49 protein-coding genes, 1 tRNA gene and 1 pseudogene (2 of these 51 running past the window's edge) are annotated in these 57,543 nt (G+C 64.6%); 42 read left to right on the top strand and 9 right to left on the bottom strand.

Annotated elements, in window-relative coordinates; all coding sequences use genetic code 11:
- Positions 1–223: the end of a phosphoribosyltransferase gene (locus LDO29_RS22080; RefSeq protein WP_224081872.1), read on the top strand. It extends 341 nt beyond the left edge of the window; only the last 223 of its 564 coding nucleotides appear in the window; the start codon falls outside the window, past its left edge; it ends in the stop codon at positions 221–223.
- Positions 224–338: 115 nt separating this feature from the next.
- Here the strand turns inward: LDO29_RS22080 and LDO29_RS28385 are convergent.
- Positions 339–419, bottom strand: a pseudogene (locus LDO29_RS28385) (NAD(P)-dependent oxidoreductase); the annotation flags it as partial.
- 247 nt (positions 420–666) lie between these two features.
- Positions 667–753 (bottom strand) — tRNA-Leu (locus LDO29_RS22075).
- A gap of 70 nt (positions 754–823) precedes the next feature.
- On the opposite strand from LDO29_RS22075, the gene rnr reads away from it, so the two are divergent.
- The 3 genes from rnr to LDO29_RS22060 all read left to right on the top strand — a co-directional run bounded on the left by rnr (position 824) and on the right by LDO29_RS22060 (position 5,051).
- Positions 824–3,412, top strand: coding sequence for a ribonuclease R (rnr, locus tag LDO29_RS22070; RefSeq protein ID WP_224081871.1), 2,589 nt, complete (start codon positions 824–826; stop codon positions 3,410–3,412).
- A gap of 92 nt (positions 3,413–3,504) precedes the next feature.
- Positions 3,505–4,248, top strand: coding sequence for a 23S rRNA (guanosine(2251)-2'-O)-methyltransferase RlmB (gene rlmB / locus LDO29_RS22065; protein WP_224081870.1), 744 nt, complete (start codon positions 3,505–3,507; stop codon positions 4,246–4,248).
- 20 nt (positions 4,249–4,268) lie between these two features.
- The gene (locus LDO29_RS22060; RefSeq protein WP_224081869.1) at positions 4,269–5,051 is read left to right on the top strand and encodes an SIR2 family NAD-dependent protein deacylase; all 783 of its coding nucleotides are present in this window, start codon (positions 4,269–4,271) and stop codon (positions 5,049–5,051) included.
- A gap of 19 nt (positions 5,052–5,070) precedes the next feature.
- Here the strand turns inward: LDO29_RS22060 and tal are convergent, their stop codons facing one another.
- Complete coding sequence (tal, locus tag LDO29_RS22055; protein WP_224081868.1) at positions 5,071–6,027, bottom strand: transaldolase; 957 nt, start codon at positions 6,025–6,027, stop codon at positions 5,071–5,073.
- Positions 6,028–6,199: 172 nt separating this feature from the next.
- Here tal and rpiA point away from each other — a divergent pair, with 172 nt between their 5' ends.
- The gene (rpiA, locus tag LDO29_RS22050; protein WP_224081867.1) at positions 6,200–6,886 is read left to right on the top strand and encodes a ribose-5-phosphate isomerase RpiA; all 687 of its coding nucleotides are present in this window, start codon (positions 6,200–6,202) and stop codon (positions 6,884–6,886) included.
- 76 nt (positions 6,887–6,962) lie between these two features.
- On the opposite strand, the gene LDO29_RS22045 is transcribed toward rpiA, so the two are convergent.
- Together LDO29_RS22045 and argA are read right to left on the bottom strand one after the other, a co-directional pair.
- On the bottom strand, positions 6,963–7,235 hold the full coding sequence (locus tag LDO29_RS22045) for an oxidative damage protection protein (RefSeq protein ID WP_224081866.1): 273 nt from the start codon (positions 7,233–7,235) through the stop codon (positions 6,963–6,965).
- 158 nt (positions 7,236–7,393) lie between these two features.
- The gene (gene argA, locus LDO29_RS22040; RefSeq protein WP_224081865.1) at positions 7,394–8,827 is read right to left on the bottom strand and encodes an amino-acid N-acetyltransferase; all 1,434 of its coding nucleotides are present in this window, start codon (positions 8,825–8,827) and stop codon (positions 7,394–7,396) included.
- 23 nt (positions 8,828–8,850) lie between these two features.
- Between argA and hrpA the strand changes: the two genes are divergently transcribed.
- The 6 genes from hrpA to LDO29_RS22010 all read left to right on the top strand — a co-directional run bounded on the left by hrpA (position 8,851) and on the right by LDO29_RS22010 (position 17,590).
- Positions 8,851–12,813, top strand: a complete 3,963-nt coding sequence (gene hrpA / locus LDO29_RS22035) for an ATP-dependent RNA helicase HrpA (protein WP_224081864.1) — start codon at positions 8,851–8,853, stop codon at positions 12,811–12,813.
- Positions 12,814–13,024: 211 nt separating this feature from the next.
- A complete protein-coding gene (locus LDO29_RS22030; protein ID WP_224081892.1) occupies positions 13,025–13,951 on the top strand; it encodes a YVTN family beta-propeller repeat protein in 927 nt (308 codons plus the stop codon).
- A 24-nt stretch (positions 13,952–13,975) separates the two neighbouring features.
- A complete protein-coding gene (locus LDO29_RS22025) occupies positions 13,976–14,815 on the top strand; it encodes a polysaccharide deacetylase family protein (RefSeq protein WP_224081863.1) in 840 nt (279 codons plus the stop codon).
- On the top strand, positions 14,815–15,789 hold the full coding sequence (locus LDO29_RS22020; protein ID WP_224081862.1) for a sterol desaturase family protein: 975 nt from the start codon (positions 14,815–14,817) through the stop codon (positions 15,787–15,789). Before LDO29_RS22025 ends, LDO29_RS22020 begins: the two co-directional genes overlap by 1 nt.
- A gap of 91 nt (positions 15,790–15,880) precedes the next feature.
- Entirely contained in the window at positions 15,881–16,759 is an 879-nt protein-coding gene (locus LDO29_RS22015) for an EI24 domain-containing protein (RefSeq protein ID WP_224081861.1), read from the top strand.
- Positions 16,760–16,771: 12 nt separating this feature from the next.
- Entirely contained in the window at positions 16,772–17,590 is an 819-nt protein-coding gene (locus tag LDO29_RS22010; RefSeq protein WP_224081860.1) for a competence/damage-inducible protein A, read from the top strand.
- Between the two features lie 66 nt (positions 17,591–17,656).
- Here the strand turns inward: LDO29_RS22010 and LDO29_RS22005 are convergent, their stop codons facing one another.
- Positions 17,657–18,121, bottom strand: a complete 465-nt coding sequence (locus LDO29_RS22005) for a rhodanese-like domain-containing protein (protein ID WP_224081859.1) — start codon at positions 18,119–18,121, stop codon at positions 17,657–17,659.
- 502 nt (positions 18,122–18,623) lie between these two features.
- Between LDO29_RS22005 and LDO29_RS22000 the strand changes: the two genes are divergently transcribed.
- The 4 genes from LDO29_RS22000 to ntrC all read left to right on the top strand — a co-directional run bounded on the left by LDO29_RS22000 (position 18,624) and on the right by ntrC (position 23,574).
- Positions 18,624–20,039 carry a 3-hydroxylaminophenol mutase gene (locus tag LDO29_RS22000; protein ID WP_224081858.1) on the top strand — a complete coding sequence of 472 codons (1,416 nt, stop codon included), beginning with the start codon at positions 18,624–18,626 and terminating at the stop codon, positions 20,037–20,039.
- A 151-nt stretch (positions 20,040–20,190) separates the two neighbouring features.
- Positions 20,191–20,745: a DUF4124 domain-containing protein gene (locus tag LDO29_RS21995; protein ID WP_224081857.1), complete on the top strand. Its 555-nt coding sequence runs from the start codon at positions 20,191–20,193 to the stop codon at positions 20,743–20,745.
- Between the two features lie 4 nt (positions 20,746–20,749).
- Positions 20,750–21,931, top strand: a complete 1,182-nt coding sequence (glnL, locus tag LDO29_RS21990) for a nitrogen regulation protein NR(II) (RefSeq protein ID WP_224081856.1) — start codon at positions 20,750–20,752, stop codon at positions 21,929–21,931.
- A gap of 92 nt (positions 21,932–22,023) precedes the next feature.
- A complete protein-coding gene (gene ntrC / locus LDO29_RS21985) occupies positions 22,024–23,574 on the top strand; it encodes a nitrogen regulation protein NR(I) (protein ID WP_224081855.1) in 1,551 nt (516 codons plus the stop codon).
- Positions 23,575–23,629: 55 nt separating this feature from the next.
- On the opposite strand, the gene LDO29_RS21980 is transcribed toward ntrC, so the two are convergent.
- The gene (locus LDO29_RS21980; protein WP_224081854.1) at positions 23,630–24,427 is read right to left on the bottom strand and encodes an HAD-IIB family hydrolase; all 798 of its coding nucleotides are present in this window, start codon (positions 24,425–24,427) and stop codon (positions 23,630–23,632) included.
- Positions 24,428–24,622: 195 nt separating this feature from the next.
- On the opposite strand from LDO29_RS21980, the gene ugpB reads away from it, so the two are divergent.
- The 18 genes from ugpB to LDO29_RS21890 all read left to right on the top strand — a co-directional run bounded on the left by ugpB (position 24,623) and on the right by LDO29_RS21890 (position 45,242).
- On the top strand, positions 24,623–25,939 hold the full coding sequence (gene ugpB, locus LDO29_RS21975) for a sn-glycerol-3-phosphate ABC transporter substrate-binding protein UgpB (RefSeq protein ID WP_224081853.1): 1,317 nt from the start codon (positions 24,623–24,625) through the stop codon (positions 25,937–25,939).
- 108 nt (positions 25,940–26,047) lie between these two features.
- The gene (ugpA, locus tag LDO29_RS21970) at positions 26,048–26,929 is read left to right on the top strand and encodes a sn-glycerol-3-phosphate ABC transporter permease UgpA (protein WP_224081852.1); all 882 of its coding nucleotides are present in this window, start codon (positions 26,048–26,050) and stop codon (positions 26,927–26,929) included.
- 10 nt (positions 26,930–26,939) lie between these two features.
- Positions 26,940–27,788: a sn-glycerol-3-phosphate ABC transporter permease UgpE gene (gene ugpE, locus LDO29_RS21965; RefSeq protein ID WP_224081851.1), complete on the top strand. Its 849-nt coding sequence runs from the start codon at positions 26,940–26,942 to the stop codon at positions 27,786–27,788.
- A gap of 40 nt (positions 27,789–27,828) precedes the next feature.
- Complete coding sequence (locus tag LDO29_RS21960) at positions 27,829–28,926, top strand: sn-glycerol-3-phosphate import ATP-binding protein UgpC (RefSeq protein WP_224081850.1); 1,098 nt, start codon at positions 27,829–27,831, stop codon at positions 28,924–28,926.
- Between the two features lie 2 nt (positions 28,927–28,928).
- The gene (gene ugpQ, locus LDO29_RS21955; protein WP_224081849.1) at positions 28,929–29,696 is read left to right on the top strand and encodes a glycerophosphodiester phosphodiesterase; all 768 of its coding nucleotides are present in this window, start codon (positions 28,929–28,931) and stop codon (positions 29,694–29,696) included.
- 310 nt (positions 29,697–30,006) lie between these two features.
- A complete protein-coding gene (locus tag LDO29_RS21950) occupies positions 30,007–32,859 on the top strand; it encodes a 2-oxoglutarate dehydrogenase E1 component (protein ID WP_224081848.1) in 2,853 nt (950 codons plus the stop codon).
- Between the two features lie 87 nt (positions 32,860–32,946).
- Positions 32,947–34,194, top strand: a complete 1,248-nt coding sequence (gene odhB / locus LDO29_RS21945; protein ID WP_224081847.1) for a 2-oxoglutarate dehydrogenase complex dihydrolipoyllysine-residue succinyltransferase — start codon at positions 32,947–32,949, stop codon at positions 34,192–34,194.
- A gap of 131 nt (positions 34,195–34,325) precedes the next feature.
- Positions 34,326–35,750 carry a dihydrolipoyl dehydrogenase gene (lpdA, locus tag LDO29_RS21940; protein ID WP_224081846.1) on the top strand — a complete coding sequence of 475 codons (1,425 nt, stop codon included), beginning with the start codon at positions 34,326–34,328 and terminating at the stop codon, positions 35,748–35,750.
- A gap of 152 nt (positions 35,751–35,902) precedes the next feature.
- Complete coding sequence (gene zapE / locus LDO29_RS21935) at positions 35,903–37,000, top strand: cell division protein ZapE (protein WP_224081845.1); 1,098 nt, start codon at positions 35,903–35,905, stop codon at positions 36,998–37,000.
- 113 nt (positions 37,001–37,113) lie between these two features.
- Complete coding sequence (locus LDO29_RS21930; RefSeq protein WP_224081844.1) at positions 37,114–39,678, top strand: heavy metal translocating P-type ATPase; 2,565 nt, start codon at positions 37,114–37,116, stop codon at positions 39,676–39,678.
- Between the two features lie 2 nt (positions 39,679–39,680).
- On the top strand, positions 39,681–39,827 hold the full coding sequence (gene ccoS / locus LDO29_RS21925) for a cbb3-type cytochrome oxidase assembly protein CcoS (protein ID WP_224081843.1): 147 nt from the start codon (positions 39,681–39,683) through the stop codon (positions 39,825–39,827).
- A 137-nt stretch (positions 39,828–39,964) separates the two neighbouring features.
- Positions 39,965–41,413, top strand: a complete 1,449-nt coding sequence (gene ccoN, locus LDO29_RS21920; protein ID WP_224081842.1) for a cytochrome-c oxidase, cbb3-type subunit I — start codon at positions 39,965–39,967, stop codon at positions 41,411–41,413.
- A gap of 18 nt (positions 41,414–41,431) precedes the next feature.
- The gene (ccoO, locus tag LDO29_RS21915) at positions 41,432–42,094 is read left to right on the top strand and encodes a cytochrome-c oxidase, cbb3-type subunit II (protein WP_224081841.1); all 663 of its coding nucleotides are present in this window, start codon (positions 41,432–41,434) and stop codon (positions 42,092–42,094) included.
- A 3-nt stretch (positions 42,095–42,097) separates the two neighbouring features.
- Complete coding sequence (locus LDO29_RS21910) at positions 42,098–42,262, top strand: cbb3-type cytochrome oxidase subunit 3 (RefSeq protein WP_224081840.1); 165 nt, start codon at positions 42,098–42,100, stop codon at positions 42,260–42,262.
- A 2-nt stretch (positions 42,263–42,264) separates the two neighbouring features.
- A complete protein-coding gene (ccoP, locus tag LDO29_RS21905) occupies positions 42,265–43,179 on the top strand; it encodes a cytochrome-c oxidase, cbb3-type subunit III (protein ID WP_224081839.1) in 915 nt (304 codons plus the stop codon).
- A gap of 49 nt (positions 43,180–43,228) precedes the next feature.
- On the top strand, positions 43,229–44,701 hold the full coding sequence (ccoG, locus tag LDO29_RS21900) for a cytochrome c oxidase accessory protein CcoG (RefSeq protein ID WP_224081838.1): 1,473 nt from the start codon (positions 43,229–43,231) through the stop codon (positions 44,699–44,701).
- An 83-nt stretch (positions 44,702–44,784) separates the two neighbouring features.
- Positions 44,785–45,000, top strand: coding sequence for a FixH family protein (locus LDO29_RS21895; RefSeq protein ID WP_224081837.1), 216 nt, complete (start codon positions 44,785–44,787; stop codon positions 44,998–45,000).
- Complete coding sequence (locus LDO29_RS21890) at positions 44,997–45,242, top strand: hypothetical protein (RefSeq protein ID WP_224081836.1); 246 nt, start codon at positions 44,997–44,999, stop codon at positions 45,240–45,242. Before LDO29_RS21895 ends, LDO29_RS21890 begins: the two co-directional genes overlap by 4 nt.
- Positions 45,243–45,287: 45 nt before the next feature.
- On the opposite strand, the gene fnr is transcribed toward LDO29_RS21890, so the two are convergent.
- Positions 45,288–46,013: a fumarate/nitrate reduction transcriptional regulator Fnr gene (fnr, locus tag LDO29_RS21885; protein WP_224081835.1), complete on the bottom strand. Its 726-nt coding sequence runs from the start codon at positions 46,011–46,013 to the stop codon at positions 45,288–45,290.
- Between the two features lie 79 nt (positions 46,014–46,092).
- On the opposite strand from fnr, the gene LDO29_RS21880 reads away from it, so the two are divergent.
- The 9 genes from LDO29_RS21880 (at position 46,093) to LDO29_RS21840 (ending at position 57,134) form a co-directional block, all read left to right on the top strand.
- On the top strand, positions 46,093–46,848 hold the full coding sequence (locus LDO29_RS21880; protein ID WP_224081834.1) for a sulfite exporter TauE/SafE family protein: 756 nt from the start codon (positions 46,093–46,095) through the stop codon (positions 46,846–46,848).
- Between the two features lie 549 nt (positions 46,849–47,397).
- Positions 47,398–48,276, top strand: coding sequence for an SMC-Scp complex subunit ScpB (scpB, locus tag LDO29_RS21875; protein ID WP_224081891.1), 879 nt, complete (start codon positions 47,398–47,400; stop codon positions 48,274–48,276).
- Positions 48,277–48,281: 5 nt separating this feature from the next.
- The gene (gene rluB / locus LDO29_RS21870) at positions 48,282–50,087 is read left to right on the top strand and encodes a 23S rRNA pseudouridine(2605) synthase RluB (RefSeq protein ID WP_224081833.1); all 1,806 of its coding nucleotides are present in this window, start codon (positions 48,282–48,284) and stop codon (positions 50,085–50,087) included.
- A 277-nt stretch (positions 50,088–50,364) separates the two neighbouring features.
- Positions 50,365–50,853 carry a ribosome maturation factor RimP gene (rimP, locus tag LDO29_RS21865; protein WP_224081832.1) on the top strand — a complete coding sequence of 163 codons (489 nt, stop codon included), beginning with the start codon at positions 50,365–50,367 and terminating at the stop codon, positions 50,851–50,853.
- A complete protein-coding gene (gene nusA / locus LDO29_RS21860; protein WP_224081831.1) occupies positions 50,850–52,325 on the top strand; it encodes a transcription termination factor NusA in 1,476 nt (491 codons plus the stop codon). The genes rimP and nusA overlap by 4 nt, the downstream gene beginning before the upstream one ends.
- 100 nt (positions 52,326–52,425) lie before the next feature.
- The gene (gene infB, locus LDO29_RS21855) at positions 52,426–55,314 is read left to right on the top strand and encodes a translation initiation factor IF-2 (RefSeq protein WP_224081830.1); all 2,889 of its coding nucleotides are present in this window, start codon (positions 52,426–52,428) and stop codon (positions 55,312–55,314) included.
- A gap of 59 nt (positions 55,315–55,373) precedes the next feature.
- Positions 55,374–55,742: a 30S ribosome-binding factor RbfA gene (gene rbfA / locus LDO29_RS21850; protein ID WP_224081829.1), complete on the top strand. Its 369-nt coding sequence runs from the start codon at positions 55,374–55,376 to the stop codon at positions 55,740–55,742.
- Between the two features lie 65 nt (positions 55,743–55,807).
- Positions 55,808–56,755: a tRNA pseudouridine(55) synthase TruB gene (gene truB / locus LDO29_RS21845; RefSeq protein WP_224081828.1), complete on the top strand. Its 948-nt coding sequence runs from the start codon at positions 55,808–55,810 to the stop codon at positions 56,753–56,755.
- A 184-nt stretch (positions 56,756–56,939) separates the two neighbouring features.
- A complete protein-coding gene (locus tag LDO29_RS21840; protein ID WP_224081827.1) occupies positions 56,940–57,134 on the top strand; it encodes a DUF3606 domain-containing protein in 195 nt (64 codons plus the stop codon).
- A gap of 126 nt (positions 57,135–57,260) precedes the next feature.
- Here the strand turns inward: LDO29_RS21840 and LDO29_RS21835 are convergent, their stop codons facing one another.
- Positions 57,261–57,543: the 3' portion of a DHA2 family efflux MFS transporter permease subunit gene (locus tag LDO29_RS21835; protein ID WP_224081826.1), read on the bottom strand. The gene runs 1,319 nt beyond the window's last position; 283 of the gene's 1,602 nt are visible here — the last part of the coding sequence; its start codon lies off the right edge, out of view — the gene reads right to left on this strand; the stop codon is at positions 57,261–57,263.

Raw genomic sequence — 57,543 nt, 5'->3', positions numbered from 1 at the left:
GCGGCATCTCAAGGAGCGTTACCCTGCGGTAACGGAAGTCCGGTCGGCCGTGCTGTGGTACAAGGCATGCTCGAAGGTCAAGCCGGACTACCATGTGACCTTCCTGCCGTCGAACCCCTGGATCCACCAGCCATTCGAGGAATACGACACGCTGCGTCCGCACAACCTGTCGGCCTGGCTCAAGCGCGGCAAGCGCGCGCAGGAAGACGGCGCGCAAGGCTGACGCACGCCGTCGTGTAGCAGGCGGCCCCACGCAGGGGCCGCGAACGCTCGGCGCTCAATCGCCGGCGGTGAAGCGCTGGCTTTTCGATGTCATCCAGCATCGCGATCGCGCAGTCTTCCACCGGAAATTCCGGCGTATCCACGAGTTGCGTGCCGGGCGCCACGAACAGGCTGCCTGCGCCGTCGGCCGCCAGCAACCAGGAGTTGGGCGCGGCGGTTGTCGCGATTTTGTGTCGCAAAGGTGGCGGGAGAATGCCGGAATCGCCACTGAAGCTGATACACTGGTTCGCAGTGCCGCCCGCAAGTTCCCGGGGTCAGCAAATGGAATGCGGTCGCGACTGGCCGTGAATCGAGGAGTTCAAGTTGCCGGATCAGGTAGATAAAGCGAGGGCGGAAAACAAAAAACCCGCAGGCTTTGAAAGCGCTGCGGGTTTCTCGCTGATCTGGTGCCCAGGAGAGGACTCGAACCTCCACAGTGTTGCCACCGCTAGGACCTGAACCTAGTGCGTCTACCAATTCCGCCACCTGGGCAGGTGTCGAAACAACCGAAGCGCTCATTATAGAGAGTGCGGAAATTTTGTCAAATAGTTTTCAGAAAAAATTGAATCAAAATAACTATCCGATCCCTAGTCGGGAAGAAATCCTCGGCGTACTGAGAACATCGGGGTCGCCCCAGTCGGCCGGCGATATCGCCAAGGCCCTGTCCGTCACGCGCAAGGAGCATGACGGATTCCAGAAACGCCTGGCCGCGATGGAACGCGACGGGCAGATCGAACTGAACCGCAAGGGCCGCTATGAACTGGCCCATCAACCGAACTTCGTCACCGGCCGCGTGCAGGGACATCGCGACGGCTTCGGCTTCCTGATCCGCGACGATGGCGAGGACGATATCTTCCTGCCCGAGCGTGAACTGCAGAAGGCCATGCACAACGACCGCGCGCAGGTGCGCGTGGTCGGCTACGACCGGCGAGGCCGTCCGGAAGGGCAGATCGTCGAGATTCTCGAACGTGCCAACCGTTACGTGATCGGGCGCCTGCTCAGCGAGGGCGGCGTGCTCGTCGTTGCGCCAGAGGACAAGCGCATCAGCCAGGATATCCTGATCCCGCCGAAGGCGCAGGGCAAGGCGCGCGTGGGGCAGGTGGTCAGTGTCGAACTGGTTGAATATCCGGATCGCTACGTGCAGCCCGTGGGGCGTGTTGTGGAAGTGCTCGGCGATATCGACGATCCGGGCATGGAAATCGAGATCGCCGTGCGCAAGTACGGCGTGCCGCATACGTTCTCGCAGGCCGCAGCCAAGGAAGCCACGGCGCTGCCCGATGAAGTGCGGCAGGCCGACCTGGACCACCGCATCGACCTGCGCGACGTGCCGCTTGTCACCATCGATGGCGAAGACGCGCGCGACTTTGATGATGCGGTCTATTGCGAGCCCGTGAAGATCGGCCGCAGCAACGGGTGGCGCCTGATCGTGGCGATCGCCGACGTGTCGCACTACGTGCGGCCCGGCACGCCGCTGGATGCCGATGCGCTTGACCGTGCCACCTCCGTGTATTTCCCGCGCCGGGTGATCCCGATGCTGCCGGAGAAGCTGTCCAACGGACTGTGCTCGCTCAATCCAGAGGTGGACCGGCTGTGCATGGTGTGCGACGCGGTGATTACCGCCAAGGGCGAGCTGAAGGGCTACCAGTTCTATCCGGCCGTCATGCACTCCGCGGCACGGCTGACCTACAACGAGGTCTGGTCGATCCTGTCGAACACCAAGGGGCCGGAGGCACACAAGCGTGCCGAACTCGTGCCCTACCTGCAGAACCTGTACGAGCTGTTCCAGGTCCTGCTCAAGGCACGGCGTGCGCGCGGTGCGATCGACTTCGATACTACCGAGACGTACATCGTCTGCAACGCGCAGGGCAAGATCGAACAGATCCTGCCGCGCACGCGCAATGATGCGCACCGCCTGATCGAGGAATGCATGCTGACGGCCAACGTCTGTGCGGCCGATTTCCTCGAGCGCTTCAAGCACCCGGCGCTGTACCGCATCCATGCGGGCCCGAGCGAGGAAAAGCTCAAGAACCTGCGCGAGTTCCTGAAGACCTCGGGGCTGTCGCTCGGCGGCGGCGACAAGCCGCAGGCGTCCGACTACGCCGAGGTGATGGACAAGATCAAGTCGCGGCCCGATGCGCCAATGCTCCAGACCATGCTGCTGCGCTCGATGCAGCAGGCCGTCTACAGCCCCGACAACATCGGCCACTTTGGTCTGGCCTACGAGGCCTACGCGCATTTCACCAGCCCGATCCGCCGCTATCCGGACCTGCTGGTGCACCGTGCGATCAAGGCGATCCTGGCGCATACCAAGTACCAGCCCGCCTTTGTTCACGGCACCGAGCTCAACACCGCGATCTCGCCCAAGGCGCGGCGCCTGCAGGCCAAGGACGCCGAGCAGAAGGCGGAACTGGCCGCGGCGCGCGCACGGCGCAATGAAGCGATCTGGGACGAACTGGGCCTGCACTGCTCGGCCAACGAGCGCCGCGCCGACGAGGCGTCGCGCGACGTCGAAGCCTGGCTCAAGTGCTACTTCATGCGCGACAAGCTGGGCAGCGACTTTGCGGGCACCATCAGTGCCGTGACGTCGTTCGGCATCTTCGTGCAGCTCGACGAGCTGTACGTGGAAGGGCTTGTGCACGTCACCGAACTCGGCAGCGACTACTTCCAGTACGACGAAGCCCGCAACGAACTGCGCGGCGAGCGTACCGGCATCCGCTACCGCCTGACCGACCGCGTGCGCGTGCAGGTGTCGCGCGTGGATCTCGATGCACGCAAGATCGACTTCCACCTGGTGCAGGAGCCGTCGGCCAAGACCCTGCGCGCCCGTGCCGGCGTGGGGGAGCCGCCGCGCGTGCCGGCCGCGCATGCCGTGCCGGCACGCAAGAAGGGCCGGCAACTGGCGGCGCTGCTGGGCGGTACCTCGAAGCCGGAAGAGTCGTTCGACGAGACCCTGGATCGCGTGATCGAGGAACAACCGGTGTTCGAGGCCGTGATCACGCCGCTGCGGCCGCACGTCAAGACCGGCGGCAAGCCGGCCAAGCGCGCCGCCAAGCCCAAGCCGGCCCATCTGGACAAGCCGCGCAAGACGGCTTCGAAAACGCGCGCGGCCAAGACTGCGGGCAAGACGTCGCGCACGCCGCGCAAGCGTTGAGCGGATGCGTCCGGGGCGCTGCCGCGCTGGGGGCCCCGGACGGCGCGCGGCCGGCGTGATGGCGGCCCGGGCAGGGCGAGTACAATCGCGCCATGGCTAAACAAAAACTTCTGATCGGCTTTCATGCCGTGACTGCGCGCTTGCGCCAGGACGCCAAGGGCGTCACCGATGTCTATGTCGAGGCCTCGCGCCGAGACCGTCGCATGCAGGACTTCATCCGCCTGGCCGAGAGCCTGGGCGTGCGCCTGCACCCGGTGGACGCCGAGCGCCTGCGCGGCATGGCCGGCACCGACCGTCACCAGGGTGTGGTGGCGCGCGCCGAAGACGTGGCACTGGCGCTGAACCTCGACGAACTGCTCGATGGCATTGAAGGTACCCCGTTGCTGCTGGTGCTCGATGGCGTCACCGATCCCCACAACCTCGGGGCCTGCCTGCGCGTGGCGGACGGCGCCGGTGCGCACGCCGTGATCGCGCCCAAGGACCGCAGTGTTGGGCTGAACGCCACGGTTGCGAAGGTGGCCAGCGGCGCCGCCGAGACCGTGCCTTATATCACCGTGACCAACCTTGCCCGCACCCTGCGCGAATTGCAGGAGCGCGGCATCTGGGTGGTCGGCACCGCCGACGGTACCGACAAGACGCTCTACGACGTGGACCTGAAGGGCCCGATGGCTATCGTGATGGGAGCCGAAGGCGAGGGAATGCGCCGCCTGACGCGCGAGACCTGCGACGAACTGGTCGGCATCCCGATGCTTGGCGGTGTCGAGAGCCTCAATGTGTCGGTGGCCAGCGGCGTTTGTCTTTACGAGGCCGTGCGCCAGCGGCGCCTGCCGCGATGACGCGATGACGCGATGACGGTATGGCAGGTGATCCCCTGATCCCTTTATCGTCGCCATGGCCGGGCCTGGAAGAAGCCAGGGATCTGATCGCCCGCGCGCGCAGCGTATTTGTGCTGACCGGCGCGGGCATTTCCGCCGAATCGGGCGTGCCGACATTCCGCGATGCGCTGACTGGCCTTTGGGCCCGCTTCGATCCGGAGGAGCTTGCAAGCGAGGATGCTTACCGCCGCCAGCCGGCGCTTGTGTGGGAGTGGTACCAGCATCGGCGCGAACTGGTGGCGGCTGCGCGGCCCAATCCGGCGCACTATGCGCTGGTCGCGCTGGCTTCGCAGAAGCCGGTGACGCTGGTGACGCAGAATGTGGACGGGTTGCACCAGCGTGCGGGCAGCGAGCATGTCATCGAGCTGCACGGAAACCTGTTCGCCAACAAATGGCTCAACGGGTGCGGGCGCTGCGATGAGGCCAACGCCATTCCCGGCGATCCGCCGCGCTGCAGCCTGTGTGGCGCGCTGATGCGGCCCGGCGTGGTGTGGTTCGGAGAAGACTTGCCGCGCGTGGCGCGCTTCCGCGCCGAGCATGCCGCGGAGTCCGCCGACTTGTGCCTGGTGGTCGGGACTTCGGGGCTGGTGTATCCGGCTGCCGCATTGCCAGGTCTGGCGAGGGACCATGGCGCGCGCATCGTCGTGGTGAATCCCCAGCCTTCGGCACTGGACCAGACCGCCGACGTCGTATTGCAGGCGGCGGCAGGCGCCTGCCTGCCACTGCTGTGGCCGCAGTCCGGCTCGGCCTCCGAACCGGACTGAGCTTCGGGCCCAGCCGGCGTCAGCCGGCGATTTCCGCGACCAGCTTTTCGAGCTTGACTGCATCCGCGGCAAACAGCCGGATGCCTTCGGCCAGCTTCTCAGTGGCCATGGCGTCTTCGTTCAGCTGCCAGCGGAACGCGCGCTCATCGGCGGGGATGCGTGCGATATTGCCAGCCTGTGCCAGGTCGACCGATAGCTTGCGCTCGACCGTGCCTTCGGTGCGGGCGAGCTGTTCGAGCAGGTCGGGGCTGATGGTGAGCAGGTCGCTGCCAGCCAATGCGACGATCTGCGCGGTGCTGCGGAAGCTGGCGCCCATCACTTCGGTGGGGTAGCCGAACTTCTTGTAGTAGTCGTAGATCTGGCGCACGGAGCGCACGCCGGGATCGTTGTCGCCGGCATTTGCGGCGGCGTCCCACTGGTCGCCGGCCTGCTTCTTGTACCAGTCGAGAATACGGCCGACAAACGGCGAGATCAGCTGCGCGCCGGCCTCGGCACAGGCCACTGCCTGCACCAGCGAGAACAGCAGCGTCATGTTGCAACGGATGCCTTCGCGCTGCAGGATCTCCGCCGCGCCGATGCCTTCCCACGTCGACGCAATCTTGATCAGCACGCGCTCGCGGGCTACGCCGCGCCGCTCGTACAGGCGGATCAGGTGGCGGGCCTTCTCGACCGTCGCCTCGGTGTCGAACGACAGCCGCGCATCGACCTCCGTCGACACGCGTCCCGGCACGATCGCCAGGATCTCGCAGCCGAACGCGATCAGCACGCCGTCCATCACGGCATCGACGCCGCCTTCGTCATGGTAGTCGCTCACGGCCTGTTCCAGCAGCCCGCGGTATTCGGGCTTCTGCACTGCCTTGAGGATCAGCGACGGATTGGTGGTGGCGTCCTGGGGGGTGTACTGCTTCATCAGCTGGAAGTCGCCGGTGTCGGCCACGACCGTGGTGAACTGCTTGAGTTGTTCGAGCTGGTTCATGATCGGTATGTCGTTGCAGTCGTCATGTTGAGGCGGGGAGGGCGGCCGTGTCGCGGGGCCGTTCGGCCGGACCGTGCGTGCCTTTCGACTCATTGTACCGTCGCGCGCAAGTCGTGCCGCCGCAATCCGCTACACTACGCGTTTTCTTCCCCAAAGCCATCTGGCTGTTGTCATGACTCAGGATGAACTCAAGGCGCTGGTGGCGCAAGCTGCGGCCGACTACGTGAAGCAGGAAGTCCCGGAGGGCGCCGTGCTTGGCGTTGGCACCGGTTCCACGGCCAATCTTTTCATTGACGCCGTGGCGGCGTTCAAGGATCGCTTCGCGGGTGCGGTATCGAGCTCAGAGGCTTCCACGCGCCGGCTGCAGCAACATGGCTTCAAGGTGCTCGACCTGAACGAAGTCGACGATATTCCCGTCTATGTCGACGGCGCCGACGAGATCGACGCCAGCGGCGCCATGATCAAGGGTGGCGGCGGCGCGCTGACGCGCGAGAAGATCGTGGCCTCGGTCGCGGGCCGTTTCGTGTGCATCGCGGATGGCAGCAAACTGGTGGAGACCATGGGCGCCTTCCCGCTGCCCGTCGAAGTGATTCCGATGGCACGCGCAGCGGTGGCGCGCCAGCTGGCCGCGCTCGGTGGCCAGCCGCGCCTGCGTATGAACAAGGACGGCGGCATCTACAAGACCGACAACGGCAATGTGATCCTGGACGTGTCCGGACTGAAGATCACTGACCCGCGCGGGCTGGAGCAGTCCGTCAACCAGATTCCCGGTGTGGTGACGGTAGGCCTGTTTGCCCTGCGCGGTGCGAACGTGCTGCTGCTTGGCACGGGCGACGGCGTACGCCGCACCGATTTCTGAGCCACCGGCGCAGGATGCGCCAGTAGCAAAAAGGGGTGCCGGCGGCACCCCTTTTTCATTGCGCTTGCGCAGGAAATCAGGCCTGCGGCGGGACGTAGCCCGTAGCCTGGTCCGCGCCTTCGCCGAAGAAGTACTTCTCGGTCTGCTTGATCAGATACTGGCGCGCGCGCGCATCGGCCATGTTCAGGCGGTTCTCATTGATCAGCATGGTCTGGTGCTTGAGCCAGCCGGCCCAGGCTTCCTTCGAGACGTTTTGCCAGATCTTCTTGCCGAGTTCGCCGGGCAGGGGCGGGAAATCGAGCCCTTCGGCTTCCTTGTTCAGCTTGATGCAATGGACCATGCGGGCCATGGGGACTCCTTGTGTGCGTGGGTGGGAGCCGGGGCGGTCGTGCCGAGGCATGCCGCGCGTCCTGTGCTACCGATCCTGTGTTTCAGTGGACAACTGGTCTGCTATTGTAGCCAAGCGCGCCGGGGCACCGCGGCATGGCGGCATTGCCCCTACATTTCCTACAGTTTTTTCATCAGCACCATCGACTTGCGCTGCCAGTTGTAGAGCTTGCGCTTGTCTTCGGGCAGGTCGTCCACGGTGGCGTGGACAAAGCCGCGCTTGAGGAACCAGTGTTCGGTGCGCGTGGTGAGTACGAACAGACGTTCGAGGCCCAGCGTGCGTGCGCGCCGTTCGATGCGCTTGAGCAGGCGCTCCCCGTCGCCGGTGCCCTGCGCTTCGGGCGACACCGTCAGGCAGGCCATCTCGCCCATGTTTTCACGCGGGTAGTCGTACAGGGCGGCGCAACCGAACAGCACGCCGTCGTGCTCGATCACCGAGAAATTGGCGATGTCGCGCTCGATCAGGTGGCGGCCGCGCGGGACCAGCGTACCGTCCTGCTCGAGCGGGGCGATCAGCTGCAGGATGCCGCCGACGTCGTCAAGCGTGGCTTCGCGCAGGCTTTCCAGGTCCGTGTCGGAAATCATGGTGCCGACGCCATCGTGCAGGAACAGTTCCAGCAGCACCGAGCCGTCCAGCGAATAGGGAATCAGGTGCGCGCGCGGCACGCCGCCCTTGAGCGCCTTGACCAGGTGCTGCAGGTAGTAGCCGATGTCATGCGGCAGGTGGTCGTTCTGCAGGCGCTCCACGGCAGTGCGCAGCGACATCTCTTTCATCAGCTTGCCGACCGGGTCAAGCACGCCCGGCACTTCGGTGATGAAAATGAGCTTGTCGGCCTTGAGCGTGGTTGCCGTGGCGCTGGCCACATCTTCCATGGACAGGTTGAAGGCCTGCCCCGTCGGCGAGAAGCCCAGCGGCGAGAACAGCACGATCTTGCCGTGCGACAGCGACATGCGCACCGATTCGCCGTCGATCTTGCGCACCAGGCCAGTGTGCTGGTAGTCCACGCCGTTGACGATGCCCACCGGCCGGGCCGTGACGAAGTTGCCCGAGATCACGGACAGCTGCGCACCAGCCATCGGCGTGTTCGGCAGCCCCTGGCTGAAGGCCGCCTCGATATCCAGGCGCAGTTCGCCGGAGGCTTCCTTGGCGCATTCGAGTGCGGCGTTGTCAGTGATGCGCACGCCGTCGGCGAACTGGGATTCGACATGGCGCAGGGCCAGCTGCTCTTCCACCTGCGGGCGCGAACCGTGCACCAGCACGATCTGCATGCCCATGGCATGCAGCAGCGCCACATCGTTGACCAGCGCATTGAGGACCCCCGCCTTGACCAGCTCGCCGCCGAAGGCGATCACGAAGGTCTTTCCCCGGAACGCGTGGATATACGGCGCGACGGTGCGCAGCCAGTCGACAAACTGCTGGTGGTCCGGGGCGCCGCGCTCGCCGGCTTCGGTCTGGGGCGCGCCCGTGGCGGGCTGCGATTCGGTGGCAGGCTGGGGCTCGGCCGGCTCGAAGGGAGCCGGCGCCTGCGGTGGCGTGTCGGTTCTGGCATTCATGCCGCGGATTATAATCCCGGCCAATGTCAGAACAACGTCCCGCCAAGCCTTCTTCGCCACGCCAGCCAGCCGCTGGCGCACGGCCAGCCCCCCGACCCGACGGCCGTCCCGAGCAGCGCCCGCCATCCCGTTCCGGCCCGCGGCCAGAGACCGCGCCCGGCCCTGGGGCGCAGGCTGCGCGCAGGCGCGCGCCACGGCCGCCGCGCCAGGCCAACCCGCTGCCGCCCATCACGTTTCCGGAGGCGCTGCCGGTCTCGGTGCGCCGTGACGAGATTGCCGCGGCGCTGCAGGCGAACCAGGTGGTCATCGTGTCCGGCGAGACTGGCTCGGGCAAGACCACGCAGTTGCCCAAGATCTGCCTGTCGATCGGGCGCGGGCCCGGCGGCGAAGGCGGCGGCCTGATCGGCCACACCCAGCCGCGGCGCATTGCGGCTACGTCGACCGCCAAGCGCATTGCGCAGGAGCTGGGTTCGCCGGTCGGCGAGCACGTGGGTTATCAGGTGCGCTTCAATGATGCGCTGTCGCCGGGCGCCTCGGTCAAGCTGATGACCGACGGCATCCTGCTGGCGGAGACGCAGAACGATCCGCTGCTGCGCGCGTACGACACCATCATCATCGACGAGGCGCACGAACGCAGCCTGAACATCGACTTCCTGATCGGCTACCTGAAGCAGCTATTGCCAAGGCGCCCGGACCTCAAAGTCATCATTACCTCGGCTACCATCGACGCGCAGCGTTTCGCCACGCATTTCGCCATCAACGGCAAGCCGGCCCCGGTGATCGAGGTAAGCGGCCGGCTGTACCCGGTGGAACTCCGCTACCGGCCGATCCAGCAGGACGCGCCCGCCGACGGCCCGCCGAAGAGCGCCCAGGCTCGCGAGCGCGACCTGTACGACGGCATCGTCGATGCCGTGGGCGAACTGTCGCGCCTGGGGTCCGGCGACGTGCTGGTGTTCCTGCCGGGCGAGCGCGAGATCCGCGAGGCCGCCGAGGCGCTGCGCAAGCATCATCCGCCGCACACGGAAATTCTGCCGCTGTTCGCGCGCCTGTCGGTGCAGGAGCAGGAGCGCGTGTTCAAGCCGTCGAACGCGCGCCGCATCGTGCTGGCGACCAACGTTGCCGAGACCTCGCTGACCGTGCCGGGCATCCGCTACGTGGTGGATACCGGGCTCGCGCGTGTCAAGCGCTATTCGTATCGCAACAAGGTCGAGCAGCTCCAGATCGAATCGATTTCGCAGGCTGCCGCCAACCAGCGCGCCGGCCGTTGCGGGCGCGTGGCCAATGGGGTTTGCATCCGGCTCTATGAGGAGTCGGATTTTCTCGGCCGCGTGCGCTTCACGGATCCGGAGATCCTGCGTTCCTCGCTGGCTGCGGTGATCCTTCGCATGAAGGCATTGCGGTTGACGGACATCGAATCATTCCCGTTCATCGAGCCGCCTCTGGGCCGGGCGGTTGCCGACGGCTACCAGCTGCTGCAGGAGCTCGGCGCGGTGGACGATGCCAACCAGCTCACCGCTACCGGACGCCAGCTGGCCAAGCTGCCACTGGATCCACGCGTGGCGCGCATGATCCTGGCCGCGCGCGAGCAGCACTGCCTGCGCGAGGTGCTGGTCATCGCCAGCGCGCTGTCGGTGCAGGATCCGCGCGAGCGCCCGCAGGAAGCGCAGGAGGCGGCCGACCAGGCGCACCGCAAGTTCATGGACGAGAAGTCCGAGTTCCTGGGCTGGGTCAAGCTCTGGAAGTGGTTCGAAGACGCCGTCGCGCACAAGAAATCCAACCGGCAACTGCAGGACCAGTGCCGCGCCAGCTTCCTCTCGCACGTGCGGCTGCGCGAGTGGCGCGACGTGCATTCGCAGTTGCTGACCACTGTGACCGAGCAGGGCTGGCGGCTGAACGACAGTGAGCCGACCTACGAGCAGCTGCACAAGGCGCTGCTGACCGGCCTGCTTGGCAACGTCGGCTGCCGGATCGAGGAAAGCGACGGCAAGGGCCGCGAATATCTCGGCGCGCGCGGCATCAAGTTCCACCTGTGGCCGGGGTCGCTGATCGCGCGCAAGGTAGGGCGCTGGGTCATGGCCGCCGAACTGGTCGAGACCAGCCGGCTGTTCGCGCGGACGCTCGCTCGCATCGAGCCCGAGTGGCTGGAGCAGGTGGGCCGCCACCTGCTCAAGGTGAGCTGGAGCGACCCGCACTGGGAAAAGAAGGCCGGACAGGTGCTGGCGCTCGAGCGCGCCACGCTCTACGGGCTGGTGGTGTACCAGCACCGCCGCGTGCACTACGGGCCGATGAATCCGAAAGAAGCGCGCGAGATCTTCATCCGCCGCGCGCTGGTCGAAGGCGAGTTCGACACGCGCCTGCCGTTCTACGCGCACAACCAGCGGCTGGTACGCGAGATCGAGAACCTGGAGCACAAGTCGCGCCGCCAGGACGTACTGGTCGACGATGAACTGATCTACGCGTTCTATGACGGGGCGATTCCTGCCGACATCTGCCAGCAGAACACCTTCGAGCGCTGGTACCAGGCCGAAAGCGCGAAGGACCGCAAGCTGCTCTACCTCAACCGCGAGGAGCTGATGCGGCACGAGGCGGCTGGCATTACCACGGACCTGTTCCCCAAGACCATGTCCGTGGCCGGCGTCGACATGGGCCTGACCTATCACTTCGAGCCCGGCAGCCACCGTGATGGCGTCACGCTGGCCGTGCCACTCTACGCGCTAAACCAGGTACGCCCTGAGCGTGCCGAATGGCTGGTGCCGGGCATGATCAAGGAAAAGGTGCACCTGCTGCTCAAGTCCTTGCCGCAGAAGCTGCGCCGCCACTGCGTGCCGCTGCCGGACTATGCCGCGGCCTTCGTGGCGCGGCGCCCGTTTGGCGAAGGCGAACTGACCGACGTGCTGATCGCGGACATCCGCGAGCAGACCGGCACGGTCGTGCGGCGCGCCGATTTCAAGCCGGAAACGCTGCCTGCGCACCACTTCATGAACTTCAAGGTGGTCGACGAACACGGCCGCCAGCTCGACATGGGGCGCAACCTGGCGCAGTTGCGTGCGGAGCTTGGCGGTCAGGCGCAGCAGTCGTTCCAGAATATTGCCGCGCGCGACGTGCCCGCGGCTGAGGCAGGCCAGTACGAGGGTTTGACGTCCTGGTCGTTCGGCGAACTGCCCGAGTTGCTGGAAATCCGCAAGGGCAGCCAGACACTGTTCGGCTACCCGGCGCTGGTGGACAAGGGCACGCATTGCGACGTGGAGGTCTTCGACGATCCGCAGGAGGCAGAGCGTATCCACCATGCGGGCTTGCGCCGGCTGTTCGCGTTGCAGTTGCGCGAACAGGTGAAGTTCCTCGAGAAGAACATCCCCGGCTTGCAGCAGATGGCCATGCAGTACATGACCCTGGGCACGCAGGAGATGCTGCGCGAGCAGATCGTCATGGTGGCGCTGGAGCGCGCCTGCCTGCAGGCGCCGCTGCCGCGCGACGACGCAGAGTTCAGCGCTCGCAAGGACGAGGGCCGGGCCAGGCTGTCGCTGCTGGCCCAGGAGATCGCGCGGCTGGCGGGCACCATCCTGGCCGAGTACGCCGGCCTGCCGCGCAAGCTGCTGCAGGCGAAGCCTTTCGGGGTGGCCTATGCCGACATGGAAGGGCAGCTTGGCCGCCTGATGGGCAAGCAGTTCATCATCGATACGCCGTACGCGCAGCTCGTGCATTTCCCGCGCTACCTGAAGGGCATCGCCATGCGCGTGGACAAGCTCAAGGGCGACCCCGCGCGCGACACCCAGCGCATACAGGAGATGGCGCCGTTGCAGCAGCAGTGGCAGCGCGCCGAAAAGCAGCTGCGGACGCAGGGCAAGGGCGCCGCCGACGCAAAGCTCGAGGAGTTCCGCTGGATGCTGGAAGAACTGCGCGTAGCGCTGTTTGCCCAGGAGCTGCGCACGCCGGTGCCGATGTCCGTCAAGCGGCTGCAGAAGGTCTGGGAAGCCATGCAGCGATAAGCTGCCACCCACCCGGCGGATCGTGAGGCAGGAACAGCACAAAGATGTGTAACTAAATGTGAAAGACTTGTCCGTGGTCAGTCGGCCGGTCATCGTGGCGACCGTCTGAAACGTTAGAATGTGCGATTCCGCCCTTGGATTGACTGGACTTATGCTCGTGTTGCGTCGTGTTGCTGCCGGTGTGTTGACGATCGGCTCCCTGGCCTTGGGGATGATGGCGTCGCCGGCCTCGGCGGAAGTTGTGGTGGTGCTCAATTCAGGTGATGCGACCGTCACACTGATCGACAAGGACACGCAGAAGGTGCTGGAGACCTTCCCGGTCGGCAAGGAGCCGCACCACCTGATCGCAACGCCGGATGAAAAGTCCCTGATCGTTGCGAATGCCGTGGGCAATGACCTGGTCTTCCTGGACCCGGTGTCTGGCAAGGTTCAGCAGCGCGTACCTGGCATCGACGATCCCTACCAGATCGGTTTTTCCCCGGACCAGAAGTGGTTCATCGCTACTGGCAACCGGCTGGACCGTGTCGATCTCTACCGCTGGGACGGCAAGGCGCTGAAGATGGCCAAGCAGTTTCCGCTGGCCAAGACGCCCAGCCATATCGCCTTCACCACCGACAGCCGCATCGCCTTCATCACGCTGCAGGATTCCAATGAGGTGGTCGCCATCGACCTGGCCACGCAGAACGTGATGTGGCGCATGGATGCGGGCTCGGCGCCAGCGGGTATCTGGGTGACGCCTGACCAGCGCTACCTGCTGGTCGGCATGACGGGCGCGGACTATGTGGCCGTGATCGACTGGCGTACGCGTACCATCGTGAAGCAGATCCAGACCGGCAAGGGGGCGCACAACTTCCGTGCGGTGGGCGACAAGCGCCACCTGTTCCTGAGCAACCGGGTTTCGGGCAGCATCAGCATCATCGACCAGCAGACCCTGACCAAGGTCGGAGAAATCACCGGCCTGCCGCCGGGACCGGACGACATGGAGCTGACAGCCGACGGCAAGACGCTGTGGGTGACGTTCCGCTGGGCACGCGCGGTCGGCCTGATCGACGTGGCCAACCGCAAGCTGGTCAAGACCATCCGCGTGGGCCGCTCGCCCCATGGCATCTATTTCCGCACGCGCGCTCCGCTTTACTGATACGGACAGGGCAGGGCAAGGATCATGCGCAAGTTCATCGCGCCCCGCTTGAAATGGTTGCTGGCCGCGCTGGCAGCCGTGCCGCTGGCAGGCCTGCATGCGGCCGATGCGCCCACGGGCCAAACCTGCCGCGCCGGCACGCTGTACCTGACGTTTGATACGGGCAGCATGAGCCAGGCGCAACTGATCGCCGACACGCTGCGCCGGCACCATATCAAGGCCACGTTCTTCCTGGCCAATGAGCCTACCGTCAACAAGGACGGCTCACTTGAGCCCGGCTGGGCGCCATATTGGAAAGCGCTGACGGCCGACGGCCACGCGTTTGGCACGCATACCTACGATCACGTCTACCTGCGCAGCACGCGCGACGGCAAGGTGACCATGCGCCCGCAGTTCGGCGCCCAGGCCGGCAAGGACATCAGCATGGACGCCGACGGCTTTTGCCGCGAGCTGCAACGCAGCGCGCAGGCGCTGCGCGGGATGACGGGCGTCGACATGGTCCCCCTGTGGCGCGCGCCGGGCGGCCGCACCGCTCCGCAAACGCTGCAGTGGGCCGAGCAATGCGGCTTCCGGCATGTGGGCTGGGCGCCCGCCGGGTTCCTGGGCGATGAATTGTCGTCGGAGCGCTACCCGAACCGCGTGCTGCTGGAACGCGCGCTGCGCGACCTGCGGGATGGCGACATCACCATGGCCCATCTCGGCATCTGGTCGCGCAAGGACCCGTGGGCGCCCGGCGTGCTGGAGCCGCTGATTTCAGGGCTGGAGCGCAAGGGCTTCTGCTTTGCCACGCTGCGCGAGCATCCCGCTTATCGGGACTGGATCGCCGCGGCCGGGAAGGCCTCGCGCAAGGAGGGCAAGCGCTGATGTGGGAGACGCTCAACGGCTGGATTGCCCAGGCAGAAGGCTCGCTGTTCCAGAACGTGGTCCTGCCGGCCGTCTACAACATGGGCTTCGGCGGCTATGCGGAAGACGCGTTCACCGGCACCGAGTGGTTGCTGGTGGGGCTGGTGCAGATTGCCGTGATGGTGCTGATCCTGGGGCCTCTGGAAAAGCTGCGCCCGGTCGAGCCGGTCACCGATCGCGCCGGCATCCGCACGGATATTCTCTACACGCTGATCCACCGGCTGGGACTGTTCCGGCTGGCGATGTTCTTCGTGCTGGCACCGCTGACCGATTCGCTGGAAGGGCACCTGCGGCTGTTCGGCTGGCAACGCGTGAACGTGGAAGACTGGTGGCCCGGCGTGACGTCGATTCCACTGGTCAGCTTCTTCGTCTACCTGCTCCTGTTTGACCTGCTCGACTATTGGTACCACCGCCTGTCGCACACCTACCGCTGGTGGTGGAGCCTGCACGCAGTACACCACAGCCAGCGCCAGATGACGCTGTGGAGCGACAACCGCAATCACCTGCTCGACGACATGCTGCGCGACCTGGTCTTTGCCGTGGCCGCCATCGCCGTGGGGGTGGAGCCGTCCCAGTACGTGCTGCTGGTGGCGCTGTCCCAGTTGCTGCAGAGCCTGCAGCATGCCAACCTGCGCCTGCACTTCGGCGCGATCGGCGAGCGCCTGCTGGTCTCGCCGCGCTTTCATCGCACGCACCACGCCGTCGGCCTGGGCCATGAGGCGGCCGGTGCGCCGGCCCGTCTGGGCGGCTGCAACTATGGCGTGATCTTCCCGTGGTGGGACATGCTGTTCGGCACGGCGGTCTTCACGACGGCCTACCATCCCACCGGAATCCGCGACCAGATGCCGCCGCCGACGGGCAAGGGCCGGAATTATGGCGCGGGCCTGCTGGCCCAGCAGTGGTACGGCCTCAAGCGCCTGCTGCGCCTCGGCTGAACCGACACGCCGGCGTACCGGCGGCGTATGGTAGTGTTTCGGTGCGCGTGCATTTGCCGGCGCATTGCACTGTTCCATTCTGACATCCTGCATGAACGACATTTTTCGCTCATTTGGCCGCGCGCTCGTGAGCCAGTTGCATCCGCGCATGCTGATGCTGACGGTCGTGCCCTTCATCCTTGCCACGGCACTGTGGGGCGGCCTGCTCTGGTGGGGCTGGGACCCGATCATGGGCGCAACGCGGTCTTTCCTCGAGGCCTCCGTGCTGACCAGCTGGATCTACAGCGCGCTGGACTGGTTCGGCCTGCAGTCGATGCGTGCGGTGGTCGCACCGCTGTTCGTGGCTGCGCTGGCGGTCCCGCTGGTGATCGCGTCGATGCTGCTGTTCATCAGCCTGTTTTCGGTGCCGGCGGTGGTGCGCCATCTCGAGCGCAGCTACCCGGACTTGGCCAAGGAGCGAGGCGGCAGCATCCTGGGCAGCGTGTTCCAGTCGCTGGGCAGCACGGTGGTGTTCCTGCTGCTGGTGCTGGTGACGTTGCCGCTGTGGCTGGTGCCGCCGTTCTTTGCGCTGATTCCGCCTGTGCTCTGGGGCTGGCTGACCTACCGTGTCATGACCTACGATGCGCTGGCCGACCATGCCTCCGCCGAGGAACGCAAGACGCTCATGCAGCGCCATCGCGTCCCGCTGCTCGTCATCGGCATTGCGGTCGGGTTGCTCGGCTCGGCACCGACGTTGCTGTGGGTATCATCGGCCGCGGTCATTTTCCTGTTTCCATTCGTGCTGACCGGCATGCTGTGGCTGTACGTGCTGATCTTCATTTTCTCGGCGCTGTGGTTCGGCCATTTCTGCCTGCGCGCGCTGGCGCAACTGCGTGCCGAGCGGGCGTCGGCCGCGCCGCCGCCATCGGCACCGGCCGGCGACGTGATTGATCTGGCGCCTTCGGACGTGCGCCGCATTGAACATTCCTGAAGCGGGGGCATCATGGGTTTCGGCCTGATCGTCATTGGCGACGAAATACTTTCCGGGCGGCGCGAAGACAAGCACATGCGCCGCGCCATCGAGTTGCTTGGAGCACGCGGGCTGAAGCTGGACTGGGCCCAGTACGTTGGCGACGACCGCGCAAGCATCACGGCAACGCTGCGCCGCACGCTTGCAGGGCCGGATGTCGTGTTCTGCACAGGCGGTATCGGTGCGACGCCTGACGACCACACGCGCCAATGCGTGGCCGCCGCGCTCGGAGTGCCACTGGTGCTGCATCCCGAGGCGCGCGAGCTGATCGCGCTGCGGATTGCCGAAACCGCGCAGGGTGATCCGGTAAAGAGCGACCTCAAGCTGCCCGAGAACCAGCATCGCTTCAAGATGGGGGAGTTTCCCGAAGGTGCGCGCATTATCCCGAACAGCTACAACCGGATACCCGGGTTCTCCGTGGCGGACCACCATTTCATGCCCGGGTTTCCGGTCATGGCGTGGCCGATGATGGAGTGGGTGCTGGACCATGACTATGCCCACCTGTTCCACCAGGCCAGCCAGCAGGAGCGTGCGTTTTATGTGTTCGAGGCGCCGGAATCGACGCTGACGCCGCTGATGGAACGGGTCGAGGCGGCCTACCCGAGCATCCGGGTGTTCAGCCTGCCGTCCGTCGGGGATGTGCAACGCGGCGATATCTTCGCGCGGCGCCATATCGACCTGGGCGTGAAGGGGGCCGCGGAACAGGTCGGACCGGCCTATACCATGCTGCTCGAAGGCGTGCGCGGCATGGGCTTCGAAACGGTGGAGCAGGCGGCATCAGGCGCCAGCTAAGCCCGACGGGGCCGGCAAGAAAAACAGGGGTCGCGCGGGCCGCTGCTCGTTTTGCGTGCAGACGGTTCAGGCGCCGTGCCAGGGCAGGCCGCGCACACACCAGCCTTCCACGGTCTTGCGATGGTGGTTGTCGTCGCGGTTGCCTTCGAACCCTTCCAGCACGTCCATGGCGTACTGGTACCCGGCTTCGGTGGCGACGCGGGCGGCGTGCTTGGAGCGCGCGGCGCTGCGGCACAGGAACAGCACCGGCACGCCGGCGGGCACGCGTGCCTTCAGCTCTTCGACGAACCGCGCGTTTTGTGCGCCGCCGGGATAGGACATCCACTCGACGTGGGCAAACTGCTCGTCGGGCAGATCAACGCCGCCCACCCAGTCAAGTTCAGCCTGCGTACGCACGTCGACCAGCACGGCCGATGGATCGCTCTGCAGCAGCGCGAAGGCTTCCACCGGCGACAGCGCGCCGAAATAGGGAAGCTGGTTCTGTTGCTGGCGTTGCTGCGCAGCCTTGAGGAGTTCGTCTCGGGTGGTCATCTGGGTGACAAGAAAATTGGATGGAATGGTGGGAAGTGCCAGACCGCTATTCTATAGTGCGTCTCGGCAATGGCCATCGTCCCGGACGGGCCGATTGCCAATGGTGCGGAAGGAATGGGGCGTTTGCGGTGCGTTGAGGATCGTTTTGGTGCATGCGCACCAATAAGGTGCTCAATCTTGAAACATGCACCGCTATGGTGTTTTATGCATGGGGTGTGTAGCGGTTTACCAGTTGCGTTGGCGTCACGTCGCGGCGGTCCGGGAATGGTGGACTCGGCTGCGATACCCCGGGGCGGTGCGCGGGCTTTGGTCCCGCACTTTTTTCGGGACGGCGGCGCGCGGCTGGCGCTTGCTTGGCATGCTTTCTGCTAACATTCCTCGTCCTTTTCAGGGCAAGGAATCGCGCGGGCGGAGTGGCTCGGAACCACCGCACTTCGCACCGGCGCGATGACCGGCCCACGAATGGCTTTCTAGACTTCAGCCGAATTTCCAGGAGATTGGCATGGCCCAAAGCGTTGCAGATGTGATGAAGCTTGTGAAGGAAAACGACGTCAAGTTTGTCGATTTCCGTTTCACCGATACCAAAGGCAAGGAGCAGCACGTCTCGGTGCCGACGTCGCACTTCGACGAAGACAAGTTCGAAAGCGGCCACGCCTTCGACGGTTCGTCCATCGCCGGCTGGAAGGGTATCGAGGCTTCGGACATGCTGCTGATGCCGGACTCGAACACCGCCTTCATCGACCCGTTCTACGAAGAGCCGACGCTGGTGCTGACCTGCGACGTGGTCGAGCCGTCGGACGGCAAGGGCTATGACCGCGACCCGCGGTCGATCGCCAAGCGCGCCGAGGCCTACCTGAAGAGCACCGGCCTGGGCGACACTGCCTTCTTCGGTCCGGAGCCCGAGTTCTTCATCTTCGACGGCGTGACCTGGAACGTCGATATGCAAGGCTGCTTCGTGAAGGTCCATTCCGAAGAAGCCCCGTGGTCGTCGGGCAAGGAATTCGAGCACGGCAACTCGGGCCACCGTCCGGGCAAGAAGGGCGGCTACTTCCCGGTTGCCCCGATCGACACCTTCCAGGACATGCGTTCGGAAATGTGCCTGATCCTGGAATCGCTGGGCATTCCTGTTGAAGTCCACCACCACGAAGTGGCTGGCCAGGGCCAGAACGAAATCGGCACCAAGTTCAGCACGCTGGTGCAGCGCGCCGACTGGACCCAGCTGCAAAAGTACGTGATCCAGAACGTCGCCCACACCTACGGCAAGACCGCCACGTTCATGCCGAAGCCCATCGTCGGCGACAACGGTTCGGGCATGCACGTGCACCAGTCCGTGTGGAAGGACGGCCAGAACCTGTTCGCAGGCAACGGCTACGCCGGCCTGTCGGAATTTGCGCTGTACTACATCGGCGGCATCATCAAGCACGCCCGCGCGCTGAACGCCATCACCAACCCGGGCACGAACTCGTACAAGCGCCTGGTGCCGGGCTTCGAAGCGCCGGTCAAGCTGGCCTACTCGGCCCGCAACCGTTCGGCTTCGATCCGTATTCCGTACGTCGCCAACCCGAAGGGCCGCCGCATCGAGACCCGCTTCCCGGATCCGCTGATGAACCCGTACCTGGGCTTCTCGGCGCTGCTGATGGCTGGCCTGGACGGCGTGATGAACAAGATCCACCCGGGCGAAGCCGCCGACAAGAACCTGTACGACCTGCCGCCGGAAGAGGATGCAAAGATCCCGACCGTCTGTGCGAGCCTCGACCAGTCGCTGGAATACCTCGACAACGACCGTGAGTTCCTGACCCGCGGCGGCGTGTTCTCCAACTCCATGCTCGATGCCTACATCGAGCTGAAGATGGAGGAAGTCACCCGCTTCCGCATGACCACTCACCCGGTCGAATTCGAAATGTATTACTCGCTGTAAGCGAGTTGTTGCCCGGCGATGACGACAGGTTGTGGCCGGGCAACAATTGCACCAGCAAGGGGCGGCTTTGGCTGTCCCTTTTTCTTTTGATGGCTAGAATGGGGCTTTCCGTTCAACCCTATCGCTGATGTTCATGAACGAGTTCCCGCCCATGGCCACGCCGGCCAAGCCGCTGCACCAATCCCGTGTTCGGCTCCCCATCCTGGTGTCTGCCGCTGTGCTGGCGGCATCCGCGTGGAGCCAGTCTGCACAGGCGCAATCCTCCGACGTCTACGTATGCGCTGGCCCCAACGGCGTGCCGGAATATCGCAACGGCAGCGCGGGTAAAGGGTGCAAGCGACTGAACCTGCCGGATGTGGTCACGGTGCCTGGCGGACGTACCGCGGCGCCGGCAAAAGCCGCTGCGACATCGGGCGGAACCGCGGGCGGCACGGCGGTAAGCGGCGGTTTTCCGCGCGTGGACAGCGCCACGCAGAAGAGCCGCGACAGCGAGCGGCGCACCGTGCTGGAGCAGGAACTGCAGGCCGAGGATGCCAAGCTGGCGGCGCTGCGCGCCGAGTACAACAACGGCCAGCCCGAGCGCCAGGGCAATGAACGGAATTATCAGAAATATCTGGATCGCACGGCGGCGCTGCGCGATGACATCGCCCGTAGCGAGGCCAATGCGGCGTCGCTGCGCCGCGAGCTTTCGAATCTGAAGGACTAGTCTTATGCGTCGCCTGATTCGCAATGTGTCGCGCAAGAGCGGTGGTGCCGATGGCGCCCGCAGCGACACAGCCGGCCAGACTCAACCGGTCAATGGCCCGGACAGCGGTCAGGTGTTGCCACTCGGCGCGGTGGCCCTGCATTCGGGTCTCGATGTCGTGGCCAATCCCGTGCTGCTGGTCAGGCAGCCCGGGCTGCGCGTGGCCTATGCCAACCCTGCCGCCGAATCGAGCTTCGCGGTGTCGCGCAAGGCCATGGTGGAACTGTCCCTGTCCGACCTGTTCGGCCAGTCCGAAGAACTGCAGGGCATGATCGATACCGTGATCACGCGCCAGTTCGACGTGCGGCGCCAGGACCTGGTGCTGCGTCCGCCTTTGCAGGAGCCGATCCACGCGCACGTGGTCATTGGCGCGCTCGAGGCGTTCAGCGATACCGTGCTGGTGGAGGTCCTGCTCAACGAGCAGAAGGTCCGCAGCGACCGGGAGGAGCGCATCCTCGACCTGACGGCCGCCAACAAGGAGCTGATCCGCAATCTGGCGCACGAGATCAAGAATCCGCTGGGCGGCATCCGCGGCGCCGCGCAATTGCTGGAATTCGAGCTGCCCGAGCGCGCGCTGCGCGAGTACACCCAGGTCATCATCAAGGAGTCGGACCGCCTGCAGACGCTGGTGGACCGGCTGCTGGAACCGCACCGCCACCCGCACATCGTGTCGAGCCTGAACATCCACGAAGTGCTGGAGCGCGTGCGCTCGGTCGTGCTGGCCGAGTTTCCCAACGGCCTCGACATCGTGCGCGACTACGACGCCAGCCTGCCCGAGCTGCGCGGCGACATGGAGCAGCTGATCCAGGCCGTGCTGAACATCGTCCATAACGCCGCGCAGGCGCTGGCCGAGCGTATTGCGCGTGGCGATGCGCAGATCGTGCTGCGTACCCGGGTGGCGCGCCAGGTCACGATCGCCAAGCGCTTGTTCAAGCTGGCATTGGACTTGCATGTGATCGACAACGGCCCCGGTATTCCCGATGACATCCGCGAACGCATCTTCTATCCGCTGGTTTCGGGTAGGGATGGCGGCAGCGGTCTCGGTCTCACACTCGCTCAAACCTTCGTGCAGCAGCACGAGGGCTTGATCGAATGCGAGAGCAGGCCGGGCTGTACCGACTTCCGCATCCTGCTGCCGCTGCACTAGCTGTCCCGCCGGCATCCGCGATCGATCGTTGCACTTGCCGCTAGGCCGGGCATGCGGAAGACCAAATGACACCGAGCAGACAAGCGACGCACATGAAGCCGATCTGGATAGTCGACGACGATCAATCAATCCGCTGGGTACTTGAAAAGGCCCTGGCCCGTGAAAGCCTGCTCTCCCGCAGCTTTACCAATGTCCGCGACGCGCTTGCGGCGCTGGAAGACGATGTCCCGCAGGTCCTGATATCGGATATCCGCATGCCCGGCGGCTCGGGCCTGGACTTGCTGCAGGCCATCAAGGCCAAGCACCCGGGCCTGCCCGTCATCATCATGACGGCCTATTCGGACCTCGACAGCGCCGTGGCGGCATTCCAGGGGGGGGCCTTCGAATACCTGGCCAAGCCCTTCGATGTCGACAAGGCCGTCGAGCTGATCCGCCGCGCGCTGGAAGAAAGCCTGCGCGAGGAGGAGATGGACGACCGCCTGGTCGACGCGCCGGAAATCCTGGGCCAGGCACCCGCTATGCAGGACGTATTCCGCGCCATCGGACGGCTGTCGCAATCGAACGTGACGGTGATGATCACCGGCGAATCCGGTACCGGCAAGGAGCTGGTGGCGCGCGCCCTGCACAAGCACAGCCCGCGCGCGAATGGCCCGTTCATTGCGCTGAATACGGCAGCCATTCCTAAGGACCTGCTCGAATCCGAACTGTTCGGTCACGAGCGCGGCGCGTTTACCGGTGCCCAGACCATGCGCCGCGGGCGCTTCGAGCAGGCCGAGGGTGGTACGCTGTTCCTCGACGAAATCGGCGATATGCCGTTCGACTTGCAGACCCGGTTGCTGCGCGTGCTGTCCGATGGCAATTTCTATCGCGTGGGCGGCCACAATCCGCTGCGCGCCAATGTGCGCGTCATTGCCGCCACGCACCAGAACCTGGAGCTGCGCGTCAAGGAAGGCCTGTTCCGCGAGGACTTGTTCCACCGCCTGAACGTGATCCGGCTGCGCTTGCCGCCACTGCGCGAACGGCCGGAAGACATCACGCTGCTGGCGCGGCACTTCCTGCAGAAAAGTGCCAAGGAACTGGGCGTGGAGCCCAAGCGCATGTCCGACGAGGCGCTGGCCTACGTCAGCACGCTGCCGTTCCCGGGCAATGTGCGGCAGCTCGAGAACCTCTGCAACTGGCTGACCGTGATGGCGCCGGCGCAGACCATCGAGGTCAAGGACCTTCCGCGCGAGATGATTGGGGCGGGTGGTGTGGAGGGTGCGCCGGCCATGCCTCGCGCTGCCGAGCCGCGATTGCCTTCCGCCGGGTTTGAGGGCGGCCATGACCTGTCGGACTACGGTGGCCTGGTCATGCCGGTTGCCGAGGCGGAGACCATGACGGCCGTGCGGCCCGTCACGGAACCCATGGCCTCCGCGTCAGCATCGCTGTCGGCCGGATGGGAAAGCCTGCTTGCCGGTGAGGCGCGCGCGATGTTGGAATCCGGGCAGCCCGAAGTCATGGACGTGCTGACACGGCGCTTTGAAAAGGCCGTGCTGGAAGCGGCGCTGGGTGTGACGCGCGGCCGTCGCGTAGAGGCCGCCACGCGCCTGGGCATCGGGCGCAATACCATCACGCGCAAGCTGCAGGAACTGGGATTCGACTAAGCCGGGCTGCGGCGTTCAGTGAACAGTGAAAAGGCCGGGTTCGCCCCGGCCTTTGTCATTGCCGGCTGTGTGCGGCAAGCAGTTGCGCTGCCATCTCCGCGAATCCTTCGCCGCCGCTGGCATCGGTCACATAGGCCGGTGCGACCGGCAATTGCGGCAGGATCTCGCGCACGTTGGCCACGCCGACCGACAGCGGGAAATGCGCGAACATGCTGGCATCGTTGGCCGAATCGCCAATGAACAGCCATTCGTCGCGCCGCGCGTCGAGATCCTCGCCAAGCAGTTCGGCTGCGCACAGCCGGCTCATGCTCAGCTTGTCATGCCGGCCGAACCAGCCGTTGACGTGGATGGAGCTGACCGTGGCGGTCATGCCGGCGTCCTGCATGAGCCGGAGGATATGGGCTACGGCATCGGCCGGCAGCGGCGCAACGTCCTCCGCATGGTCGATGGCCAGGTCGGCGGCGTGCCAGGCCTGGTCGGAGGCCAGGGCGCTGCCGGGCACCTCGCGCAGGATCCGTTCGCCCAGGGCACGGATGCGCTCCAGGTTGCGGGCGCGGGCCGGGGCATTGTCGAGGAAGCGCGTCAGCAGCCGGCCGTCGCGCAGATGGGAGTAGAAGGCGCCGTTCTCGCCGATGATGGCATCCACTGGCCAGAGCCGGACCAGGATCTCGGCCCAGGCAATGCAGCGGCCGGTCACCGGGATGACATGCAGGCCGGACAGGCGGAGCTGCTCCAGCGCCAGGCCCGCGCGCGCCGGCAGCCTGCCGCCCGTGGTCAGGGTGCCGTCGATGTCGGTCAGGATTCCGCGCACGCGGCGCAGGGCGGTGGCGGGCAGGTTTCGCAGCGGTTGCATGGGTCCGCATTGTACTGCCGAGCTCTGCTGACCTCTGCCGCCCTTGCCCGCGTTGCGCTGCAATATGCTGCGTACTGGTGATTTTGCTGAATTGCTCCCCGAGGTGCGACAGGCGTAACATGCCGCTGTCACAAAAAGCACATAAATTCGCTCGTTCCCCAATGCAGCGAAGAATCTCACCAGGAGAGACCACCCATGTCCTTTTCCCGTAGTGTGCTGAAGATCGCCGTGCTGGCCGCCCTTACCGGGGCAGGCAGCGCCCAGGCAGCGGTCGAGATCCAGTGGTGGCATGCGATGCAGGGTGCCCTCAATGACAAGGTCAACGAGATCGCCGGCAAGTTCAACGCCAGCCAGTCCGAGTACAAGGTCGTGCCCGTCAACAAGGGCAACTATGACGAAACCATGGCGGCCGGCATTGCCGCGTTCCGTGCGGGCGGCGCCCCGGCCATCCTGCAGGTCTTCGAAGTCGGGACTGCGACCATGATGAGTGCCAAGGGTGCCATCAAGCCGGTCTCGGTCGTCATGAAGGACGCGGGCGAGAAGTTCGACCAGAAGGCCTACATTCCCGCGGTGGCCGGTTACTACACCTCGTCGAAGGGCGAGATGCTCTCGTTCCCGTTCAACAGTTCCACTACGGTCTTCTATTACAACAAGGACGCCTTCAAGAAAGCAGGCCTGGATCCTGAAAAGCCGCCCAAGACCTGGCCGGAAGTCATGCAGTATTCGGCCAAGCTCAAGGCCTCGGGGACCAACTGCGCTTATACGACCGACTGGCAGGGCTGGGTGCATCTCGAGAGTTTCTCGGCATGGCACAACACGCTGTACGCGACCAGGAACAACGGCTTCGGCGGCACCGATACGCGCCTGGTCTTCAACAGCCCGCTCCATGTCAAGCACATCACCAACCTGCAGGACATGGTGAAGAAGGGCTACTTCAGCTACGGCGGCCGCAAGGCAGAATCTCAGGCCAAGTTCTACAACGGCGAATGCGCGATGTTCACGGGTTCGTCGGCTTCCCTGGCCAATATCCGCAAGAACGCCAAGTTTGCCTTTGCCGTATCGCAGCTGCCGTACTACCCGGACGTACCGGGTGCCCCGCAGAACACCATCATCGGCGGCGCTTCGCTCTGGGTGATGGGCGGCAAGAAGCCCGAGGAGTACAAGGGCGTAGCCAAGTTCTTCACGTTCCTGTCCCGCCCCGAGATCCAGTCGGATTGGCACCAGGCCACCGGTTACCTGCCGGTGACGATGGCTGCCTACGAACTGACCAAGAAGTCCGGATACTACGACAAGAATCCGGGTGCCGATGTGTCGGTGCAGCAGATGGTGGTCAAGACCACCGACAAGTCGCGGGGCGTGCGCCTGGGCAATATGGTGCAGATCCGCACCGTGGTGGATGAGGAACTCGAAGCCGTCTGGGCCGGCAAGAAGGAGCCCAAGACGGCGCTGGACGACGCCGTGCGGCGCGGCAACGAGTTGCTCGAACGCTTCCAGAAGACGGCTCGCGAGTAAGTTCCTGGCGAACTGAGCAGGCTTCCGGGGCGGCGGATATATGGCGCGCTGCCCCGGCCAGGTTTCACCCCGACGCCGCCACGCGCGGCGGTCGAAGGAATGCTGCTGATGGAAAAACGCGTTGTTTTCCGCTCGCCGTGGTTGCCTTATCTGCTGGTGTTGCCGCAGATTGTCATCACCTTGGTATTCTTTTTCCTGCCCGCCGGGCAGGCGTTGTATCAGTCCATGCTTCAGCAGGATGCCTTTGGCATCAACCTGGAATTCGTCGGACTGGACAACTTCCGCACGCTCTGGAACGACCCGCTCTATGTCGAGTCCTTCGAGGTGACTGCTATCTTCGCGGTCGGCGTCACGGTGGTCGGACTGTCGACGGCGCTGCTGCTCGCGTATTTCGCCGACCGCGTCGTGCGCGCCGCGGTCGGCTACAAGACCCTGTTGATCTGGCCCTATGCGGTGGCGCCGGCAGTGGCGGGCGTGCTGTGGATGTTCATGTTCAACCCCACGCTCGGCGTGGTGTCCTATGGCTTGCACCGGCTCGGCGTGAACTGGAACTTCCTGCTCGACGGCAACCAGGCGCTGCTGCTGGTCGTGCTGGCGGCTGCATGGAAGCAGATCAGCTACAACTTCCTGTTCTTCCTGGCGGGCCTGCAGAGCATTCCGCGTTCACTGATCGAGGCCGCGGCCATTGACGGGGCCGGCCCGTGGCGCCGCTTCTGGTCGATCATTTTCCCGCTGCTGTCGCCGACCACTTTCTTCCTGATGGTGATCAACGTGGTCTACGCCTTCTTCGACACCTTTGCCATCATCGATGCCGTGACGCACGGTGGGCCATTCAATTCGACCAATACCCTGGTCTACAAGGTGTTCCACGACGGCTTCCGCGGCATGGATATCGGCGGTTCGGCGGCACAGTCGGTGGTGCTGATGGTGATTGTCATCGCGCTGACGGTGGTGCAGTTCCGCTACGTCGAGCGCAAGGTCCAGTATTGAGGAGGGCATCATGGTAGAACGCCGTCCTTTCCTGGATTTCCTGACGCACCTGGTACTGATCGTCGGCATGGTCATCGTGGTGTTCCCGGTCTACCTGACCTTCGTCGCGTCCTCGCTGACGGCGGAGCAGGTGCTCGACGCACCGATGACGCTGATTCCCGGCGGCCACCTGATCGAGAACTATCGCACCGTGCTGTTCCAGGGCGTGGGTGAGGCAGCGTCGCCCGTATCCACCATGATGAAGAATAGCCTCATCATGGCGCTCGGGATCGCGCTGGGCAAGATCGCCATCTCGATCATCTCGGCCTTTGCCATCGTCTATTTCCGCTTCCCGCTGCGTAAGACATTCTTCTGGCTCATCTTCATCACGTTGATGCTGCCGGTGGAGGTCCGCATCCTGCCGACTTACAAGGTGGTGTCGGACCTGGGCATGCTGGACAGCTATTTCGGCCTGACGATTCCGATCATTGCCTCTGCCACGGCCACGTTCCTGTTCCGGCAGTTCTTCCTGACCATTCCCGATGAGCTGGCCGAAGCGGCACGCATCGATGGGGCCGGGCCGCTGCGCTTCTTCTGGGACGTGGTGCTGCCGCTGTCGCGCACCAGCATCGCGGCGCTGTTCGTGATCCAGTTCATCTACGGCTGGAACCAGTACTTGTGGCCGCTGCTGATCACCACGCAGAAGTCGATGACGCCGGTGGTGGTGGGCGTGACGCAGATGATTTCGCGCTCGGGCGACGCGGCAACGGACTGGAACCTGGTGATGGCTACTGTCATGCTCGCGATGATCCCGCCAGCCATCGTCGTCGTGCTGATGCAGAAGTGGTTCGTCAAGGGACTGGTCGAAACCGAAAAATGAGCGAGTGACCGGGTCACGCAGGCTGTACAGGAACAGGACAATGGCAAAACTGTCGCTTCGCAATGTTCAGAAGACCTATGCCGGCAACGTCAAGGTCGTGCATGGTATCGACATGGAGATCGCCGATGGCGAGTTCATCGTCATAGTGGGGCCGTCCGGTTGCGGCAAGTCGACGCTGCTGCGCATGGTGGCGGGTCTGGAGACCATCACGGGCGGCGACATCCACATCGGCGACAGGATCGTCAACCAGCTGGAGCCGGCGGAGCGGGACATCGCCATGGTGTTCCAGAATTACGCGCTCTACCCGCACATGACCGTGTACGACAACATGGCATACGGGCTGAAGATCCGCGGCATGGCCAAGGCCGAGATCGAGCAGCGCGTCAGGCATGCGGCGGGCATCCTGGAACTGGCGCCACTGCTGGATCGCAAGCCTCGGCAACTTTCGGGCGGGCAGCGCCAGCGCGTGGCGATGGGCCGAGCCATTGTGCGCGAGCCATCGGTGTTCCTGTTCGATGAACCGCTGTCGAACCTCGACGCCAAGCTGCGCGTGCAGATGCGCCTGGAACTCAAGGAACTGCATCGGCGCCTGGGCACCACCAGCCTGTACGTGACCCATGACCAGGTGGAGGCCATGACGCTGGCCGACCGCATGATGGTGCTCAACGGCGGGCGCGTCGAGCAGATCGGCACGCCGCTGGACGTCTATTCGCGCCCGGCGAGCACTTTCGTCGCCGGTTTCATCGGTTCGCCGCCGATGAATCTTGTTCCGGTCGTGCGCAACGGCGAGGCCGGCGGGGCACAGATGCGGGTAGTCGGCAAGGAGGGCAACGTCAACGGCGCAACGCTGGGCCACCTGCCGATGGGGCTGCACCTGCCCGGCGAGGCGCTGCTGGGGCTGCGGCCCGAGCACATCGAGCCGTGCGGCGCGCATGACGCGATTGCCGAAGTGGATGTGCGCGTGGTCGAGGCACTGGGCGCGGACTCCTTCGCCTATGGATCGCTGGGCGGCCAGCCCATCGTCGTGCGCCTGGACAGCCATGCGCAGGTGCGCGCCGGCGACAAGCTGCCGGTGACATCGTCGGCGGATCATCTTCATTTCTACGACGCCCAGACGGGCAAGCGTATCGAGGCCTGACCATGGGCGCACCGAATTCTGCGGCGGTCACGGCGGCCAACTGGCCATACCCCCGCCACATCGCACACCGCGGCGCCGGCAAGCTCGCGCCGGAGAATACGCTGGCGGCATTTCGCCTGGGGGCGTCGTTCGGCTACCGGATGTTCGAGTTCGACGTGAAGCTCAGTGCGGACGGCAAGCCGGTCCTGATGCACGATGCCACGCTGGACCGGACGACCTCCGGTGCCGGCCGCGTCGATGCGCTGAACCTGTGCGAGCTGGCGCAGCTCGATGCAGGTGCCTGGCACAGCCCGGGATATGCCGGCGAGCCGGTGCCGACGCTGGCCGCCATCGCGCGCTATACGCAAGCCAACGGGCTGTACAGCAACATCGAGATCAAGCCGGTGCCCGGGCGGGAAACGCAGACCGGTGCTGCGGTCGCGCTGGATGCACAATCCCTGTGGCGGGGTGCCGCGGTGCCGCCACTGCTGTCGTCGTTCTCCGAGGAAGCGCTGGCGGCGGCGCGCGACGCCGTTCCAGAGTTGCCGCGCGCATTGCTCGTGGATGTGCTGCCTCCGGACTGGCTTGCGCGTGCGCAGGCACTCGGCTGCGTCGCGCTGGACGCGAACTACCGCGTGCTGGACGCGCAGGTCATTGCCGCCGCGCATGCCGCCGGGCTAAAGGTGCTGAGCTACACCGTGAACGAGCCGGAGCGGGCTGCCCAACTGCTTGGCTGGGGGCTGGACGGACTGATTACAGACGCAGTCGATGCTATTGCGCCGGCCGGATAATTGTTGCGGATATGTTGTTTATGGCGCGAATTGATGCGCTGCGTAATCCCGCATCGCGAAAAGTCCACATCGCGCATAAGCAAACGTGCTATTCTTACCGCCGTGAAGACTTAGGTCCTTCCCCGCACAACTTGCCCTTTCGGGCCTTGTGATGGCACTTCCACTTCGGCGCCCTCGTGGTGCCGTTTGTTCAAGAGCCATCAGTTGGGCTCCCAAGAGTTGTTTGCAATCCGCTAACCGGTCAAGCCGTGTCGCGGAAGGTTGAATAACCCGCTGAGCTCCGGCATTCCCGGAGAAAAGTGAGCGTCCCATGATGCAGCAGTATCAGAGCAATTCGTATCTCTTCGGCGGCAACGCCCCGTACGTTGAAGAGCTGTACGAAGCCTATCTCCAGAACCCCAGCTCGGTTCCCGACAACTGGCGCGCGTATTTCGACGCCGTGCAGAATGTCCCGGCTGTGGACGGTTCCAATACGCGTGACGTTCCGCACGCTCCCATCGTCGCCTCGTTTGCCGAGCGCGCCAAGCAAGGCCCCATCAGGACCATTGTTGCCTCGGCCGATTCCGACATGGGCCGCAAGCGCGTCGCTGCCACCCAGCTGATCGCCGCCTACCGCAACATCGGTTCGCACTGGGCCGACCTGGACCCGCTCAAGCGCCAGGAGCGTCCGCCCCTGCCGGATCTGGACCCGGCTTTCTACGGCTTCTCCGAAGCTGATCTCGACATCGTCTTCAATGCCAGCAACACCTACTTCGGCAAGGAGTCGATGAGCCTGCGCGAGTTGCTGAACAACCTGCGCGAAACCTACTGCGGCACCATCGGCGCCGAATTCATGTACGTGAGCGACCAGGCGCAGAAGCGCTGGTGGCAGGAGCGCCTGGAAACCACGCGCTCCAAGCCGGTGTTCACGCTGGAAAAGAAGAAGCACATCCTCGACCGCCTGACCGCTGCCGAAGGCCTGGAACGCTTCCTCCACACCAAGTACGTCGGCCAGAAGCGCTTCTCGCTCGAAGGCGGCGAGAGCTTCATTGCCGCCATGGACGAGCTGATCCAGGAGGCCGGCAGCAAGGGCGTGCAGGAAATCGTGATCGGCATGGCCCACCGTGGCCGTCTGAACGTGCTGGTCAATACGCTGGGCAAGATGCCGGCCGACCTGTTTGCCGAATTCGAAGGCAAGCACGTCGATGACCTGCCGGCCGGCGACGTGAAGTACCACAAGGGCTTCTCGAGCGATGTCTCGACCGCGGGCGGCCCGGTTCACCTGTCGCTCGCGTTCAACCCGTCGCACCTGGAAATTGTCAACCCGGTGGTCGAAGGCTCGTCCAAGGCCCGCCAGGAGCGCCGCGGCGATGCCGGCCACAAGGAAGTGCTGCCGGTGCAGGTGCACGGCGACGCGGCCTTTGCCGGCCAGGGCGTGGTGATGGAGACGCTGAACCTCGCGCAGACCCGTGGCTACGGCACGGGCGGCACGATGCACATCGTCATCAACAACCAGATCGGCTTCACCACCTCCGACCCGCGCGACGCCCGTTCGACGCTGTACTGCACGGACGTGGTCAAGATGATCGAGGCGCCGGTGCTGCACGTGAACGGCGACGATCCCGAAGCCGTGGTGTACGCCATGCAGCTGGCCGTTGATTTCCGCATGGAATTCAACAAGGACGTCGTGGTCGACATCATCTGCTTCCGCAAGCTGGGCCACAACGAGCAGGACACCCCGGCCGTCACGCAGCCGCTGATGTACAAGAAGATCAGCCAGCATCCGGGCACGCGCAAGCTGTACGCCGACAAGCTGGCTGCGCAGAACCTGGTCCCGGCCGAGTTCGGCGACGAGAAGGTCAAGGAATACCGCGCCGCGATGGACGCCGGCAAGCACACCGCCGACCCGGTCCTGTCGAACTTCAAGAACAAGTTCGCCGTGGACTGGATGCCGTTCCTGAACCGCAAGTGGACCGATGCCGCCGACACCGCCGTGCCGGTGACCGAACTGAAGCGCCTGGCCGAACGCATCACCACCACGCCCGAGACGCTGAAGCTGCACCCGCTGGTGGAGAAGGTCGTCAAGGATCGCGCCAACATGGGCCGGGGCGACCAGCCACTGGACTGGGGCATGGGTGAGCACCTGGCCTTCGCTTCGCTGGTGTCGTCGGGCTATCCGGTGCGTATCACCGGCCAGGACGCGGGCCGCGGCACCTTCACCCACCGCCACGCCGTGCTGCATGACCAGAACCGCGAGCGCTGGGATGCCGGCAGCTACGTGCCGCTGCAGAACGTGTCGGAAAACCAGGCACCGTTCACGGTGATCGACTCGGTGCTGTCTGAAGAAGCCGTGCTCGGCTTCGAGTACGGTTACTCGGCCGCCGAACCGAACGCGCTGGTGATCTGGGAAGCCCAGTTCGGCGACTTCGTCAACGGCGCCCAGGTGGTGATCGACCAGTTCATCTCCTCGGGTGAAGTGAAGTGGGGCCGCGCCTCGGGCCTGACCCTGATGCTGCCGCACGGCTACGAAGGCCAGGGTCCGGAACACAGCTCGGCTCGCATCGAGCGTTTCCTGCAGCTCTGCGCGGACCACAACATGCAGGTCTGCCAGCCGACCACGCCGGCACAGATCTTCCACCTGCTGCGCCGCCAGATGATCCGTCTGTTCCGCAAGCCGCTGGTGATCATGACGCCGAAGTCGCTGTTGCGTAACAAGGAAGCCGTCTCGCCGCTGTCCGACCTGGCCAAGGGCCACTTCGAAACGGTCATCCCCGACCACGAAGAACTGAACGCCAGCAAGGTCAAGCGCGTGATCATGTGCTCGGGCAAGGTCTACTACGACCTGGTCAACACGCGCAAGGAACGCGAGGCAAACGACGCTGCCGTCATCCGTCTGGAACAGCTGTATCCGTTCCCGCACAAGGCAGTTGCTGCAGAACTCAAGAAATACCCGAACGCCACCGAAATCGTGTGGTGCCAGGACGAGCCGCAGAACCAGGGTGCCTGGTTCTTCGTGCAGCACTACATCATGGAAAACATGACGGAAGGCCAGAAGCTCGGTTATGCCGGTCGTCCCGCTTCCGCTTCGCCGGCGGTGGGCTACTACGCAAAGCACAACGAGCAGCAGAAGGCGCTGCTGGATGCCGCTTTCTCCAAGCTCAAGGGCTTTGTCCTGACCAAGTAATTGTGGCAGCACGGCGGCGCTCGCAGGTGACCGCCGTGCCTTTTCCTGCCTGAAGAACAAAACGCATACATCGAGGAATTCACAACCATGGCTATTGTTGACGTCAAGGTTCCGCAACTGTCCGAATCGGTCGCCGAAGCGACCATGCTGAACTGGAAGAAGAAGCCTGGCGAAGCTGTCGCTCAGGACGAGATCCTGATCGAGATCGAGACCGACAAGGTCGTGCTGGAAGTGCCGGCCCCGTCGGCTGGCGTGCTGTCGCAGATCATCAAGAACGATGGTGACACCGTTGTGGCCGATGAAATCATCGCCAAGATCGACACCGAGGCCACCGCTGGCGCCGCCGCCCCGGCAGCCGCAGCACCGGCCCCGGCTGCTGCACCTGCACCTGCCGCTGCTGCTCCGGCCGCAGCTGGCGCGGTTGCCATGCCGTCGGCCGCCAAGCTGATGGCCGAAGCTGGCCTGTCGGCCGGCCAGGTTGCCGGTACCGGCAAGGATGGCCGCATCACCAAGGGCGATGTGCTGGGTGCTGCCGCTGCCCCCGCGCCGGCCGCCAAGGCCGCGCCGGCTCCTGCCGCCGCCAAGCCGGCCCTGCCGCAGGTTGCTACCAACGTGGACTTTGCCGCCCTGGGCGACCGCCCGGAAGAGCGCGTGCCGATGAGCCGCCTGCGCGCCCGTATCGCCGAGCGTCTGCTCCAGTCGCAAGCCACCAACGCCATCCTCACCACCTTCAATGAAGTGAACATGAAGCCGGTGATGGACTTGCGCAACAAGTACAAGGACCGCTTCGAGAAGGAACACGGCGTGAAGCTGGGCTTCATGTCGTTCTTCGTCAAGGCCGCGGTGCACGCGCTGAAGAAGTTCCCGCTGATCAATGCCTCGATCGACGGCAACGACATCGTCTACCACGGCTACTTCGACATCGGTATCGCCGTAGGCTCGCCGCGCGGCCTGGTGGTGCCCATCCTGCGCAATGCCGACCAGATGACCCTGGCCGACATCGAGAAGAAGATCGCCGAGTTCGGCGTCAAGGCCCGTGACGGCAAGCTGTCGCTGGAAGAACTGACCGGCGGTACGTTCTCGATCTCCAACGGTGGTGTGTTCGGTTCGATGCTGTCGACCCCGATCATCAACCCGCCGCAATCGGCCATCCTGGGCGTGCACGCGACCAAGGACCGCCCGGTGGTGGAAGACGGTCAGATCGTGATCCGTCCGATGAACTACCTGGCAATGTCCTACGACCACCGCATCATCGACGGCCGTGAAGCCGTGCTGGGCCTGGTTGCCATGAAGGACGCGCTGGAAGATCCGGCTCGCCTGCTGCTGGACCTGTAATGCTTGTCGTTCCCGCGAAGGCGGGAACCCAGCGTCTTAACTGAAGCCACTGGATCCCCGCCTGCGCGGGGATGACGGTTGAGCCCGTGAGCGGTGCGGCATCGCGCCGCTGGGTATCGAAAGGAATTTCCATGAGCAAACAATTCGACGTGCTGGTGATCGGCGCCGGCCCCGGCGGCTATATCGCCGCCATCCGTGCTGGCCAGCTCGGCCTGAACGTGGCCTGCTGCGAAGGCAACGCCTACGACGATCCCAAGAACGAACCGCGCCTGGGCGGCACCTGCCTGAACGTGGGTTGCATCCCCTCGAAGGCATTGCTGGCCTCCTCGGAAGAATTCGAGAACGCCCAGCATCACCTGGCCGACCACGGCATCATCGTGGGCGACGTCAAGGTTGACGTGTCCAAGATGCTCAAGCGCAAGGATGATATCGTCGGCAAGATGACCAAGGGCATCGAGTTCCTGTTCCGCAAGAACAAGGTGACGCTGCTCAAGGGCTACGGCAAGTTCGTCGGCAAGACCGCCGAGGGCTTCCAGGTCGAGATCGCCGGCGAAGTCGTGACCGCCAAGCAGGTCATCATCGCCACCGGTTCGAAGGCCCGCCACCTGCCTGGTGTCACGGTCGACAACGACCTGGTCAGCGATAACGAGGGCGCGCTCAAGTTCCCCGCAGTGCCGAAGAAGCTGGGCGTGATCGGCGCCGGCGTGATCGGCCTGGAGCTGGGCTCGGTGTGGCGCCGCCTGGGTGCCGACGTGACCGTGCTGGAAGCGCTGCCCGCGTTCCTGGGCGCCGCCGACGAGGGCGTGGCCAAGGAGGCCCAGAAGCAGCTGACCAAGCAGGGCCTGAAGTTCAGCCTCGGCGTGAAGGTCGACGAAGTGACGACTGGCAAGAACGGCGTGACCGTCAAGTACACCGACAAGGACGGCGCTGCCCAGACCCTGGAAGTCGACCGCCTGATCGTGTCGGTCGGCCGCGTGCCGAACACCGACAACCTGGGCCTGGACGCTGTCGGCCTGGCTGTTGACCAGCGCGGCTTCATCGAGGTGGACGACCATTGCGCCACCAAGGTGCCGGGCCTGTGGGCCATCGGCGACGTGGTGCGCGGCCCGATGCTCGCGCACAAGGCCGAGGACGAAGGCGTGGCCGTGGCCGAGCGCATCGTCGGCCAGAAGCCGCACATCGACTACAACTGCATTCCGTGGGTGATCTACACCTTCCCGGAAATCGCATGGGTGGGCAAGACCGAAGCCCAGCTCAAGGCCGAAGGCCGCGAGTACAAGGCCGGCCAGTTCCCGTTCATGGCCAACGGCCGTGCGCTGGGCATGGGTCACGCCGATGGCTTCGTCAAGATGCTGGCCGACGCCAAGACCGACGAGATCCTGGGCGTGCACATTGTGGCCGCCAACGCTTCGGACCTGATCGCCGAAGCCGTGGTGGCGATGGAGTTCAAGGCCGCGAGCGAAGATATCGGCCGCGTCTGCCATCCGCACCCGTCGATGTCGGAAGTCATGCGCGAAGCCGCGCTGGCGGTCGACAAGCGTCAGCTCAATATGTAAGGCACCTGCCTGCATTTGCCTGAGCACCGGCGCGCCGCAACCGCGGCGCGCCGTTTTCACTTGCAAGCCATGCCGGATCGAAGCGATTCCGGGCATGGCCGGGGAGGGTGCGGCGGCACTTTCCACGCGCAGTCCAGAACGAAACAGCCAGCATGAACGTCAGCGAGTACTACGAGAAGGAACTGAAGGAGCGCGGCTACCATTCCGACGAGGCGCAACTTCGCGCCGTGGCCCGCCTGCAGCAGTGCTACGACGAATGGGTGGCCTACAAGAGCCGCCGCAGCAATGCCATCCGCAAGCTGCTGGTGCGCCCCGATGTGCCAAAGGGCGTGTATATGTGGGGCGGCGTAGGGCGCGGGAAGTCCTTCCTGATGGACAGCTTCTATACCTGTGTCCCGGTGGTGAGAAAGACCCGGCTGCACTTCCACGAGTTCATGCGCGAAGTGCATCGCCAGCTGGAAGAGCTGCGTGGGCGCCCCGATCCGCTGGACGAACTGGCCAAGCGGATTGCCCGGCGCTACCGCCTGATCTGCTTCGATGAATTCCACGTCAATGACGTCGCCGATGCCATGATGCTGCACCGGTTGCTGCAACAGCTGTTCGAGAATGGTGTGCAGTTCGTCATGACGTCCAACTACCGGCCCGACCTGCTGTACCCGGACGGGCTGCACCGCGACCGCGTGTTGCCTGCCATCGCGCTGCTCCAGCAAAAACTGGATGTGCTCAATGTCGATGCTGGCATCGACTATCGCAAGCGCGCGCTGGAGCAGGTGGAGGCATATCACACGCCGCTCGATGCCAAGGCCAACTCGGCGCTGCGCGATGCCTTTGTTGCTATTGCCGGTGTGGCGGATGAGTCTCCTATACTGCATATCGAGCACCGGGAACTGCGCGCGCTGCGCAAGGCCAATGGCGTGGTCTGGTTTGACTTTGCCACGCTGTGTGGCGGTCCCCGCTCGCAGAACGACTACCTGGAACTCGCGTCGCAATTCCATACGGTGATTTTGTCAGATGTTCCGCGCATGACGCCGAGGATGTCTTCTGAAGCGCGCCGTTTCACGTGGCTCATCGACGTGTTCTACGACCACAAGGTCAAGCTGCTGATGTCGGCCGAAGTGCCGGCGGACGAGCTCTATGTCGAAGGCCAGATGGCCAGTGAATTCCACCGCACGGTGTCGCGCATCATCGAGATGCAGTCCCGGGAGTACCTGGAATCCGAACGGAGGACCATGGACACCTCGCTCACCTGACGCGGCCGACCGTTGCGTGCCGGATTTGGGAAGTTAGTCCGGCCGCTATTGACTTATATCAAGGCCGATATGGAGATCGGCATATACCCTCCAACGGGTAAAAAAAGATCTCCATGTCCGCCCCGCAAGCCAGCCTCCTCGCCGACGCGCCAGCGTCCGCATTCCAGCAAGATCCCGCCAGTCGCTCCGCGCCTGTGATGGCGCACCATGCCGCACAGCCGGCGTGCTTCCATTGCGGCCAACCGGTGACGGCTGGCCAGGCGCTGTCCGAGGACATCGACGGCCATCGGCGCGTCTTCTGCTGTGGCGGATGCCAGACCCTGGCGCGCACGCTGCACTCGGCAGGCTTCGCCCACCTTTACGGTGACGAGGCGCGGTTTGCCCGGCCCATCGATGGCGCCGCAAGGCGGGAGTCTGAACCGGTCTGGGCCGCCTACGACACCCCGGAGCTGCGCAGCCAGTTTGTCCGGCCCCTCGACGGCGGTCGCGCCGAGATCACGCTGGCGCCCGAAAACATCCGCTGTGCCGCGTGTGCCTGGCTGATCGAACAGCACCTGGGGCATTTGCCCGGTGTGGAATCCACGATTGCGAATGTGGCGACGCGCCGCGTTGTGGTGCGGTGGCGCGAAGCGGAGCAGACGGTTTCCGGGTTGCTCGCCGCGCTTGCCGACATTGGCTACGTGGCCTGGCCGTTCGAAGTCTCCCGCAGCGACCAGGCCGACCGCCGTGCCCGGCGCAGCCTGCTCATGCGCATGGCCGTGGCCATGCTCGGCATGATGCAGGTGATGATGTACGCGTGGCCCATCTACACGCATGAGACCACCATCGACCCCGGAATGCTGCAACTGATGCGCTGGACCAGCCTGGCCCTGACGCTGCCGGTCGTGTTCTATTCCGCTTCGCCGATCTTCTCCGGTGCCTGGCGCAGCCTGCGCCAGCGGCACATGGGCATGGATGTGCCCGTGGCGCTCGGGGTCGCCGCCGGGTTCGCCGCCAGCGCGGTCGCGACGGCGCGTGGGGTCGGGGAGGTGTACTTCGACTCGGTGACGATGTTCGTCGCCTTTCTGCTGGCGGCCCGCTATCTAGAGTTGCGCGTGCGGCAGGCCTCGCGCAGCGGTGCCGAAATGCTGGCGCGGCAGTTGCCGGCTACGTGTGAGCGGCTTGGCGCGGATGGCGCGGCCTCGGAGCGCATACCCGTCGCCCGCTTGCGGCAGGGGGACCGTATCCGAGTCAGGGCAGGCGAGATCATCCCCGCCGACGGCACCATTGTTACGGGTGCCAGCGAACTCGATGAGTCCATGCTGACCGGCGAAAGCCGGCCCGTGCACCGCGGCGTGGGCGACATGGCGCTGGCCGGCTGCTACAACACGGCCAGCCCGCTGGAAATCTCGGTGGACCGCGTCGGCGCGGGCACACGCCTGGCCGAGATCGTGGCCGTGCTGGACCGGGCGCTGGCGGAAAAGCCGCGGCTGGCGGCACTGGCTGACCGGGTGGCCGGCTGGTTCGTGGCTACGCTGCTGGCGCTGGCGGCATTGACCGGCGCAGTGTGGGCGCTCTGGATCGATCCTTCGCGGGCCTTGCTGGTTACCGTCGCGGTGCTGGTCGTCAGCTGCCCTTGCGCGCTTTCCCTTGCCACGCCGGCGGCGCTGGCTGCGGCGGGTGCCGCGCTGTCGCGACGCGGCCTGCTGCTGACGCGGTCGCATGCGCTGGAGACGCTTGCGCGTGTGACGGATGTCGTGCTCGACAAGACCGGCACACTGACCGAGGGCTGTTTCGCCCTGACGGGGCAGCGGACGCTTGGGGGCATGCCTGCCGGCGAATGCCTGGCGCTGGCGGCGGCTATGGAGGCGGGGAGCGAGCATCCGATAGGAAGAGCGCTGGTCGGCGCGGCCGGGCAGGCGGGTGTCGATGCCGGCGGGCGGCAAGTGGCCGCCGTTTCCAATGTGCCGGGGCAAGGTGTCCAGGCCGAAATAGGCGGCAAGCGTTTCCGCATGGGGCGTGCCGCCTTTGTGGCCGAGATCGGCAAGGCAAGTGCCGAGGTGCCGGTGCGGGAAGCGGACGCCACGCAGATCCCCGGCGCGACGCAAGTATGGCTGGGCGCGGAAGAAGGCGTGCTGGCCGTCTTCGAACTGTCCGACAAGGCCCGCGAATCGACACCGCAACTGCTCGAAGCGCTGCGCCGTCAGGGTGCGCGCTGCCACCTGGTCAGCGGCGACAGCGTCGAGACCGTCCAATGGTGGGCTTCGCATTTCGCCATGGCAAACGCGCGTGGCGCCGTGTCTCCCGAAGGCAAGCGCGAATATGTCGCGCAACTGCAGCGCGAGGGCGCGGTGGTACTGGCCGTCGGGGACGGCATCAATGATGCGCCCGTGCTCGCGCAGGCGCAGGTGTCCATTGCCATCGGCAGTGGCGCTCCGCTTGCACAGGCCGGTGCCGATGCGGTCCTGACTCACGGAAATGTTGCCGAGATCGCCCAGGCGATCTCATTGGCGCGGCGGACACGCCGTGTTGTGAGGCAGAACCTTGGATGGGCCTTCTTCTACAACGTGGTTGCCATTCCGCTGGCGGCCACGGGCTTTGTCACGGCGTGGATGGCCGGCATCGGCATGTCGGTGTCGTCGCTGCTCGTCGTGGCCAATGCCTGGCGTCTGCTGCGCGCGGGAAGGAACGGAGTCTGAGCATGGAAATGCTGTACCTGCTGGTGCCAATGAGCCTGGTGCTTGTCGTCGTCATCGCCGGAGCCCTCTGGTGGGCCCTGCATGCCGGCCAGTACGACGATCTCGACCGGCCGGGGGAGGCCATCCTGCTGGACAACGACAAGCCCTGAATGGCCGTCAGCGACTTGCGACGCGGAGATAGGTTCATGGGGCACCTGTGCAACTTGATAAAGATCAACGCGGCAAGAGCGCTGCTTTCATAAAGTCACAACGTCAATCGGTTTATCTTTTTTCTGTGGGGGTCTGAATGGATGTCTCAGCCGCGTCTTCACGCGTCGACACCTTCAATTATGGCGTCGTAAGACAGTTCGCTGTCATGACGGTAGTCTGGGGGATCGTCGGCATGGCCGTCGGCGTGCTGCTGGCAGCACAGCTGATCTGGCCGGAACTCAACTTCAACACACCGTGGCTGTCGTTCGGCCGGTTGCGTCCGTTGCATACCAATGCGGTGATCTTTGCGTTCGGCGGCAGCGCGCTGTTCGCGACGTCTTACTACGTGGTGCAGCGTACCTGCCAGGCCCGCCTGTTCTGCGGCCCGCTCGCGGCCTTTACGTTCTGGGGCTGGCAACTGGTGATCGTCGCGGCGGCCATCACGCTGCCGCTGGGCATCACCAGTTCGAAGGAATACGCTGAACTGGAATGGCCGATCGATCTGCTGATCACGCTGGTCTGGGTGGCCTACGCCATCGTCTTCTTCGGCACCATCGTCAAGCGCAAGACCAAGCATATCTACGTCGCCAACTGGTTCTTCGGCGCGTATATCCTGGTCATTGCCCTCCTGCACATCGTCAACAACATCGAGATGCCGGTGTCGCTGTGGAAGTCCTATTCCGCCTATGCCGGCGTGCAGGACGCCATGGTGCAGTGGTGGTACGGCCACAATGCCGTGGGCTTCTTCCTGACCACCAGCTTCCTGGGCATGATGTACTACTTCATCCCGAAGCAGGCGGAGCGGCCGATCTATTCCTATCGCCTGTCGATCGTCCACTTCTGGGCGCTGAACTTCACGTATATGTGGGCCGGTCCGCACCATCTGCAGTACACCGCGCTGCCTGACTGGGTGCAGTCGCTGGGCATGGTGTTCTCGCTGATCCTGCTGGCGCCGTCCTGGGGCGGCATGATCAACGGGATCATGACGCTGTCGGGCGCCTGGCACAAGCTGCGCACCGACCCCATCCTGAAGTTCCTGGTGGTGGCGCTGTCGTTCTACGGCATGGCCACGTTCGAAGGCTCGATGATGTCGATCAAGACCGTCAACGCGCTCTCCCACTACACGGACTGGACCATCGGCCACGTGCACTCGGGCGCCCTGGGCTGGGTGGCGATGATCTCCATCGGATCGCTCTACTACCTGATTCCGCGCCTGTTCGGCGAAAAGCAGATGTACAGCGTGCGGCTGATCGAGTGGCATTTCTGGATTGCCACCATCGGCGTGGTGCTCTACATCGCCTCGATGTGGATCGCCGGTGTGATGGAAGGGCTGATGTGGCGCGCCACGCAGCCGGACGGCACGCTGACCTACGCATTCGTTGAGGCGGTCAAGGCCAAGTATCCGTTCTACCTGATCCGTCTGCTTGGTGGCATCTGCTTCCTGTCCGGCATGCTGCTGATGGCCTACAACGTCGCGAAAACCATCATCGGCAAGCGCGCGGTGGATGCCCCGATCCCGGCCAGCATTCCTGCCTCCGCCCACTGATTCATCAGGATAGAAACGATGTCCGAAAAACAAAGCTTCTTTTCCCACGAAACGCTGGAGAAGAACATCGGCTGGCTGATCATCTGCACGATCCTGGTGGCCAGTATTGCCGGCCTGGTGCAGATCGTGCCGCTGTTCTTCCAGCATTCCACCACCAAGCCGGATGTGGGGATCACGCCGTATTCGCCGCTTCGGCTGATGGGCCGCGATATCTACATCCGCGAAGGCTGCGTCGGCTGTCACTCGCAACAAGTCCGTACGCTGCAGGCCGAGACCGAACGCTACGGCCACTTCTCCACGGCGGGCGAATCGGTCTACGACCATCCGTTCCTGTGGGGCTCAAAGCGTACCGGCCCTGATCTTGCTCGCGTGGGCGGCCGTTATTCCGATGACTGGCAGCGTATCCATCTGCGCAATCCGCGCGATGTCGTGCCGGAATCGGTGATGCCGTCCTATCCGTGGCTCGAGAAGGCGCAACTGCCAACCAACGACATCCAGGCCCGCATGCGTGCACTGGTGCGCCTGGGCGTGCCGTACACGGAGGCGGAAATTGCCAAGGCGCCCGAGGAACTCAAGGACAAGAGCGAAGAGGACGCACTGGTTGCCTACCTGCAAGGGCTCGGCATCAACCGCCGCAACGTGCGTGTGGAAGCGGCTGCCGCCGCGCCCGCGAAGGAGTAAGTCATGGCGATGCTGACTGCTTTTGCCACGGTCATGTCGATGGTCGTGTTTCTCGGGATCTGCTGGTGGGCCTGGTCGAAGGGCCGGCAGGCTGCCAACCACGAGTCCGCCATGCTCCCGTTCGCACTCCCTGACGAGACCCACACAACATCGAGCCGGAATACCTAGTCATGAGCGATTTCTTTTCCGATTTCTGGAGCTACTACATCGCTGCCATCGCGCTCGCCGGCATCGTCTGGTGCGTGTGGCTGCTTTTCTCCCAACGCAAGGTCACCAAGGTTGCCAACGCCAGCGATGACACCGGCCATGTCTGGGACGGCGATCTGCGCGAGCTGAACAATCCGCTGCCGCGCTGGTGGATGTGGATGTTCCTCCTGACCTGCATCTTTGGCCTTGCCTACCTGGTCCTCTACCCGGGGCTGGGTTCCTACGCGGGTGTGCTGAAGTTCTCCACGCAAGGCGAACTGGCCGCACATCAGCAGGCGCAGGAAAAGCTGCAGCACGAGATCTATGCCAAGTACCTGAACATGGATATCAAGCAGGTGGCGGCAGACCCGCAGGCCCGCGAGATCGGCCAGCGCCTGTTCCTGAACTACTGCGCGCAATGCCATGGCTCGGACGCTCGCGGCAGCCGCGGTTTTCCCAATCTGACGGATCATGACTGGCTCTATGGCGGTGAACCCGAGACGATCCAGCAGACCGTCACCAAGGGCCGCAATGGCGTGATGCCGCCGTTTGCCTCGACCATCGACGGCAAGCTTGCCGCGGATGTGGCGCAGTATGTGCGTTCGCTGTCGGGCCTGTCGTCTGACCCGATCCGTGCGTCGCGTGGCGAGAGCACGTTCAAGTCGACTTGCGCGGCATGCCATGGCGCCACCGGCAAGGGCAACCAGGCACTGGGTGCTCCGAACCTGTCGGACAATGTGTGGCTGTACGGCAGTTCGGAAGGCACCATTGTCGAAGCCATCCTGAAAGGCCATAACAACAAGATGCCGGCGCACGAGGAAATCCTGACCCCGGAACGCATCCGCATGTTGACGGCCTATGTCTGGGGGCTTTCCAATACCGGAGGTTCAGGGCAATGACTACCGACTCAGGCCCGGGGTGCGCCATGTTGTTTGTGGGGGCGCGCCCATGAGTGCACCCGGGACAGAACCGCTGGCCCGCACGGCCGGCCCGCAAGGGCCGGCGTCGTCGCCTGTCGAAACCTCCGACGAAACGCTCTACGAGGTTCGCCGCAAGATCTACCCGCGCTCGGTGACGGGCGCGTTCTCCAACTGGCGGGTCTGGATGGTACTCCTGACCCAGCTTGTCTACTACGGCACGCCCTGGCTGCAATGGAATGGCAGGCAGGCCGTGCTGTTCGACCTTGGCGCGCGCAAGTTCTATATCTTCGGACTGGTGCTCTGGCCGCAGGACGTCATCTATCTCGCTGTCCTGCTGGTGATCTCCGCACTGGCGCTGTTCCTGTTCACGGCGATTGCCGGGCGGCTATTCTGCGGCTACGCGTGTCCGCAGACGGTCTACACCGAGATCTTCATGTGGATCGAGCGGCATGTCGAAGGCGACCGCTTCGCGCGGATCCGCCTGGACGGCGATCCGTGGAGCCTGCGCAAGTTCCGCCTGAAAGCCACCAAGCACTCCCTGTGGGTATTGGTCGCGCTGTGGACGGGCTTCACGTTCATTGGCTATTTCGCGCCGATCCGTGAGCTCGGCGCACAGGTGCTGGCCTTCTCGCTCGGACCGTGGCAGGTGTTCTGGATGCTCTTCTACGCCTTCGCGACGTGGGGCAATGCAGGTTTCATGCGCGAGCAGGTCTGCAAGTACATGTGTCCGTACGCGCGGTTCCAGAGCGTGATGGTCGACCGCGACACCTATGTGGTCACGTACGATGTCGGGCGCGGCGAGCCGCGCGGCAGCCGGTCGCGCAAGGTGGATCATCACCAGGCCGGACTTGGCGACTGCGTCAACTGCAGCATCTGCGTGCAGGTGTGCCCGACCGGCATCGATATCCGTGACGGGCTGCAGTACGAGTGCATCGGCTGCGGGGCCTGCATCGATGCGTGCAACCAGGTCATGGACAAGATGGACTACCCGCGCGGGCTGATCCGCTACACGTCCGAGAATGCCATGCGCAAGGCGCTGTCGGCGGCAGCGGCGCGCAAGCGGCTGATACGGCCGCGAACCATCATCTACTCGGTCATCTGGCTGGTGCTGGTGGCGGGCTTCGTGGCGTCGCTCGCGCTGCGCACGCCGCTGAAGGTGGACATCATCCGCGACCGTGGGGCGCTGGGACGTGAGGTGGAGGGGCGCTGGATCGAGAACGTCTATCGCCTGCAGCTTATCAACACCACCGAGGCGCCGATGCGCATCAGCGTGCGGGCCGACAGCGACGAGCTGAAGAACCTGACCGTCGAGTACGATCCGGACGCACAGGCTCTGGCGCCGACGTCGAACAAGCTGGTACCGATCCGGATTCGCGTGCCGATCGACGATGCCGCGCAAGGCACGCACAAGATCAGCGTGACAGTGACCAGCGAAGGTACGGGGCAGGGTAGTGCGCAAATCAGGCAATCTACCAGTTTCATCGTGCCACGCAATTTGTGATGCTAAGGGCGGTGCAGCGCATCGGCGCTGTGCCGCACCAACCGCGAGCGCCTCGACGAGGCGCTGACGAAGGGGGCAAGACGATGCAAGAAAGCAATCCGTGGTGGAAGGAGCCGTGGCCGTGGCTGCTGATGAGCGGTCCGTTGGTGGCCATGGTGGCTTGCGGCATAACCATCTGGCTGGCTTCCACCCATCCGGACCAGCCGGTGGTTGAAGGCGTGGCGCGGCATGGCCTGGTTGTCGAGAAGGTCGAGGGTTCCTCTGGCAGTGCCAGGGCACCGCAAGCGAGGCAGCCATGAGGCTGCGCTGGCTGATGTGGGTACTATGGCCGGCGTTCCTGATGGCCGGCGTCGCCACGGCGACGGTGTTTTCCGTGGTGGATCCCGGTGACCTGAACTTCTTCGGCCAGCCGATCGAGGCCTCACGCGAGGCCATCTATACGATCGGGTTCCTGCTGGCCTGGGTGTTCTGCGCGTTGTCCAGCGGCTTGACGCTGTACACCATGCCGACGAGGCTCAGCGATACGGACGAACTGGAGTAAAAAGGAAGGGCGGACCGCCTTGCCATGCAAGGCGGCCTGGCAGCCTCAGCAGGAGCGGCTGTAGACCTGCTTGATGCCTGCCATGTCGACGAGCTTCACGTGGCGTTGGCGGATCTGGATCAGGCCGGCCTCGGCAAAGCGCGAGAACAGGCGGCTGACCGTTTCGAGCTTGAGCCCGAGATAGCTGCCGATTTCTTCGCGGCTCATGCGCATGACAAACTCGGTCGACGAATATCCCCGCGCTGACAGGCGCTCGGACAGGTTGACGAGGAACGCGGCAAGGCGCTCCTCGGCGCGCATGGAACCCAGCGTAACGAGCATGAGCTGGTCATGCGAAATTTCCTTGCCCATCAGGCGCAGGAACTGCTGCTGCAACGAAGGCAGGTCGATGGATAATGCTTGCAGATCAGACAGGCGTACGACGCATACTTCCGTGTCTTCGAGCGCGGTAGCATCCGAGGCATGCTGCATTTCACCCAGGCCATCAAGGCCGACCACCTCTCCGGGCAAATGGAAACCCGTGATTTGCGAACGGCCGTCTTCCGTGGTGACATGCGTCTTCAGGGTGCCGAAGCGGATGGCATAGACCGCGGTCAGCGGATCGCCCATGCGGTACAGGGTTTCGCCCTTGTGGACGCGGACGCGTTCCTGTACCAGGGTGTCCATCTTCTGCAGATCCTGCTGGCTCATGCCCACCGGCAGGCACAGTTGCCCCATGCCGCAAGTGGAGCAACGGGGCGACATCTCGGTGACGGGGATGGATGTTAACAATTGGAACCTGCAAGTAATGGGCGGCGAGGGCGCAATACGTGCATTTTAACGCGCGATGTGATGCGGTAGGGAGTTGCAGTTGACATTTGGTGTGCTTATCAGCGTTTTCACGCTCGCCTTGCTGGGCGGCTTCCATTGCGCCGCCATGTGTGGCGGCGTGGCGCTGGCTGTCGAGCAGCGCGCGGCCGGCGTACCCGTGACCGTGGTGCGGCGCCCACAGGACTGGCTCGTTGAGCTGGTGGTGATGCATGCCGGGCGGATTTCGATGTATATGCTGCTTGGTGCACTGCTGGGCGCGGTAGGGGCGACGGCCTGGCGCCAGGACTATCTGCCCGTGCAGCGCTGGCTGTTCGGCGCTGGAAGCGCCATGCTGCTGCTGTCCGGCTGGCGCCTGATACGTGGCGAGGCCTTTTCGATCATGTGGCTGGAACGGCTTGCGGCGCGCGCGGGGAATGGGATCTCGGCCGGCTTGGCCCGGTTGGGGGGGAAGGCGCCGGCGGTCATTGGGCGACACGGTGGCCTGGCTCGCCGTTACGGGATGGGATTGGCCTGGGGGCTGGTACCCTGCGGCATGGTCTATGGCGCACTGGCCCTCGCATTACTGGCGGGTAATGCGCCTTCTGGAGCACTGGTGATGGGCGCTTTTGGCCTCGGTACGTTGCCGAATCTGCTGGCGCTTTCCAGTTTTTCCGGGCTTCTGCGTGCCTGGTCACGCCGGATTTGGGTAAGAGTGGGTGCAGGATTGGCCGTCATGGTGTTCGGTGCGCTGGGAGTCGGCCGGGCGGTGTTGCTGCCACATTCGCTGGCTGAACATGGGTTCTGCCTGGTGTTCTGAAACCACTGCTGATGCTTTGGTGCCGCGCGGTGGTTGCAGGCGCGGCCGGGAATGCCATACAATCGCCTGCATTGCGGTATCGCGCGGCGTGTTTCCGAGCGGCGCCTGGCAGCCCTTCCAAAAAAAGGGGCGCGCCCAGGGTTTCGGGCAATGAGTCGACATTTCGGCGCCGAATCCTTCCGCAGTCCATCCGGTTCACAAGATCTGGTTCAAAAGTCCGGCTGGCACTGCGACCGTGGTGCGGTCATTGCTGGCCCTGCTCCCGATATCTGTTTTCTTGCGGCCGAGGCGGACGTTCGCCGGAAGCCATGCCTGCCTATATGGGCGCGTGCAAGGGGTTCGTGCACCGGTATTTGTCGGTGACCGGACAATCTCCTGCCGGAACACACCCGGCAAATCGATGCAAAAGAAGGCGCACGGCCTCGAAGCGCAGAGCTTTCGGGTTTGCTGCGCGACGAGATGGCGGTGGCAATCGCACTGCTGAATCCACAATGTCCAGGGCTCCGGGTTCGTCCGGGAGCAGGTGCAAAGACAGGCTGCACACCCAACATGAATACCCAAGAGGCGAAAATCGTCCTCGAGACCGCGCTGATCTGTGCGCAGGAGCCACTGCGCGTAAGCGACCTGCGCCGGTTGTTCGCCGAAGATGTCGGGGCGGACACCATCCGGGTCCTGCTGGATGCATTGCGCCAGGACTGGCGCCAGCGCGGTGTCGAACTTGTGGCGCTGGCCAGCGGCTGGCGTTTCCAGAGCCGTCCGGAGATGCGGGAATACCTGGATCGTCTCAATCCCGAGAAGCCACCCAAGTACTCCCGGGCCGTCATGGAGACGCTGGCGATCATTGCTTACCGCCAGCCGGTGACGCGCGGAGACATTGAGGAAATCCGCGGCGTGACGGTCAGCACGGATGTGATCAAGAAGCTGGAGGACCGCAGCTGGATCGAGGTCATCGGCCACCGCGATGTGCCAGGCCGGCCGGCGCTTTATGCGACCACCAAGGCGTTTCTCGACGACCTTGGCCTGCGTACGCTGGATGAACTGCCTCCACTCGAGGATGCCCAGGCCCAGGCACAGGCGGCGCTGCTCGACCAGCAGGCGATCGATTTTGAAGAGGCGGCAACTACGCAGCCGGCGGTCGGCGACGAAGAGGCCTTCCCTGAACCAGAGGCGGTACCGTCGGCCGATAAAGTGGCTGCTGTCGCTGAGGCCGCCCCGGTTGCTGATGAAGAGCCGGCTGACGGGGCCGGAGCCGTCGAGCAGGCCTCCGCGGACGCCATGCACGTGGCGGACCTCGCGTCGGCGGTGACCGAGGCAAATGGCTTCCATGCCGAAAGCGCGCCGGGCAACCAGGACGGCGGCAATCCACCCGGCGACGACACTGCTCCGCCGTACGCGAGCGAGCAAGATGATGAGCGCGTGCCCAACTGAACAATATGCAACATCCGATAGTGAATAATTTGTCTGATTCCGTTGAACAAGACACCCGGGCAGCCGGGACGCCGGCTGCCGATGGCGCAGAATCCGGATCAGGCACCGACGCGGCGCCGCGCAGGAAGGGGCTGAGGCGCGGCTTGCGCAACCTGGTGGCTTCGCGCCGGCAGGCCGCGCAGGACCGGGACGCCAATCGTGTCGAGGGTACCGAGCCCGGTGCTCAGGGCGAGGCGGGCGAGAGCAAGGCTGGCGGCGGAGCCGGCGGGCGTGCCTCGCCGCGTGGCCGCGGCAAGCGCAAGCCGGCCACGGCAGAAAACGTGACGGCCCGCGAAGGCGGTCAGCCCGGACAGGAGGGCGGCGAGAAAGCCGAGCCGACCGGCCGCAAGCGCAAGCCGCAGGGCCAGCGCGCCGCCAAGGTCGCGCCGGAAGGTGAAGCCCAGTCAGCGGCTCGCCAGCAGGGTCGACGCAAGGGCGGTGGGCAGCCGCAGCGCAAAGGGCAGCAGGTTGGCGCCGACAAGTCGGCTGTATCCAGCGAAGACCTGTTCCGCTTCGTCATCTCCGACCAGTACGACCAGGAAGACACCGTCATCCCCCGCACCAAGGCAAAGCCGGTGCGCGAACTGTCGGCGGACGACGATGCGCCGAAGCTGCACAAGGTCCTGGCCGAAGGCGGTCTGGGTTCGCGCCGGGAAATGGAGGAACTGATCCTGCAAGGGCGCGTTTCCGTCAACGGGTTGCCCGCGCATATCGGTCAGCGGATCCTGCCGACCGACCAGGTCCGCGTGAACGGCAAGCTGATCCATCGCAAGGTTTCCACCAAGCCCCCGCGTGTGTTGCTTTATCACAAGCCGGCCGGCGAGATCGTCAGCCAGTCGGACCCCGAGGGCCGTCCGACAGTATTCGACAACCTGCCGCGCATGAAGACCGGCAAGTGGGTCGCGGTGGGGCGTCTGGACTTCAATACCGAGGGCCTGCTGATCTTCACGACCTCGGGCGACATCGCCAACCGCTTCATGCATCCGCGCTATGGCGTGGAGCGCGAGTATGCGGTACGTACGCTGGGCGAACTGGCGGAAGCCGATCGCCAGCGCCTGCTCCACGGCATCAAGCTCGATGACGGTGAAGCCAACTTCCTGCGCATTGCGGACGGCGGCGGCGAAGGCGTGAACCAGTGGTACCACGTGGCGCTGACAGAGGGCCGCAACCGCGAAGTGCGCCGCATGTTCGAGGCGGTCGGCCTGACCGTGTCGCGCCTGATCCGCACGCGCTACGGCCAGTTCCTGTTGCCGCGCGGACTGAAGCGCGGTCGCTGGCAGGAGCTGGAGGCGAACGACGTCAAGGCGATGATGGCTGCCATCGGCCTGAAGGCCTCAGGCAAGGGCGAACAGGGCGGCAAGGGCGCGACCAAGGTCGGCGGCCGCAAGCAGCGCACCGAAGCGGCGATCGCGGGCATGCCGATGCATACCGGCATGGACGGCCTGCCGCGTGTTGACAAGGGCGGCGCGGGCCGTGGCCAGCCTGATCCGATGCGCACGTCGATGGGCTACATCAGCCATGGTCCGACCGTGCTGACCTCTCACGCGGCCAATCTCGCGGGCGGACGCGGGCAGGGCGGCGGACGTACCGGTCGCGGCGGTGCCGGCATGGGCGGCCAGGGCCGGCCCCAGCGTCGCGGCGGCGATGTGAACGGCAACGTGATGCCGAAGGCTGCCAAGGGCGGTGGCGGTAACCGTTCGGGCCGCGGCAAGGGCGGTGGCGGCGGCGGTGGCGGTGGCAACCGCGGTGGCAATCGCGGCGGAAACCGCTAAGTCGTCACCCCGGCGGCCTTCGGCTGCCGGGGCTCAGTGAGGCGCCGATACATGCCCTTTTGCCTTTTGGACATAATCTGCGTATAATTAAAGTCTATTCAAAAAGTCATCCTCTCGGAGGATGGGCGAATGATGGGCATTGTGCCCATTTTTTTTTGGTTCGCCCGTTTGACGCATGTGCGCCGGAGGCTGACTGGCAGGTGGCTGTGCCCATGTCGTCCCAGGCGGGGCAGGCAGCCGGCCTGCCTGGTGTTGATGGCCATTACTCGGGAATACAGTGCATCTGGCAGATTTGATCGAAACCACCCTTAACGGCATGGGATACGAGCTGGTTGAGCTCGAACGGGCTCCGGCCGGACTGTTGCGTGTCTATATCGATCAGCCTGAAACCGGCATCGTCATCGAGGATTGCGAGAAGGTAAGCCGGCAGCTGACGCACGTGCTGGCCGTCGAGAACGTCGACTACGAACGGCTCGAAGTCTCGTCGCCGGGGCTGGACCGGCCGCTGAAGAAGCTGGCCGACTATGTCCGCTTTGCCGGGGCAGAAGCGCGCGTGACGCTGCGCCTGCCCGTCAATGGGCAAAAGAACTTCACAGGCATCCTGCGTGAGCCCACGGGAGAGGCTGGCGCGGAGAAGGTCGGCCTGGAGTTCGAGGGCAAGGATGGTCCGGCACTGCTGGAATTCACTGTATCTGATGTCGACAAGGCACGTCTGGTGCCGGTGATCGACTTCAAAGGAAATCAAAGAAAAGGGAACAAGCAATGAGCCGCGAAGTTCTGTTGCTCGTCGATGCGCTTGCGCGTGAGAAGAACGTCGACAAGGATGTGGTATTCGGCGCGCTGGAGGCTGCACTGGCCTCCGCGACCAAGAAGCGTTTCGAGGAAGACGTGGATATCCGTGTGGCGATCGACCGCGAATCGGGCGAGCACGAGACATTCCGCCGCTGGCTTGTCGTCCCTGACGAACAGGGCCTGCAGGAGCCGGACAAGCAGATCCTGCTGTTCGAGGCACGCGATGACGACCCGAGCATCGATCTGGGCGACTATGTCGAGCAGCAGATCGAGTCGGTCGAATTCGGCCGTATCGGCGCGCAGGCTGCCAAGCAGGTGATCCTGCAGCGCATCCGCGATGCCGAGCGTGAGCAGATCCTGAACGACTACCTCGAGCGTGGCGAAAAGATCATGACCGGCACGGTCAAGCGTGCCGACAAGAAGGGCCTGATCGTCGAGTCCGGCCGCGTGGAAGCGCTGCTGGCGCGCGACCAGATCATCCCGAAGGAAAACCTGCGCACCGGTGACCGTGTGCGCGCTTACATCCTGAACGTGGACCGCGCCGCGCGTGGCCCGCAGATCGAGTTGTCGCGCACCGCGCCCGAGTTCCTGATCAAGCTCTTCGAGAACGAAGTGCCGGAGATGGAGCAAGGCCTGCTCGAGATCAAGGCCGCGGCCCGTGATCCGGGCGTACGTGCCAAGATCGCCGTGGTGGCGCATGACAAGCGCATCGATCCGATCGGTACCTGCGTCGGTGTGCGCGGCACGCGCGTGACGGCCGTGCGCAACGAGATCGGCGGCGAAGCCGTGGACATCGTGCTGTGGTCGGAAGACCCGGCGCAGTTCGTGATCGGTGCGCTGGCGCCGGCGCAGGTGCAGTCGATCGTCGTGGACGAGGAAAAGCACAGCATGGACGTGGTCGTCGACGAGGAAAACCTCGCCGTGGCCATCGGCCGCAGCGGCCAGAACGTACGCCTGGCGTCCGAGCTGACCGGCTGGCAGATCAACATCATGACGCAGGAAGAGTCGGCGTTGAAGCAGGCCGAGGAAAGCGATGCCGTGCGCAAGCTGTTCATGGCCAAGCTGGACGTCGACGAGGAAGTGGCGGACATCCTGATCGAGGAAGGTTTCTCCACGCTGGAAGAAGTGGCCTATGTTCCCATCAGTGAAATGATGGAAATCGAGGCGTTTGATGAAGACACCGTCAACGAGCTGCGCAACCGCGCACGTGATGCGCTCCTGACGATGGAACTGGCCCGGGAAGAGAAGGTGGAAGAGGTGTCGCAGGATCTGCGTACGCTCGACGGCCTGACCCCCGAGCTGATCGGCAAGCTGGCTGAAGGCAATATCCATACGCGTGACGACCTGGCCGAACTGGCCGTCGACGAACTCGTCGAGATGACGGGCGTCAGCGAGGAAGAAGCCAAGGCGCTGATCATGAAAGCACGGGAACATTGGTTTAACTGAGGGACACGTCCGGGTGCATGCGCCCACAAGCACATTGCCCGGACGCGCTTTCCGCATACGATTTGTCCCGACGAAGAAACCAAGCATTGAAAGGGTTTGAATGGCAAGCACAACAGTTGCCCAACTGGCCGCAGAACTGAGTCGCAGCGCAGCTGCCCTGCTGGAACAATTGCAGGCGGCTGGGGTGGGCAAGGCGACGCCAGAAGACATCGTCACGGAATCGGATAAGACCAGTCTGCTGGACTATCTGAAGCGTTCGCACGGCCAGGCCGATGACAGCGCACGCAAGAAGATCACGCTGACCAAGCGCGAGACTTCCGAGATCCGTCAGGCCGACTCCACCGGCAAGACGCGTACCGTCCAGGTCGAGGTGCGCAAGAAGCGCGTGCTGATCAAGCGCGACGAAGCGACGCCCGACCAGCACGCCGAGACCGAGCAGCAGGCCGCTGCGGTCGACGCCGCCGAGCAGGCGCGCCGCGAGGAAGAGGAACGCCAACAGGCCGAACTGCTGGCCCGGCAGGAAGCCGAAGCGAAGGCACGCCGTGAGGCGGCCGAGCGCGAGGAAGCCGAACGCCGTGCCAAGCAGGAAGCCCTGGAGGCCGAACAGCGTCGCCAGGCTGATCTGCTTGCCAAGAAGGCCGAAGAGGAAGCCGCTGCCGCACGCGCGGTCGGCGAGGCTGCCGAGGAAGCTTCGCGCAAGAAGGCCGAGGATGAGCAGGCACGTGTTGCTGCCGAGCGCGCAGCCGCGCAGAAGGCTGCCGACGATGCCAAGGCTGCCGCTGACAAGGCCCGTGCCGAGCAGCAGGATGCCGCACGCAAGCGCCGCGAGGCTGCCGAAGCCGAAGCCCGTGCCATCCAGCAGATGCTGAATGCCCCGGCGCGCGTGCTCAAGGCGCCGTCGGAGCGCAAGGCCGAGGAGAAGAAGGCCGAGCAGACCGGAACGCTGCACAAGCCGGTCAAGCCGGCAGGTGCCACGGCCGAGGCCAAGAAGGATGATAAGAAACCCGCCGCAACGGCACCGAGTACGACGGTTGACAAAAAGACCGGCAAGGCAGGTGCCCCAGGTTGGAAGGATGAAGGCTCGCGCGGCAAGAAGGGCGGTGGCCTGAAGACGCGCGGCGATTCGTCGGGTGGCGTGGGTGGCTGGCGCGGTGGTCCGCGCGGCCGTGGCGGCCGTCAGCAGCATGCCGACGACAGCCGCAGCAGTTTCCAGGCGCCGACGGAACCGGTGGTGCGCGAAGTGCACGTGCCGGAAACGATCTCGGTCGCGGATCTCGCCCACAAGATGTCCGTGAAGGCGTCCGAGGTCATCAAGCAGATGATGAAGCTCGGCCAGATGGTGACGATCAACCAGGTGCTGGACCAGGAAACCGCCATGATCGTGGTGGAAGAAATGGGCCACAAGGCGTTCGCCGCCAAGCTGGACGATCCGGAAGCGCTGCTCGTGGTGGACGGCGAAGAACACACCGACGCGGAACAACTGCCGCGTCCGCCGGTAGTGACCGTGATGGGTCACGTCGACCACGGCAAGACCTCGCTGCTGGACTACATCCGCCGCGCCAAGGTGGCGGCGGGCGAAGCCGGCGGCATTACGCAGCACATCGGCGCCTACCATGTGGAAACCGACCGTGGCGTGATCACTTTCCTGGACACCCCGGGTCACGAGGCCTTCACGGCCATGCGTGCCCGCGGTGCCAAGGCGACCGACATCGTGATCCTGGTGGTCGCGGCCGACGACGGCGTGATGCCGCAGACCAAGGAAGCCATTGCGCATGCCAAGGCTGCCGGGGTGCCGATCGTCGTGGCGATCAACAAGATCGACAAGCCCGAAGCCAACCCGGACCGCGTCAAGCAGGAACTGGTGGCCGAGCAGGTGGTGCCGGAAGAGTACGGCGGCGATTCGCCGTTCGTGCCGGTGTCGGCGAAGACCGGTTCGGGCATTGACGACCTGCTGGAGCAGGTGTCGCTGCAGGCGGAAATCCTGGAACTGAAGGCGCCGGTGGATGCACCCGCAAAGGGCCTGGTGGTGGAAGCCCAGCTCGACAAGGGCAAGGGCCCGATCGCGACGATCCTGGTCAGCAGCGGCACGCTCAAGCGTGGCGATGTGGTGCTGGCCGGCAGTGCCTATGGCCGTGTGCGCGCCATGCTGGACGAAAACGGCAAGCCGACCAAGGAAGCCGGCCCGTCGATCCCGGTGGAAATCCAGGGCCTGTCGGAAGTCCCTGCGGCCGGCGAGGAAGTGCTGGTGTTGCCGGATGAGCGCAAGGCACGCGAAATCGCGCTGTTCCGCCAGGGCAAGTTCCGCGACGTCAAGCTCGCCAAGCAGCAGGCCGCCAAACTGGAGACCATGCTGGAGCAGATGACGGAAGGCGACGTGCAGACGCTGCCGCTGATCGTCAAGGCGGACGTGCAGGGTTCGCAGGAAGCGCTGGTGCAGTCGCTGCAGAAGCTCTCCACCGCCGAAGTGCGCGTGCAGATCGTGCACGCTGGCGTGGGTGGCATCTCGGAGTCGGACGTTAACCTGGCGACCGCTTCCAAGGCGGTCATCATCGGCTTCAACGTGCGTGCCGACGCCGGTGCGCGCAAGCTGGCCGAGAACCACGGCATCGACATCCGCTACTACAACATCATTTACGATGCGGTAGACGAGATCAAGGCGGCCATGTCGGGCATGCTGGCACCGGAGAAGCGCGAGACCACGATCGGCCAGGTCGAGGTGCGCCAGGTGTTCCGCGTACCGAAGATCGGTGCGGTGGCCGGCTGTATGGTTACGGACGGCCTGGTCAAGCGGACCTCGCTGGTGCGCGTGCTGCGCAACAACGTGGTCATCCACAGCGGCGAACTCGACTCGCTCAAGCGTTTCAAGGACGACGTCAAGGAAGTCAAGCAAGGCTTCGAGTGCGGTCTGTCGATCAAGAACTTCAACGATGTTCAGGAAGGCGACCAGCTCGAAGTGTATGAAATCACCGAGGTGGCGCGTACGCTGTAAGGCGTCGCAACGACGGCGGGCTCCGGCCCGCCGTTGTCGTCTCGACAAGACAGTATTGAATGGCCAAGAAAGGCAGTATTTCCTCCCGTAACCTGCGCATCTCCGACCAGATCCAGAAAGACCTGGCCGAGATGATCCAGCGCGAGCTGCGCGACCCGCGCCTCGGGCTGGTGACGCTGCAGTCCGTGACGCTGACGCCGGACTACGCGCACGCCAAGGTTTATTTCACGGTGCTCGGCGCCGATGCTGCCGAAGCGGCAGCAATCCTGAACGAGAAGGCGGGTTACCTGCACTCGTTGCTGTACAAGCGCCTGCATATCCATACCGTGCCGACGCTGCGCTTCTATCACGACACATCGGTCGAGCATGCGATCGAGATGTCGAAGCTGATCAACGAAGCGAACGCCACGCGTTCCAAGGACGACTGATTCCGGCTATGCCGGAAAGCGCCGTCCCGGCGCGGGCACGTCGCCCGCCGCCCTGCATTGTTTCCATGACCGATTCCGCCAACAACCGTCCGCCCCGGCTTCCGCGCCGCGAGGTGCATGGCGTGCTGCTGCTCGACAAGCCGCTCGGGTTGTCTTCCAACGACGCGCTGGTGCGCGCCAAGCGCCTGCTGCGGGCACTCAAGGCCGGCCACACGGGCACGCTGGACCCGCTCGCCACCGGCCTGCTGCCGCTTTGCTTCGGCGAAGCGACCAAGTTCTCGCAGGACTTGCTCGATGCCGACAAGACCTACGAGGCTGTCGTCCGGCTTGGGCAGAAGACCACGACCGGCGATGCCGAAGGGGAGGTGCTGGCGGAGCGCCCGGTCACCTGTGATCGCGCGGCACTTGATGCGGCTATCGCCCGCTTTACCGGCGAAATCGACCAGGTTCCGCCGATGCATTCGGCACTCAAGAAGGACGGGCGTCCTCTTTATGAATACGCGCGAGCCGGGCAAACCGTGGAGCGTCCGGCCCGCCGCGTCACGATTCACGCAATCGACGTGCTGGACTGCACGTTGCCGCAGGCACCGGCGTTCACGATGCGCGTGAAGTGCAGCAAGGGCACGTACATCCGTACGCTTGCCGAGGACATCGGCGAGGCGCTGGGTTGCGGCGCGCACCTGAGCGGGTTGCGCCGCATCGCCGTCGGCGACCTGACGCTGGATGGGGCCGTGACGCTGGAGCAGATTGATGCGCAGCCGGACGAAGCGCGTCCGGCCATGCTGGCGCCAGTCGACGCGCTGCTGCAACGCTGCCCGCCTGTTGCGCTGGATGTGCAGGCGGCCTCACGCTTCCTCCAGGGCCAGCGCATCGCCGAGCGGGACCTGCCGGCAGGGGAGGTCCCGCAGGACGGCACGCTCGCCCGTGTCTACGGCGGCGAGCCGTCGCGTCTGCTTGGCGTGGCGCGCATGCGTGAAGGCGCCTTGCGGCCGGAGCGGCTGGTCCGCCTGTAAGCGCCTTGCCCTAAGGTCATGCCGGAGTGATTCTGGCTGACCTGCTCACGACCGGTACCGTAAAGCGGTTTGGAAATGGTAGCCCGGTTGGAACGCAAATTCGGGCGGGCAGATTGCCGGAGACGGCCCATGGCTCGCCTACAATGCAAGAGCCGTGTGAAGGCCAGAGGCAACAGGAGGCAGCATGAGTGATCAGATCAGCCAGTTCCGGCCCCTGGATCCGGGCCGCATCAACCTGATGGACCCGATTGAGGTGCAGTACTGGTGCCGTGAGTTGGGATGTACCGAGAGCGCCCTCGAGAATGCCGTAGAAGTGGCGGGCGAACATATCGCGGCGGTGCGGGCGCAACTTGAGGCCGGGCAGGCGGGGGCAAATTAATAGCGATGAGGAGGGCCCCCGGATTGGCACGGGCCCTAAGGCAAAAGGCCATGCGCTTCCGGATCGAACCGGAGGCGCGTGGCCTTTTTTGCGGGATGGATGCGTGCAGGTTGGCGACAGTTCCCGTCAATGTGCGCCGGCTGCCGCGTCGGCACCTGCGCCGCCCTTGGCCGGTTTGGTCAGCCAGACAAAGCCGATCAGCACGAAGAACAGGACGCCCGAGATCCAGAAGATGTCATTGGCGCCGAGCATCGCCGCCTGCTGGGTGATGTTCCGTTCCATCACGCCCACCGCCTGCGCCTGGCTCATGCCCATCTGCGTCAGGTGATGGAGCTGCTCCGAGTAGGCCGGGTTGTACGGATTGACCTTCTCCACCAGTTGCGCGTGGTGCAGGGCAGAGCGGTTTTCC

Source organism: Cupriavidus laharis, from assembly GCF_914271435.1.
Lineage (GTDB): Bacteria > Pseudomonadota > Gammaproteobacteria > Burkholderiales > Burkholderiaceae > Cupriavidus > Cupriavidus laharis.
Note: the sequence above shows the minus strand (reverse complement) of the source record. Positions and strands in the feature narration are given on the sequence as shown.

Bases quoted from the DNA above. Each gene is read 5' to 3' on its own strand.
- rlmB (WP_224081870.1), top strand. From the start codon at position 3,505: ATGGCTAAACAAAAACTTCTGATCGGCTTTCATGCCGTGACTGCGCGC.
- LDO29_RS22060 (WP_224081869.1), top strand. From the start codon at position 4,269: ATGGCAGGTGATCCCCTGATCCCTTTATCGTCGCCATGGCCGGGCCTG.
- tal (WP_224081868.1), bottom strand. From the start codon at position 6,027: ATGAACCAGCTCGAACAACTCAAGCAGTTCACCACGGTCGTGGCCGAC.
- rpiA (WP_224081867.1), top strand. From the start codon at position 6,200: ATGACTCAGGATGAACTCAAGGCGCTGGTGGCGCAAGCTGCGGCCGAC.
- LDO29_RS22045 (WP_224081866.1), bottom strand. From the start codon at position 7,235: ATGGCCCGCATGGTCCATTGCATCAAGCTGAACAAGGAAGCCGAAGGG.
- argA (WP_224081865.1), bottom strand. From the start codon at position 8,827: ATGAATGCCAGAACCGACACGCCACCGCAGGCGCCGGCTCCCTTCGAG.
- hrpA (WP_224081864.1), top strand. From the start codon at position 8,851: ATGTCAGAACAACGTCCCGCCAAGCCTTCTTCGCCACGCCAGCCAGCC.
- LDO29_RS22030 (WP_224081892.1), top strand. From the start codon at position 13,025: ATGATGGCGTCGCCGGCCTCGGCGGAAGTTGTGGTGGTGCTCAATTCA.
- LDO29_RS22025 (WP_224081863.1), top strand. From the start codon at position 13,976: ATGCGCAAGTTCATCGCGCCCCGCTTGAAATGGTTGCTGGCCGCGCTG.
- LDO29_RS22020 (WP_224081862.1), top strand. From the start codon at position 14,815: ATGTGGGAGACGCTCAACGGCTGGATTGCCCAGGCAGAAGGCTCGCTG.
- LDO29_RS22015 (WP_224081861.1), top strand. From the start codon at position 15,881: ATGAACGACATTTTTCGCTCATTTGGCCGCGCGCTCGTGAGCCAGTTG.
- LDO29_RS22010 (WP_224081860.1), top strand. From the start codon at position 16,772: ATGGGTTTCGGCCTGATCGTCATTGGCGACGAAATACTTTCCGGGCGG.
- LDO29_RS22005 (WP_224081859.1), bottom strand. From the start codon at position 18,121: ATGACCACCCGAGACGAACTCCTCAAGGCTGCGCAGCAACGCCAGCAA.
- LDO29_RS22000 (WP_224081858.1), top strand. From the start codon at position 18,624: ATGGCCCAAAGCGTTGCAGATGTGATGAAGCTTGTGAAGGAAAACGAC.
- LDO29_RS21995 (WP_224081857.1), top strand. From the start codon at position 20,191: ATGGCCACGCCGGCCAAGCCGCTGCACCAATCCCGTGTTCGGCTCCCC.
- glnL (WP_224081856.1), top strand. From the start codon at position 20,750: ATGCGTCGCCTGATTCGCAATGTGTCGCGCAAGAGCGGTGGTGCCGAT.
- ntrC (WP_224081855.1), top strand. From the start codon at position 22,024: ATGAAGCCGATCTGGATAGTCGACGACGATCAATCAATCCGCTGGGTA.
- LDO29_RS21980 (WP_224081854.1), bottom strand. From the start codon at position 24,427: ATGCAACCGCTGCGAAACCTGCCCGCCACCGCCCTGCGCCGCGTGCGC.
- ugpB (WP_224081853.1), top strand. From the start codon at position 24,623: ATGTCCTTTTCCCGTAGTGTGCTGAAGATCGCCGTGCTGGCCGCCCTT.
- ugpA (WP_224081852.1), top strand. From the start codon at position 26,048: ATGGAAAAACGCGTTGTTTTCCGCTCGCCGTGGTTGCCTTATCTGCTG.
- ugpE (WP_224081851.1), top strand. From the start codon at position 26,940: ATGGTAGAACGCCGTCCTTTCCTGGATTTCCTGACGCACCTGGTACTG.
- LDO29_RS21960 (WP_224081850.1), top strand. From the start codon at position 27,829: ATGGCAAAACTGTCGCTTCGCAATGTTCAGAAGACCTATGCCGGCAAC.
- ugpQ (WP_224081849.1), top strand. From the start codon at position 28,929: ATGGGCGCACCGAATTCTGCGGCGGTCACGGCGGCCAACTGGCCATAC.
- LDO29_RS21950 (WP_224081848.1), top strand. From the start codon at position 30,007: ATGATGCAGCAGTATCAGAGCAATTCGTATCTCTTCGGCGGCAACGCC.
- odhB (WP_224081847.1), top strand. From the start codon at position 32,947: ATGGCTATTGTTGACGTCAAGGTTCCGCAACTGTCCGAATCGGTCGCC.
- lpdA (WP_224081846.1), top strand. From the start codon at position 34,326: ATGAGCAAACAATTCGACGTGCTGGTGATCGGCGCCGGCCCCGGCGGC.
- zapE (WP_224081845.1), top strand. From the start codon at position 35,903: ATGAACGTCAGCGAGTACTACGAGAAGGAACTGAAGGAGCGCGGCTAC.
- LDO29_RS21930 (WP_224081844.1), top strand. From the start codon at position 37,114: ATGTCCGCCCCGCAAGCCAGCCTCCTCGCCGACGCGCCAGCGTCCGCA.
- ccoS (WP_224081843.1), top strand. From the start codon at position 39,681: ATGGAAATGCTGTACCTGCTGGTGCCAATGAGCCTGGTGCTTGTCGTC.
- ccoN (WP_224081842.1), top strand. From the start codon at position 39,965: ATGGATGTCTCAGCCGCGTCTTCACGCGTCGACACCTTCAATTATGGC.
- ccoO (WP_224081841.1), top strand. From the start codon at position 41,432: ATGTCCGAAAAACAAAGCTTCTTTTCCCACGAAACGCTGGAGAAGAAC.
- LDO29_RS21910 (WP_224081840.1), top strand. From the start codon at position 42,098: ATGGCGATGCTGACTGCTTTTGCCACGGTCATGTCGATGGTCGTGTTT.
- ccoP (WP_224081839.1), top strand. From the start codon at position 42,265: ATGAGCGATTTCTTTTCCGATTTCTGGAGCTACTACATCGCTGCCATC.
- ccoG (WP_224081838.1), top strand. From the start codon at position 43,229: ATGAGTGCACCCGGGACAGAACCGCTGGCCCGCACGGCCGGCCCGCAA.
- LDO29_RS21895 (WP_224081837.1), top strand. From the start codon at position 44,785: ATGCAAGAAAGCAATCCGTGGTGGAAGGAGCCGTGGCCGTGGCTGCTG.
- LDO29_RS21890 (WP_224081836.1), top strand. From the start codon at position 44,997: ATGAGGCTGCGCTGGCTGATGTGGGTACTATGGCCGGCGTTCCTGATG.
- scpB (WP_224081891.1), top strand. From the start codon at position 47,398: ATGAATACCCAAGAGGCGAAAATCGTCCTCGAGACCGCGCTGATCTGT.
- rluB (WP_224081833.1), top strand. From the start codon at position 48,282: ATGCAACATCCGATAGTGAATAATTTGTCTGATTCCGTTGAACAAGAC.
- nusA (WP_224081831.1), top strand. From the start codon at position 50,850: ATGAGCCGCGAAGTTCTGTTGCTCGTCGATGCGCTTGCGCGTGAGAAG.
- infB (WP_224081830.1), top strand. From the start codon at position 52,426: ATGGCAAGCACAACAGTTGCCCAACTGGCCGCAGAACTGAGTCGCAGC.
- rbfA (WP_224081829.1), top strand. From the start codon at position 55,374: ATGGCCAAGAAAGGCAGTATTTCCTCCCGTAACCTGCGCATCTCCGAC.
- truB (WP_224081828.1), top strand. From the start codon at position 55,808: ATGACCGATTCCGCCAACAACCGTCCGCCCCGGCTTCCGCGCCGCGAG.
- LDO29_RS21840 (WP_224081827.1), top strand. From the start codon at position 56,940: ATGAGTGATCAGATCAGCCAGTTCCGGCCCCTGGATCCGGGCCGCATC.